The 56,067-nt window shown below is 70.5% G+C and carries 56 protein-coding genes, 6 pseudogenes and 1 riboswitch (1 of these 63 only partly in view); of the genes and pseudogenes, 37 read left to right on the top strand and 25 right to left on the bottom strand.

Annotation, left to right across the window (positions count from 1 at the left end; translation table 11 throughout):
• Nucleotides 1–31, top strand: the 3' portion of a protein-coding gene (locus AB0M36_RS28540) for a hypothetical protein (RefSeq protein ID WP_364163328.1). 593 nt of this gene lie to the left of the window's left edge; only the last 31 of its 624 coding nucleotides appear in the window; the start codon falls outside the window, past its left edge; the stop codon is at nt 29–31.
• A 433-nt stretch (nt 32–464) separates the two neighbouring features.
• On the opposite strand, the gene AB0M36_RS28535 is transcribed toward AB0M36_RS28540, so the two are convergent.
• The 6 genes from AB0M36_RS28535 to AB0M36_RS28510 all read right to left on the bottom strand — a co-directional run bounded on the left by AB0M36_RS28535 (nt 465) and on the right by AB0M36_RS28510 (nt 7,769).
• Nucleotides 465–1,037 (bottom strand): GAF domain-containing protein, encoded by a 573-nt coding sequence (locus AB0M36_RS28535; protein ID WP_364163325.1) that lies wholly within the window; start codon nt 1,035–1,037, stop codon nt 465–467.
• Between the two features lie 137 nt (nt 1,038–1,174).
• Complete coding sequence (locus AB0M36_RS28530; RefSeq protein ID WP_364163322.1) at nt 1,175–2,260, bottom strand: hypothetical protein; 1,086 nt, start codon at nt 2,258–2,260, stop codon at nt 1,175–1,177.
• On the bottom strand, nt 2,257–2,967 hold the full coding sequence (locus tag AB0M36_RS28525) for a TIGR03943 family protein (RefSeq protein ID WP_364163320.1): 711 nt from the start codon (nt 2,965–2,967) through the stop codon (nt 2,257–2,259). Before AB0M36_RS28525 ends, AB0M36_RS28530 begins: the two co-directional genes overlap by 4 nt.
• Nucleotides 2,964–3,944, bottom strand: coding sequence for a permease (locus tag AB0M36_RS28520; protein WP_364163914.1), 981 nt, complete (start codon nt 3,942–3,944; stop codon nt 2,964–2,966). Before AB0M36_RS28520 ends, AB0M36_RS28525 begins: the two co-directional genes overlap by 4 nt.
• Before the next feature lie 112 nt (nt 3,945–4,056).
• Entirely contained in the window at nt 4,057–4,743 is a 687-nt protein-coding gene (locus tag AB0M36_RS28515; RefSeq protein WP_364163317.1) for a GGDEF domain-containing protein, read from the bottom strand.
• Between the two features lie 11 nt (nt 4,744–4,754).
• Nucleotides 4,755–7,769, bottom strand: coding sequence for an EAL domain-containing protein (locus tag AB0M36_RS28510; protein WP_364163314.1), 3,015 nt, complete (start codon nt 7,767–7,769; stop codon nt 4,755–4,757).
• Nucleotides 7,770–8,079: 310 nt separating this feature from the next.
• Here AB0M36_RS28510 and AB0M36_RS28505 point away from each other — a divergent pair, with 310 nt between their 5' ends.
• From AB0M36_RS28505 to AB0M36_RS28485, 5 genes are all read left to right on the top strand, one after another.
• Nucleotides 8,080–9,021 carry a 5'-3' exonuclease gene (locus tag AB0M36_RS28505; protein WP_364163311.1) on the top strand — a complete coding sequence of 314 codons (942 nt, stop codon included), beginning with the start codon at nt 8,080–8,082 and terminating at the stop codon, nt 9,019–9,021.
• A 9-nt stretch (nt 9,022–9,030) separates the two neighbouring features.
• Nucleotides 9,031–10,173: an acyl-CoA dehydrogenase family protein gene (locus AB0M36_RS28500; RefSeq protein WP_364163308.1), complete on the top strand. Its 1,143-nt coding sequence runs from the start codon at nt 9,031–9,033 to the stop codon at nt 10,171–10,173.
• Nucleotides 10,174–10,273: 100 nt separating this feature from the next.
• Entirely contained in the window at nt 10,274–10,720 is a 447-nt protein-coding gene (locus tag AB0M36_RS28495; RefSeq protein WP_364163305.1) for an Lrp/AsnC family transcriptional regulator, read from the top strand.
• 450 nt (nt 10,721–11,170) lie between these two features.
• On the top strand, nt 11,171–11,338 hold the full coding sequence (locus AB0M36_RS28490; protein ID WP_364163303.1) for a hypothetical protein: 168 nt from the start codon (nt 11,171–11,173) through the stop codon (nt 11,336–11,338).
• 157 nt (nt 11,339–11,495) lie between these two features.
• Entirely contained in the window at nt 11,496–11,687 is a 192-nt protein-coding gene (locus AB0M36_RS28485) for a CsbD family protein (protein ID WP_364163300.1), read from the top strand.
• A gap of 64 nt (nt 11,688–11,751) precedes the next feature.
• Here AB0M36_RS28485 and AB0M36_RS28480 read toward each other — a convergent pair whose 3' ends face one another.
• Complete coding sequence (locus tag AB0M36_RS28480) at nt 11,752–13,125, bottom strand: lysine 2,3-aminomutase (RefSeq protein ID WP_364163297.1); 1,374 nt, start codon at nt 13,123–13,125, stop codon at nt 11,752–11,754.
• Nucleotides 13,126–13,257: 132 nt separating this feature from the next.
• On the opposite strand from AB0M36_RS28480, the gene AB0M36_RS28475 reads away from it, so the two are divergent.
• The 9 genes from AB0M36_RS28475 to AB0M36_RS28435 all read left to right on the top strand — a co-directional run bounded on the left by AB0M36_RS28475 (nt 13,258) and on the right by AB0M36_RS28435 (nt 23,518).
• Complete coding sequence (locus AB0M36_RS28475; RefSeq protein WP_364163295.1) at nt 13,258–14,316, top strand: L-erythro-3,5-diaminohexanoate dehydrogenase; 1,059 nt, start codon at nt 13,258–13,260, stop codon at nt 14,314–14,316.
• A gap of 5 nt (nt 14,317–14,321) precedes the next feature.
• Nucleotides 14,322–15,860 (top strand): amidohydrolase family protein, encoded by a 1,539-nt coding sequence (locus AB0M36_RS28470; RefSeq protein ID WP_364163292.1) that lies wholly within the window; start codon nt 14,322–14,324, stop codon nt 15,858–15,860.
• A 2-nt stretch (nt 15,861–15,862) separates the two neighbouring features.
• Nucleotides 15,863–17,416, top strand: coding sequence for a lysine 5,6-aminomutase subunit alpha (locus AB0M36_RS28465; RefSeq protein ID WP_364163289.1), 1,554 nt, complete (start codon nt 15,863–15,865; stop codon nt 17,414–17,416).
• Complete coding sequence (locus AB0M36_RS28460; protein WP_364163286.1) at nt 17,413–18,147, top strand: OAM dimerization domain-containing protein; 735 nt, start codon at nt 17,413–17,415, stop codon at nt 18,145–18,147. Before AB0M36_RS28465 ends, AB0M36_RS28460 begins: the two co-directional genes overlap by 4 nt.
• Complete coding sequence (locus tag AB0M36_RS28455) at nt 18,144–18,509, top strand: hotdog domain-containing protein (RefSeq protein ID WP_364163283.1); 366 nt, start codon at nt 18,144–18,146, stop codon at nt 18,507–18,509. Before AB0M36_RS28460 ends, AB0M36_RS28455 begins: the two co-directional genes overlap by 4 nt.
• 83 nt (nt 18,510–18,592) lie before the next feature.
• Nucleotides 18,593–19,861, top strand: coding sequence for a glutamate mutase L (locus AB0M36_RS28450; protein WP_364163911.1), 1,269 nt, complete (start codon nt 18,593–18,595; stop codon nt 19,859–19,861).
• A 491-nt stretch (nt 19,862–20,352) separates the two neighbouring features.
• The gene (lnt, locus tag AB0M36_RS28445; RefSeq protein WP_364163908.1) at nt 20,353–21,957 is read left to right on the top strand and encodes an apolipoprotein N-acyltransferase; all 1,605 of its coding nucleotides are present in this window, start codon (nt 20,353–20,355) and stop codon (nt 21,955–21,957) included.
• Nucleotides 21,954–22,763 (top strand): polyprenol monophosphomannose synthase, encoded by an 810-nt coding sequence (locus AB0M36_RS28440; protein ID WP_364163280.1) that lies wholly within the window; start codon nt 21,954–21,956, stop codon nt 22,761–22,763. Before lnt ends, AB0M36_RS28440 begins: the two co-directional genes overlap by 4 nt.
• A gap of 209 nt (nt 22,764–22,972) precedes the next feature.
• Complete coding sequence (locus tag AB0M36_RS28435) at nt 22,973–23,518, top strand: FxsA family protein (protein ID WP_364163277.1); 546 nt, start codon at nt 22,973–22,975, stop codon at nt 23,516–23,518.
• A 92-nt stretch (nt 23,519–23,610) separates the two neighbouring features.
• On the opposite strand, the gene AB0M36_RS28430 is transcribed toward AB0M36_RS28435, so the two are convergent.
• Nucleotides 23,611–23,949, bottom strand: coding sequence for an RNA polymerase-binding protein RbpA (locus tag AB0M36_RS28430; RefSeq protein WP_015622005.1), 339 nt, complete (start codon nt 23,947–23,949; stop codon nt 23,611–23,613).
• Between the two features lie 501 nt (nt 23,950–24,450).
• On the opposite strand from AB0M36_RS28430, the gene AB0M36_RS28425 reads away from it, so the two are divergent.
• Nucleotides 24,451–25,437 (top strand): HEAT repeat domain-containing protein, encoded by a 987-nt coding sequence (locus AB0M36_RS28425; RefSeq protein WP_364163274.1) that lies wholly within the window; start codon nt 24,451–24,453, stop codon nt 25,435–25,437.
• A 74-nt stretch (nt 25,438–25,511) separates the two neighbouring features.
• On the opposite strand, the gene AB0M36_RS28420 is transcribed toward AB0M36_RS28425, so the two are convergent.
• The 5 genes from AB0M36_RS28420 to AB0M36_RS28400 all read right to left on the bottom strand — a co-directional run bounded on the left by AB0M36_RS28420 (nt 25,512) and on the right by AB0M36_RS28400 (nt 29,044).
• The gene (locus AB0M36_RS28420) at nt 25,512–26,912 is read right to left on the bottom strand and encodes a serine/threonine protein kinase (protein WP_364163271.1); all 1,401 of its coding nucleotides are present in this window, start codon (nt 26,910–26,912) and stop codon (nt 25,512–25,514) included.
• A 126-nt stretch (nt 26,913–27,038) separates the two neighbouring features.
• Nucleotides 27,039–27,461 (bottom strand): GNAT family N-acetyltransferase, encoded by a 423-nt coding sequence (locus tag AB0M36_RS28415; RefSeq protein ID WP_364163268.1) that lies wholly within the window; start codon nt 27,459–27,461, stop codon nt 27,039–27,041.
• 37 nt (nt 27,462–27,498) lie between these two features.
• Nucleotides 27,499–28,050, bottom strand: a complete 552-nt coding sequence (locus tag AB0M36_RS28410) for a histidine phosphatase family protein (RefSeq protein ID WP_364163265.1) — start codon at nt 28,048–28,050, stop codon at nt 27,499–27,501.
• Nucleotides 28,047–28,850, bottom strand: coding sequence for a CbtA family protein (locus AB0M36_RS28405; RefSeq protein WP_364163262.1), 804 nt, complete (start codon nt 28,848–28,850; stop codon nt 28,047–28,049). Before AB0M36_RS28405 ends, AB0M36_RS28410 begins: the two co-directional genes overlap by 4 nt.
• Entirely contained in the window at nt 28,841–29,044 is a 204-nt protein-coding gene (locus tag AB0M36_RS28400) for a CbtB domain-containing protein (protein WP_364163259.1), read from the bottom strand. The genes AB0M36_RS28405 and AB0M36_RS28400 overlap by 10 nt, the downstream gene beginning before the upstream one ends.
• A 60-nt stretch (nt 29,045–29,104) precedes the next feature.
• Nucleotides 29,105–29,174, bottom strand: a riboswitch (cobalamin riboswitch).
• 167 nt (nt 29,175–29,341) lie between these two features.
• Here AB0M36_RS28400 and mycP point away from each other — a divergent pair.
• The 3 genes from mycP (at nt 29,342) to AB0M36_RS28385 (ending at nt 33,013) form a co-directional block, all read left to right on the top strand.
• Nucleotides 29,342–30,568, top strand: coding sequence for a type VII secretion-associated serine protease mycosin (mycP, locus tag AB0M36_RS28395; protein WP_364163256.1), 1,227 nt, complete (start codon nt 29,342–29,344; stop codon nt 30,566–30,568).
• Nucleotides 30,569–31,211: 643 nt separating this feature from the next.
• On the top strand, nt 31,212–31,742 hold the full coding sequence (locus AB0M36_RS28390; RefSeq protein ID WP_364163253.1) for a DUF6817 domain-containing protein: 531 nt from the start codon (nt 31,212–31,214) through the stop codon (nt 31,740–31,742).
• On the top strand, nt 31,739–33,013 hold the full coding sequence (locus AB0M36_RS28385) for a CoA transferase (protein WP_364163250.1): 1,275 nt from the start codon (nt 31,739–31,741) through the stop codon (nt 33,011–33,013). Before AB0M36_RS28390 ends, AB0M36_RS28385 begins: the two co-directional genes overlap by 4 nt.
• Here the strand turns inward: AB0M36_RS28385 and AB0M36_RS28380 are convergent.
• Entirely contained in the window at nt 32,996–33,589 is a 594-nt protein-coding gene (locus AB0M36_RS28380; protein ID WP_364163247.1) for a LysE/ArgO family amino acid transporter, read from the bottom strand. The two genes, AB0M36_RS28385 and AB0M36_RS28380, sit on opposite strands and share 18 nt — an antisense overlap.
• Before the next feature lie 69 nt (nt 33,590–33,658).
• Here AB0M36_RS28380 and AB0M36_RS28375 point away from each other — a divergent pair, with 69 nt between their 5' ends.
• The 5 genes and pseudogenes from AB0M36_RS28375 to AB0M36_RS28355 all read left to right on the top strand — a co-directional run bounded on the left by AB0M36_RS28375 (nt 33,659) and on the right by AB0M36_RS28355 (nt 37,730).
• The gene (locus AB0M36_RS28375; protein WP_364163244.1) at nt 33,659–34,537 is read left to right on the top strand and encodes a LysR family transcriptional regulator ArgP; all 879 of its coding nucleotides are present in this window, start codon (nt 33,659–33,661) and stop codon (nt 34,535–34,537) included.
• 11 nt (nt 34,538–34,548) lie between these two features.
• A pseudogene (locus AB0M36_RS28370) lies at nt 34,549–35,358 on the top strand (sugar nucleotide-binding protein); the annotation flags it as partial.
• Entirely contained in the window at nt 35,356–35,910 is a 555-nt protein-coding gene (locus AB0M36_RS28365) for a GNAT family N-acetyltransferase (RefSeq protein ID WP_364163905.1), read from the top strand. The pseudogene AB0M36_RS28370 and the gene AB0M36_RS28365, both read left to right, overlap by 3 nt.
• Nucleotides 35,897–36,282, top strand: a pseudogene (locus AB0M36_RS28360) (pyridoxamine 5'-phosphate oxidase family protein). Before AB0M36_RS28365 ends, AB0M36_RS28360 begins: the two are co-directional and overlap by 14 nt.
• Before the next feature lie 182 nt (nt 36,283–36,464).
• The gene (locus AB0M36_RS28355) at nt 36,465–37,730 is read left to right on the top strand and encodes an MFS transporter (protein ID WP_364163241.1); all 1,266 of its coding nucleotides are present in this window, start codon (nt 36,465–36,467) and stop codon (nt 37,728–37,730) included.
• 57 nt (nt 37,731–37,787) lie between these two features.
• Here AB0M36_RS28355 and AB0M36_RS28350 read toward each other — a convergent pair whose 3' ends face one another.
• Both AB0M36_RS28350 and AB0M36_RS28345 read right to left on the bottom strand, forming a co-directional pair.
• A complete protein-coding gene (locus AB0M36_RS28350; protein ID WP_364163239.1) occupies nt 37,788–38,168 on the bottom strand; it encodes a nuclear transport factor 2 family protein in 381 nt (126 codons plus the stop codon).
• A 25-nt stretch (nt 38,169–38,193) separates the two neighbouring features.
• Complete coding sequence (locus AB0M36_RS28345) at nt 38,194–39,183, bottom strand: hypothetical protein (RefSeq protein WP_364163236.1); 990 nt, start codon at nt 39,181–39,183, stop codon at nt 38,194–38,196.
• 184 nt (nt 39,184–39,367) lie between these two features.
• Between AB0M36_RS28345 and AB0M36_RS28340 the strand changes: the two are divergent.
• Nucleotides 39,368–40,253, top strand: a pseudogene (locus AB0M36_RS28340) (aminoglycoside phosphotransferase family protein).
• Nucleotides 40,254–40,273: 20 nt separating this feature from the next.
• Here AB0M36_RS28340 and AB0M36_RS28335 read toward each other — a convergent pair.
• Complete coding sequence (locus tag AB0M36_RS28335; RefSeq protein WP_364163234.1) at nt 40,274–40,807, bottom strand: GNAT family N-acetyltransferase; 534 nt, start codon at nt 40,805–40,807, stop codon at nt 40,274–40,276.
• A 36-nt stretch (nt 40,808–40,843) separates the two neighbouring features.
• Nucleotides 40,844–41,320 carry a pyridoxamine 5'-phosphate oxidase family protein gene (locus tag AB0M36_RS28330; RefSeq protein WP_364163231.1) on the bottom strand — a complete coding sequence of 159 codons (477 nt, stop codon included), beginning with the start codon at nt 41,318–41,320 and terminating at the stop codon, nt 40,844–40,846.
• A 412-nt stretch (nt 41,321–41,732) separates the two neighbouring features.
• On the opposite strand from AB0M36_RS28330, the gene AB0M36_RS28325 reads away from it, so the two are divergent.
• On the top strand, nt 41,733–42,227 hold the full coding sequence (locus AB0M36_RS28325; RefSeq protein ID WP_364163228.1) for a hypothetical protein: 495 nt from the start codon (nt 41,733–41,735) through the stop codon (nt 42,225–42,227).
• Between the two features lie 110 nt (nt 42,228–42,337).
• On the opposite strand, the gene AB0M36_RS28320 is transcribed toward AB0M36_RS28325, so the two are convergent.
• A complete protein-coding gene (locus AB0M36_RS28320; protein WP_364163225.1) occupies nt 42,338–42,757 on the bottom strand; it encodes a RidA family protein in 420 nt (139 codons plus the stop codon).
• On the bottom strand, nt 42,754–43,638 hold the full coding sequence (locus AB0M36_RS28315; RefSeq protein ID WP_364163222.1) for an NAD(P)-dependent oxidoreductase: 885 nt from the start codon (nt 43,636–43,638) through the stop codon (nt 42,754–42,756). The genes AB0M36_RS28320 and AB0M36_RS28315 overlap by 4 nt, the downstream gene beginning before the upstream one ends.
• Nucleotides 43,639–43,657: 19 nt before the next feature.
• Here AB0M36_RS28315 and AB0M36_RS28310 point away from each other — a divergent pair, with 19 nt between their 5' ends.
• Nucleotides 43,658–44,563: a LysR family transcriptional regulator gene (locus AB0M36_RS28310; protein WP_364163219.1), complete on the top strand. Its 906-nt coding sequence runs from the start codon at nt 43,658–43,660 to the stop codon at nt 44,561–44,563.
• A gap of 116 nt (nt 44,564–44,679) precedes the next feature.
• Here AB0M36_RS28310 and AB0M36_RS28305 read toward each other — a convergent pair.
• Nucleotides 44,680–44,799: pseudogene (locus AB0M36_RS28305) on the bottom strand (Tn3 family transposase); the annotation flags it as partial.
• A 173-nt stretch (nt 44,800–44,972) separates the two neighbouring features.
• Here AB0M36_RS28305 and AB0M36_RS28300 point away from each other — a divergent pair.
• From AB0M36_RS28300 to AB0M36_RS28265, 8 genes and pseudogenes are all read left to right on the top strand, one after another.
• Nucleotides 44,973–45,245: a DUF4158 domain-containing protein gene (locus tag AB0M36_RS28300; protein ID WP_364163216.1), complete on the top strand. Its 273-nt coding sequence runs from the start codon at nt 44,973–44,975 to the stop codon at nt 45,243–45,245.
• Nucleotides 45,194–45,874 carry a DUF4158 domain-containing protein gene (locus tag AB0M36_RS28295; protein WP_364163213.1) on the top strand — a complete coding sequence of 227 codons (681 nt, stop codon included), beginning with the start codon at nt 45,194–45,196 and terminating at the stop codon, nt 45,872–45,874. Before AB0M36_RS28300 ends, AB0M36_RS28295 begins: the two co-directional genes overlap by 52 nt.
• Nucleotides 45,853–47,294, top strand: a pseudogene (locus tag AB0M36_RS28290) (Tn3 family transposase). The gene AB0M36_RS28295 and the pseudogene AB0M36_RS28290 overlap by 22 nt, the downstream one beginning before the upstream one ends.
• The gene (locus AB0M36_RS28285; RefSeq protein WP_364163902.1) at nt 47,252–47,641 is read left to right on the top strand and encodes a Tn3 family transposase; all 390 of its coding nucleotides are present in this window, start codon (nt 47,252–47,254) and stop codon (nt 47,639–47,641) included. The pseudogene AB0M36_RS28290 and the gene AB0M36_RS28285 overlap by 43 nt, the downstream one beginning before the upstream one ends.
• A gap of 307 nt (nt 47,642–47,948) precedes the next feature.
• Nucleotides 47,949–48,953 (top strand): hypothetical protein, encoded by a 1,005-nt coding sequence (locus tag AB0M36_RS28280; protein WP_364163211.1) that lies wholly within the window; start codon nt 47,949–47,951, stop codon nt 48,951–48,953.
• Nucleotides 48,954–48,956: 3 nt separating this feature from the next.
• A complete protein-coding gene (locus AB0M36_RS28275; protein WP_364163208.1) occupies nt 48,957–49,574 on the top strand; it encodes an alpha/beta fold hydrolase in 618 nt (205 codons plus the stop codon).
• 394 nt (nt 49,575–49,968) lie between these two features.
• Nucleotides 49,969–50,718 carry a GNAT family N-acetyltransferase gene (locus AB0M36_RS28270; RefSeq protein ID WP_364163205.1) on the top strand — a complete coding sequence of 250 codons (750 nt, stop codon included), beginning with the start codon at nt 49,969–49,971 and terminating at the stop codon, nt 50,716–50,718.
• Between the two features lie 184 nt (nt 50,719–50,902).
• On the top strand, nt 50,903–51,898 hold the full coding sequence (locus AB0M36_RS28265; protein ID WP_364163202.1) for a tyrosine-type recombinase/integrase: 996 nt from the start codon (nt 50,903–50,905) through the stop codon (nt 51,896–51,898).
• 366 nt (nt 51,899–52,264) lie between these two features.
• Here the strand turns inward: AB0M36_RS28265 and AB0M36_RS28260 are convergent.
• Nucleotides 52,265–52,666 (bottom strand): annotated as a pseudogene (locus tag AB0M36_RS28260) (DUF4158 domain-containing protein); the annotation flags it as partial.
• Between the two features lie 131 nt (nt 52,667–52,797).
• Here AB0M36_RS28260 and AB0M36_RS28255 point away from each other — a divergent pair.
• Both AB0M36_RS28255 and AB0M36_RS28250 read left to right on the top strand, forming a co-directional pair.
• Complete coding sequence (locus tag AB0M36_RS28255; protein WP_364163199.1) at nt 52,798–53,010, top strand: alpha/beta hydrolase; 213 nt, start codon at nt 52,798–52,800, stop codon at nt 53,008–53,010.
• 602 nt (nt 53,011–53,612) lie between these two features.
• On the top strand, nt 53,613–54,059 hold the full coding sequence (locus AB0M36_RS28250; RefSeq protein WP_364163196.1) for an endonuclease domain-containing protein: 447 nt from the start codon (nt 53,613–53,615) through the stop codon (nt 54,057–54,059).
• 310 nt (nt 54,060–54,369) lie between these two features.
• Here AB0M36_RS28250 and AB0M36_RS28245 read toward each other — a convergent pair whose 3' ends face one another.
• The 3 genes from AB0M36_RS28245 to AB0M36_RS28235 all read right to left on the bottom strand — a co-directional run.
• Entirely contained in the window at nt 54,370–54,627 is a 258-nt protein-coding gene (locus AB0M36_RS28245) for a hypothetical protein (RefSeq protein WP_364163193.1), read from the bottom strand.
• 219 nt (nt 54,628–54,846) lie between these two features.
• A complete protein-coding gene (locus AB0M36_RS28240) occupies nt 54,847–55,383 on the bottom strand; it encodes a hypothetical protein (protein WP_364163190.1) in 537 nt (178 codons plus the stop codon).
• Between the two features lie 113 nt (nt 55,384–55,496).
• A partial coding sequence (locus tag AB0M36_RS28235) for an IS5 family transposase (RefSeq protein WP_364163187.1) occupies nt 55,497–56,067 on the bottom strand: 571 nt, incomplete at its 5' end.

Here is a 56,067-nt window from a genome sequence, read left to right as displayed (position 1 = left end):
GCGTGCGGCCCTGAAACCCCAGCTCGACTGATAAGCCGTGCGGGTTTGCCGAACAGGTCGGGCAACCCGGCGCGTCGCTGGAAAAGCCGGCCTCGACCTGGCCCGACGGCGACTTCGCCAAGCCAGCGGTCGTGGTGACCTGGCGCCTGGACGGCGCCCCGGTCGGTAGCTGACGCCCGCCGGGGCCGGGGTCGGCATCGACCCCGGCCCACGGCCTGGCTTCCGCTCTCGGCCCGCGGTCGCGTCCGATGGCCCGGATCGCGCGCTCTCGGCATGCGGCCCGGCCACGGCCCGGCCCGGCCCGGCCACGGCCCGGCCACGGCCCGTCCCGGCCACGGCCCGGCCACGGCCCGGCCCGGCCACGGCCCGGCCCGGCCACGGCCCGGCCCGGCCCGGCCCGGCCCGGCCCGGCCCGGTGGAACGGTGACCCGCGGCCCGGTCCGGGGAAACCGGGCCGCGGGTCGTCAGCGGCCGGCGTCGTGCGCGGCATACCGGTGGCCGAGGGGAGGCATCGGCCGGACGATACCGATGGCCTGCCGATGCGCCATGACGACGGCGCAGATGTCCGCGATGGCTCGCAGGCAGAGGCGTTCCGCGTCGGTGAAGACGTGGTTGCCGTCGTCGTGGATGACGCCGATCGCGCCGATCGGCAGCCCGCGGACCATGATCGGCACCGCGGCGAAGGCACGTCCCCACAGGCCGCCGGCGGTCGGATACGCGGCGGCGATCTCGGCCGCCGACGACAGCCAGACCGATCGCTGGCGTGCGATCGCGTCCGTCAGGGGATAGCGCGATCCGACCCGGAGGGCGCCGCAGCGGCTGATGCTTCCGCCGCCCCCGGACGCCATGGCCAGATCGAGCGTCGCGGGGTCCCGCAGGGTGCCCAGGACCGCGCTGCCGGCACCGGTCACCGCGATGGCCTGGCTCAGTCCGAGCTCGACCACGTCCGCGTCGGACGGTGTGGCTGCCACCGCACCCAGCAGTAGGTGCAACCGGGAAAGTGCGTCCGCGGAGCCGCATTCCACATCCGAGCTCATGCCGTGCATCCCTCCAAGCAGTGAACGGGCCCAAAAATGCATCGTGCCTTCCGCTCGGGGCCACGCCAAGAAACAAGAAAGCAGCCTGAGAGCCGCGCCGAGATGCCAGCCCGACAGGCCGCGCCGGAAAGGCGAGGTCAGACGGTGCGCAGGTCCAGGGTGTGCCAGACCAGCGAGTCCTGGTCGCCCGTCGACCACCACAGCACCCCATTGCGCGCGGACACCCCGTCCACCGCCGCGCTGACCTCGACCGTCCGCCCGTACCGCAGGTCGTGGACGAGCAGGCCCTCGGTGCCGGTCAGGGCGGAATTCGCGTCCGCCTCCGACAGGATCTCGAAGCGGTCCAGGATCGCCACGTCCGTGATCGCCGCGCCCGCCGTCCCGTCCGCGATGCGGCGCCGCTCGGAGCCGTCCGGGTGCATGGCGTCGATGCGGTCCAGGCCGGACGGGGTCAGCACCAGCACGCGGCACCAGGTCGGTCCGCAGGTGGCCAGCTCTGTGCCGGTCGAGGCGACGCGGCGTTCCTCGGTGCCGGTCAGCGTGCGCAGCCTCGTGGTGCCGGTCTGATCGCCGCCGCCGTCGGTCAGCCACGGCCAGGCGGTCAGGGCCCAGGTGCCGGGCTCCCGGCGTACGGTGACGGGGCCTGCGGTCAGCGGGACCGACCGGATCTCGGTGACGTCCGGGTCGTCGGTGGCCGTGGCCCACCAGGCCCGCCCGTCGGCGATCACCACGTCCCACTGCGAGCCGAAGAAGACCGCGTTGCCGGTGTCGCGGGTGAGGCGCCGGACCCCGGCACCGGAGGCCGTGGCCGTCCAGAGCTCGGTAGGTCCGCCGCCGGCCGACTCGGTCCACACCAGATCGGCGCCCGAGACGGCCATGGTGCCGAACTCCGGATGCGAAGTCAGCGGGCGCCGGCGCAGCTCCCGCACCGAACCGTCGGCCGCGCGCAGCACGAGTCGCAGTGCGGTGCCGTCGGGGCTCGGTGCGGTGCCGATGCTGGTGCGTGCGTCGAGGAAGAGCTGCGGGTGGAAGATCGGTCCGTCGCTCAGGTTGCCGGGGATCTCGGCCCGTCCGGCGCCGGGCCATGCCGTCGCCAGGTTCGTCCGGCTCGCGGCCGTGGGCTTGTCGCGCTCCTGCGGGTACGCGAGGAGCAGCCCGGCGGCGCCCAGCGAGACTGCCAGCGCCACCCCGACGGGGACGCGCAGCCGCCGACCGTCGCTCATTCGTACTGCTGCTTCGGCGGGGTGACCTCCTGCCAGCTTCGCACCCGCAGGTACGGCACGTCGGCGCCGTTGACCGGGTCCTCGCCGACCTGTGCGCTGTACTCGCCGACGACCTGTACCCACGTGTCCGGGGCGGCGCCGGTGGGTCCGTTCCCGGTGAGGCCCACCTTGATCGGTCGGCCGTCGGCGGCGCAGCAGGACAGGACCATGCGGGCCAGCATGGGCTCGCCGTCCGGCCCCGGTGTGACGAAACCGGTGAGCCGCAGGGTGCGGCCGGTCAGGCTGCGGCCCTGGTCGAACACCGCCCGGGACGCGTAGTCCAGCAGGCCCACGTCGACGGGGTCGCCGGCCGGCAACGGCGGGTAGTCCGACTCGGATCCCTGGGCGCTGAGCACGCTGCCGGCCTGCCCCGCGGCGTATGAACCGAGCGCGGGCGGCGCCACCAGCAGCAGGCCCAGCACGGGCAGGATCAGCAGCCAGCCGACCCGCGGCTCGTGGTGGTCGTCGGGTGCTGCCGCCGCGGCGCCTCGGGGGCGCAGCTCGTACCACAGTGTCATGACGCCCGCCGCGACCAGCAGCAAGCCCGCGCCGATGAGGAAGGGTTGTAGGCCTTCCTTGACGTAGCGCAGGTAGAGGTCGCCGAGGCTGGCCTTGAGGATCGCCCCGCCGAACAGCAGCATGATCACCGCCTGGGCCTGCCGGTTCACAGCAGCACCAGCCCGGTGCCCGTGGCGACGAGGACCGCGACGGCGAAGGTCACGGGTGCGAAGCGTGCGGCGAAGCGGCGGCCGAACACGCCGGTCTGCATGCTGATCAGTTTGAGGTCGACCATCGGGCCGACCACGAGGAACACCAGCCTGGAGGTCAGGGAGAACTGCGAGAGCGAGGCGGCCACGAACGCGTCGGCCTCGCTGCAGATCGACAGCAGGACGGCAAGGACGGCGAGGGCCAGCACGGACAGCACCGGGTTGTCCGCCAGGGCGTTGAGCCAGGCCTCCGGCACGGCCACGTTGATCGTCGCGGCCGCCGCGGCGCCCAGGACCAGGAAGCCGCCGGCGTGCATCACGTCGTGGCGCGCGGCCGCCCAGAAGGCGTTTCCGCGGCTCATGTCCTCGAGGTCCGGGCGGTGCGGCAGCTTGATCCACTCGGCCTTGCCGAGGCGGAGCCAGAGCCAGCCCATCGCCACGGCGACGACGAGGCTCGCGATGCCGCGGGCGACGACCATCGCGGGATCGTCCGGGAAGGCGACCGCCGTCGCGGTCAGCACGATGGGGTTGATCGCCGGCGCGGCGAGCAGGAACGCCAGCGCCGCCGCCGGGGTGACGCCGCGGCGGATGAGGGAGCCCGCGATCGGGACGCTGCCGCATTCGCAGCCGGGCAGCACCACTCCGGCGAGGCTGGCGGCGGGGACGGCCAGCGCGGGATGCTTCGGCAGCGCCCGGGCCCAGAACGAGCGGGGCACGAACACGGCGATGACCGCGGACAGCGCCACCCCGAAGACCAGGAACGGGACGGCCTGCACCAGTACGGAGACGAAGACCGTGGTCCAGGTCTGCAGCCGCGCGTCGGAGACCAGCGAGGCCAGCGGGCCCCGGAAGACGACCAGCAGTACCAGCAGGACCGCGAGGGCCTCGACCGAGCCGAACCGGTTCTTGTGCGCGGGCGGCTTCTCGGCCACGTCGATCTGGTCGGTTGCTGTCAACAGGGGGCGCTCCGGGTCACGGTCGGGTGCGGGCCGCGCCCCACCCTACCCGAGTGCGCGGCCTGGTCCGTCCTACCGATTCAGCGGGTGTCGCCTATGTTGAGCTGCGCATATGTGCATCCGGGCCGGCGCCGGCGGCGATGATCCGACTGCGTCCCGCCGCCTTGGCGGCGTAGAGCGCGGCGTCGGCGCGCCCGGTCAGCTGGTCCGGGGTCTCCGCGCCGTCCCAGATGGCGACGCCCGCCGAGAACGTCTGCCCGAGCGGCGTCGCGGCCAGCGTCCGCCCGATCGCCGCCTGGGCCTCGTCGAGGTTCGCGCCGGGCAGCAGCACGGCGAACGTCTGGTCGTGGTCGCGGGCGATGGTGTCCACCCGGCGCAGGGCGCCGTGCCACGCCGCGCCGGAGGCCTTGAGGAGGCGGTCGCCGGCCACGCCGCCGTAGGTGGCGATGTACTGAGGGAACTCGTCCAGGTCGAGAACCGCCACGCACACCGTGGTGTGTTCCCGTCGTGCGTGTTCGAGAGCGCGGGGCAGCTCCTCGTGGAAGGCATTGCGGTTCGGCAGGCCGGTGAGCTCGTCGGTGCGGGACAGGTCGACGATCTGTCCCGACTGCCGCTCGACCTGCCGGGCGAGCCGCGCGGTCCGGACGGTCAGCAGCACGAGCAGCGCCAGCGTGGCGGCCTGCCAGCACGTCGTCCACAGCGGGCCGTCCGGCACGACCGGGTATCCGGCGATCAGGACCGCCGCGGCGGCCGCGTACGCCAGCCAACTTCTCTTGCGCATGGTTTCGCCTTTCATGCGGGCACCGCCGCGCTGGTCAGGCCGGGGACTTCGGATGCCCACACCGGCTTGGAGAACAGGTAGCCCTGGCCGTAGGGGCAGCCCATGCCGGCGAGAACGGCACGCTGCTCCGCGTCCTCGATGCCTTCGGCCACGACCGCCAGGTCGAGGTTGCGGGCCAGGGTCACGATCGCGTCCACCAGCGCCCGCTGCTGCTCGCTGCCGATGATGTCGTCGATGAACGACTTGTCGATCTTCAAGACGTCGACCGGGATCTGCCGCAGGTAGCTCAGCGAGGAGTACCCGGTGCCGAAGTCGTCGATCGCGACCCGTACGCCGAGCGCGCGCAGCTCCTGCAGGTCGGCGCAGACCTGCTCGGCGTCACGCAGCACCAAGCTCTCGGTGATCTCGAGCTGGAGCCATCCCGGCTCGGCGCCCGCCGCGGCGAGGGAGTCGCGGACCTGGTCGACAAAGCCGGGCTGACGGAACTGCCGCGCCGACACATTCACGCTGACATAACGCGGCGCCGACGAGGACGACTCGGCCTTCCATTGCGCCAACTGGCGCAGGGACTCGCGAAGAACCCACGCGCCGAGGCCCACGATGGCGCCGCTCTCCTCGGCGAGTTCGATGAAATGGTACGGCCCGAGCAGCCCCCGCTCCGGGTGCTGCCACCGCACCAGCGACTCGACTCCCACGACGTCACGGGTACCGAGGTCCACGATCGGCTGGTACTGCAGGACGAACTGTCCCGCCTCGACGGCCTCGTGCAGCGACGTACGCAGGGCGAGCCGCTCGACCATGGCGGTGTGCAGGTCGCTGCGATAGCGCTGCCACGTCGCCTTGCCCGCACCCTTGGCGAGATAGAGCGCCAGGTCGGCGTGGCGCAGCAGCCCGGTGGGGCTGTCCGCGTCGCGGCTGGTGGCGACGCCGATGCTGGCCGCGCCGCTGATCACGTGGCTGCCGCCGAGGCCGTCGCTGACCTCGATCGGCGCGCTGAGCACGGCGACGATGCGCGCCGCGACCGCCTCGGCCGCGTCGGCGTCCGGGGCCGAGGCGACCAGGACGGCGAACTCGTCGCCGCCCATGCGCGCCGCCGTGTCGCGACCGCCGATGGCGCCGGCGATGCGCTGCCCGACCGCGACCAGCAACTGGTCGCCGACGGCGTGTCCGAGCGAGTCGTTGATCTCCTTGAAGTCGTCGAGGTCGACGAAGAGGACACCGAGCTCGCTGCCGTCGCAGGCCGCGGCCGTGAACGCCTGCTCCAGCCGGTCACGGAAGAGCACGCGGTTGGCCAGGCCGGTCAGTCCGTCGTGGAACGCCTGGTGGGCCAGGTCGTTCTCGAGGCGGCGGCGTTCGGTCACGTCGCGCACGGTCAGCACGAGCCCGCGTACGGTCGGATCGTCGCGCAGGTCGCGGGCGGTGCACTCGACCTGGAGCAGCCGGCGGTCGGCGCAGACGGCGGTGAGGTCCATGCCGTCGATGCGTCCGGCGCGGGCCTGCTCGAGCAGGGCGGCGAGGGCGTCGTGATGGGTGTCCGCGATGAGCCGCGACAGCGGGGTGTCCACCAGGTCGGGACGGCCCAGCACGGTGCCGGCGGACGGGCTCGCGTACCGGATGTCATCGTCGTCGCCGACGATGAGGATCACGTCGGAGGCGCTCTGGATCAGCGTCCGGAAGTACGCCTCACCGTCGCGGCGGCTGATCTCGGCGGCCATGCCGATGCGGTCCACGACCATGCCGACCTGGGTGAAGAGCGCCTGCATAGCCGGGCGTACGGTGCGCAGCGTGCCGACCCGCGCGGCGAGCTGGATGGCGATGCTCCGCGCCGGCGTGCCCGGCACGATCAACGCGGCGTGCAGCGCGCACGGGAAGCCGGCGGTGCCGGGATCGGTGGACACGAGCCTGACCTCGAGGTCGGCCGGGTCGTCGTCGCCGGAGACCGGCGTCGGCTCGCCGGTGAGCAGCGTGTAGGGCTCGTCCGGCGGCAGGATCGTGGCGATCGCGTCGCGTACGGCGTCGAGCACGTCGTCGGTGGTCGCGGCGGCCGCCAGCGCGGCGGCGACCTGGCGCAGGGCCCGCTCGCGGTGGTTGGCCCGGCGCTGGTCGGTCAGCAGTCCGCCGACGCGGGCCATCACCAGCAGCACCAGTGCCGCGGAACCGGCCGCGATGACCGGGGCGTCGACGACGCCACCGGTGAAGTGCTCGGTGATCAGGACGCCCGGCGCGATGAGCGCGGCCACGGTCATCAGGGTGAGGCGGCGCCAACGGGCGCTGACGGGGGTGGCGAGGGTGGAGTTCGCGCTGAGCCAGGTCATCGACGGGTGCATGGCGGCCAGGCCCATCGCCGCGTAGAAGACGACCCAGCCGAGGTCGATCGGGCCGCCGACGTTCCAGGCGTTGTCGAGGCGGGCAAGGCCGTAGACCACGTCGGAGACGAGCACCCCGACCACGCCGACGCACAGCATGACGGCGGCGGGAGGCTTGCGTCCGGGCACGCTGAGCAGCCGCAGCATCATCGCGAGCGCGAGCACGTCACCCAGCGGGTACGCGATGGAGATCGTCTTCTCGACCAGCGTCAGATCGGTGGCGCGGGTGTACGGCGCGATCAGCCAGATCCAGCACAGCAGGCCCAGGCTGACCGTCGGCACGAGCCCGTCGAGCAGCGCCGCCCGGTTGCGGTCGCCGGAGCGGGCCCGGACGAACAGCACCAGCCCGCCGGCGAGCAGCGGGTAGACGAGGATGTACAGCACGTCGGACACGACCGCGATCCAGCCGGGATTGGTGGGGTCGAGCGCGAGGAAGCCGAACGTGTCACCGGCGCTGAAGAACAGCAGGGCGGCGGCGAGCAGATACCACGCCGCGCGCCGTTCGGGCTGGTGCAGGCGGACGCCCAGCAGGATGCCCGCCACACCGGAGAGGCCGATAGCGGCCCAGGAGTACATGTGTGACGCCGGCCAGGCGTAGAAGACCGCGGCGAGCAGGACGAACCACACGACGAGGCATCCGCGAGCGAATCGCGTCGTCATTCGGGCTCCGTTTCGCACCAGGTCAGGGGGTGAACACCCTCTCCATCGGCGCGCCGGCGGCCTTCCTGACCCGCTATCCGCTTCGCAACCTGATTACAGCCGGCTCGGGGCGCTGAACGGAGCCGAGGCCGGCGACGTCTCGCCGGCCCCGGCCCCGCGGCGGGGTCCGCGCGGCCGTTGCGCCACGCGACCTGCACCGCCCGACAGGGGCCTCCTGCAAGCACCGTGCCGGAAGAATGTGACGTACGGGTGAACACCGTGCGGATTCGCCCACGGCGCCGGGCACCAGCCGTGCCCTAAGGTCGACTCCGTGACTCCACGACCTCTGCTGGCCGTGGACGCCCCGAGTCTGTACTTCCGGGCGTTCCACGGCATCCCCGAGTCGGCCGCCCGGACCGACGCGGGGGAGCCGGTGAACGCCATCCGCGGCTTCATGGACATGCTCGCCCAGCTGATCCGCACCCGCCGGCCCGATCGGGTGGTGTGCGCGCTCGACGCCGACTGGCGTCCGGCGTGGCGGGTCGCGCTCGTGCCCTCGTACAAGAAACACCGCGTCGCTCACGGCGACGTGGAAGAGGTGCCGGCTTCGCTGGAGAAGCAGGTGCCGGTCCTGTTGCAGGTGCTCGAGGCGATCGGCATCCCGGCGTTCGGCGTCGCGGGCTACGAGGCCGACGACGTGCTCGGCACGCTGGCCGCCACCCAGCCGGCCCCGGTCGAGGTGGTCTCCGGCGACCGCGACCTGTTCCAGCTCGTCGACGACACCCGTGGCACCCGCCTGCTCTACTGCGGCCGCGGCGTGGCCAAGCTCGAGGACAGCGACGACGCGGCCGTCCAGGCCAAGTACGGCGTTCCACCCCGCTGGTACGCCGACTTCGCGGCGATGCGCGGCGATCCGAGCGACGGCCTGCCGGGCGTACCCGGGGTGGGGGAGAAGACGGCGGCCCGGCTCATCGCCCGCTACGGGGGGATCGAGGAGATCGTCGCCGCCCTGGACGACCCGGCGTCGGGCTTCGCCCCGGGGGTGCGCACCAAGCTCGTGGCCGCGAAGGACTATCTGGCGGCGGCGCTGCCGGTGTGCCGGGTCGCCCTGGACGTGTCGTTGCCGCCGTTCGACGCCGCCCTGCCCCGGTCCCCGAAGGACGCGGACGCCCTGTTGGCGCTCGCCGAGCGGTGGAACCTGGCCGGCTCGGCCCGGCGCCTGGTCGATGCCCTCGCCGGGCCGGGGGAGGCGACGCAACCTAACGGCCGTTAAGCTGACGGGGTGACGGTCGAGCGGATCCTTCCCACCGAAGAGGCGTACGAGTTGCTGGGGCTCACCCGGGAGATCGCGCGGGGCGAGCTCGCCCCGCAGGTCGCCCGCTACGAGCAGGAGGGTGAGTTCCCCCGCGACGTGCTGCGGACCATCGGGCGCGCCGGCCTGCTGGGCCTGCCCTATCCCGAGTCCGACGGCGGCGGGGGCCAGCCCTACGAGGTGTACCTGCAGGTGCTGGAGATCCTCGCGTCGTCCTGGGTGGCCATCGCCGAGGCCGTCAGCGTGCACACCCTGTCGTGCTTCCCGGTGGCCGCGTTCGGCACCGAGCAGCAGCGCAAGTCCCTGCCGGAGATGCTCGGCGGCGAGCTGCTGGGGGCGTACTGCCTCTCCGAGCCGCAGGGCGGCAGCGACGCGGCGGCCCTGGCCACCCGGGCCGTGCGCGAGGCCGACGAGTACGTCGTGACCGGCACCAAGGCGTGGATCACCCATGGCGGACGCGCGGACTTCTACAACATCTTCTGCCGCACCGGCGGCCCCGGCCCGAGCGGCATCTCCTGCCTGCTCGCCGACGCGGCCACCGAGGGGCTGCTGCCGCAGGCCCCGGAGCGGTTGATGGGTCTGCGCTCGTCGTCGCCGGCCCAGATCGTCCTCGACGGCGCCCGCGTCCCGGCGGACCGCCTCGTGGGCGAGGAGGGTGGCGGCTTCCGGATCGCCATGCAGGCGCTGGACGCGGGCCGCCTCGGCATCGCGGCGTGCGCGGTGGGCCTTGCCCAGGCGGCGGTCGACTACGCGGCCGCGTACGCGAAGGAACGCACCCAGTTCGGCAAGCCGATCGCGTCCTTCCAGGGTCTGGGCTTCATGCTGGCCGACATGGCCACCCAGGTCTCGGCCGCGCGGGCGCTGATGCTCGAGGCGGCGCGGCTCAAGGACGCCGGCCGGCCCTTCTCGACCGAGGCCGCGAAGGCGAAGCTCTTCGCGACGGACGTGGCTATGAAGGTGACGACCGACGCGGTGCAGGTGCTGGGCGGCTCGGGCTACGTGAGCGACCACCCGGCGGAGCGGTGGTTCCGCGAGGCGAAGGTGCTGCAGATCGTGGAGGGCACCAACCAGATCCAGCGGCTGGTGATCGCGCGCTCGCTGACCCGGGACTGAGCCGTCTCGTGTGGACGTTTGCGCAGGCCGGGTGACGTGATGGGGCAGTACGGGCAGATCGGGTGCGTAGCGGCCCAGCTTCGACCGGTATCTTGACGCGGTGGAAGAGATCGACCGGGCGATCGTGGGCGCCCTCACCGCGGATGGCCGGCTGTCCTACACCGTGCTCGCCGAACGGGTCGGGCTGAGCGTGTCGGCCGTGCACCAGCGCGTCCGCCGCCTCGAGCAGCGTGGCGTCATCAACGGTTATACGGCCGTGGTCTCGTACGAGGCGCTGCAACTGCCGTTGACCGCCTTCGTGGCGATCCGCCCGTTCGATCCGTCGCAGCCGGACGACGCGCCGGAGCGGCTGGCCCACCTCGCCGAGATCGACTCGTGCTACTCGGTGGCGGGGGAGGACTTCTACATGCTCCTCGTGCGGGTGGCGAGCCCGGCCGACCTGGAACGCCTGCTCCAGGAGATCCGTACGGCCGCCAACGTCACGACCCGCACGACGGTGGTGCTGAGCACGCCCTACGAAAACCGTCCCCCGCGCATCATTGACTGACTAGCCTCCTAGGATGCCCTGCGGGGTGTGCCCTCGCTCTCGCCGCTGTCCTCCGCCTCGGACAGCAGGGGTGGCGGATCGCCGGGTGGCGGCAGCCGCCTCGGCGGCGATCTTCCACCGCGGGCTGGGGCCGATCGGTCGCGCGGCGACCAGTTCTTGCCGTAACACTCGCCGTGCATTCCTTCAAGCTTTACCGCTGGTGGCTATCCAGGCGGGATCTGACGGTGGGACACCTCCATCCTAGGATGCCCTACGCGAAGAGACCCCCGTCTCAGCAGGCACATTGTCATCCGCGACGCGGATGACAATGCTGGTGGCCGTCCTGATCGCCGCAGACGGGGGAGCGACACGGCCGGCGCCGCCGGTCTGGTCGCCTGGGCGTTCCTCCCAGCTTTACCGGGTGCGGGAGCGTGCCTTTCGGTGAGTGCGGCCGGCGCCTACCCTTTGCCCATGGAGAAGCGGGAGCAAGAGAACGAGCCTGAGCAGGACTATCGGCACTTGCCGCCGCGGATCACTCCCGAGGAGATGGTCCCCGTGCAGCCGGTGGTGCAGGCCGTGCACGACCCCATGAACGGCGACATCAACGACTGGCATGTCCGGCAGGGCTGGGCGGTCTGACCCGGCCATCTCTTATATCTCAGGATCCTAGGATGCTCTACGCGGTGTGCGCCCGGTCACCCGCTGCGAACAAGGCTGTGTTTCATAACGGAGCCCTTCGGGCACTGAACTCACCAGCAAAGACAAAAAGAGTTCGAGCGGTGAGAGGTTGTTGACGATGAGCTTCACTGACAAGGTCAAGAACAAGGCCGAAGAACTGACCGGCAAGGCGAAGCAGGGCATCGGCGACGCGACGGACAACGAGCGGCTCATCGCCGAGGGCCAGGCGCAGGAGTCGGCCGCACACGCTAAGCAGGCGGGCGAGCACGTCAAGGACGCCGGCAAGGACGTGCGGGACGCGTTCAGCTGAGTTCGCCCCCGCAGACGGAAAGGGCCCCGGGAGATGCTCCCGGGGCCCTTTCGTGTCACTCGACTTACTCGGCGCTCTGCTTGCGCCACCATTCCTGGCCCGCTTCGGGCAGCGTGTCGATCGGGTCGTAGTAGGCGTAGAGCTTGTTCAACGCCTCGGCGTCGTCGTGCTCGATCGAGGTGCGGTAGTTCTTGGTCCAGTACGAGATGCCGTTCTCACGGTCGTACTCGGCGACCATGTGCACCCAGCGCTTGCCGACGAAGGGTACGTCGCAGACGATGCGCGGGGTGGCGTAGCCGGGCAGGTAGCCCATGATGTCGTGCTGCAGCTGCTGGGCGTGCCAGACCGGGACGCGCCAGTGCTCGGCGTTGGGGATCATGTCGCACATGTAGAAGTAGTACGGCAGGATGCCCGCCTCGCCCTGCAGGCCGAAGCACAGGTCGAGCAGGTCGGGGCTGGTGGCGTTGACCCCGCGCATGAGCACGCCCTGGTTGCGGACGTCGCGGACGCCGACCTCGATGAGCGTACGGGCGGCGCGCGCGACCAGCGGCGTCAGCGAGTTGACGTGGTTGACGTGGGTGTGTACCGCGAGGTTGACGCCGCGCCGTTCGGCGGTAATGGCGACGCGGTGGAGGCCCTCGACGACGTCGGGCTGCAGCCAGTGCTGGGGCAGGCCCATGAGTGCCTTGGTGGCGAGGCGGATGTCGCGCACGGTCGGCACGGAGAGCAGGCCCATGAGGTAGTTCTCGAGCTGCTTCCAGGGCACGTTGGCGACGTCGCCGCCGGAGACGACCACGTCGCGGACGCCGGGGTGGGCCTTGAGGTAGGCGAGGTGGGCGTCGTAGCGGTCGACGGGCTTGAGGGTGAGCTTGAGCTTGTCGACGATGGGGGTGCTGTTGCCGACGAGGTCCATGCGGGTGCAGTGGCCGCAGTACTGCGGGCAGGTGCTGAGCAGTTCGGCGAGGACCTTGGTCGGGTAGCGGTGGGTGAGGCCTTCGGCGACCCACATGTCGTGCTCGTGGAGGCTGTCGCGGCTGGCGTGCGGGTGTGAGGGCCAGTCGACGCGGCGGTCGCTGGCGACCGGGAGCATGTAGCGCCGGATCGGGTCTGCGTAGAACGACTCCGTGTCGGGGGTCCGGTCGGGCACCATGGTGTTGAGCATCTGCGGCGGGATGAGCATCGACATGGTGGCGAGTTGCTTCATGTCGGTCTCGAGGTCGGCGTAGAAGCTCTCGTCGAGCAGGTCGCCCATGAGGGTGCGGAGCTGCTTGACGTTCTTGACGCAGTTGACGCGCTGCCACTGGGCGTTTTCCCACTGGGCGGCGGTGATGTCACGCCAGCCGGGGAACCGGGTCCAGTCGGGTTCGACGAGGGGCCGGCGCCGGTACTCGTACGGCTGGCCGGCGGGGGTTTCCGAAGCGGTGGCCGGTTGAGCCAACGGGGGCCTCCTGGGGGTCGGGAGTGGTCAGGGATCACGATACTGGAGAATCTTCGGTCTAGAAACTGTCAGTCCGGAGGATTTACGGTGTAGCAGGGTTGCGGCACCTTGTTTCTCGTGAGGATGGTGGGTATGTCGTTCGCTGTGGGGCTGTCTCGGGTGCTCGAGCCGGCAGGTGTGCTGCCGCAGGCGGCGTGGCGGCTCGACGCCCGCCCGGAGATCGGGCCGGACGAGGTGCGGATCCGGGTGGAGCGGTTGAACCTGGACGCAGCGAGCTATCGGCAGTTGGCCGGCAAACATGACGGTGACGGCGCCGCGGTCCGCGCCGAGGTGCTGGAAATCGTGCGGACGCGGGGCAAGATGCACAATCCGGTGACCGGGTCGGGCGGCATGCTGATCGGGGTCGTCGACGAGGTGGGCCCGGAGTCGCCGCTGCCGTTGAAGGTGGGCGACCGGGTGGCGACGCTGGTGTCGTTGACGCTGACGCCGCTGGTGATCGATGACGGGTTGGCGGGCTGGGACGGCCTCGGCGAGCAGGTGCCGGCGTCCGGGCACGCGATCTTGTTCGGCCGTTCGGTGGTGGCGGTGCTGCCGGAGGATCTGGCGCCGGAGCTGGCTCTCGCCGTGTTCGACGTGTGCGGTGCGCCGGCGTTGACCGACCGGGTGGTGAAGGCGTACGTGGGTGCGGCCGGGATCGCCGGTGACCGGGAGCCGGTGACGGTGGCGGTGCTGGGTGGTGCCGGTAAGAGCGGGTCGCTGGCGTTGACGGCGGCTCGGCTGGCGGGTGCCCGTACGGTCGGCGTGGTGGTGAACGAGGCCGAGCGGGACGCGCTGACGGCGGCCGGGCTGGCCGATCACGTGGCGATCGCCGACGCGCGGGATCCGGTGGCGGTGTCGTCGGCGGTGGCGGACGCGTTGGGTGCGCCGGCGACGGTGACGGTCGTCTGTGTGGATGTGCCGGGCTGTGAGCACGGTGCGATCCTGTCGACGGGGCACGGCGGCACGGTCATCTTCTTCTCGATGGCGACGAGTTTCTCCGCGGCGGCGCTGGGGGCGGAGGGGCTGGCGGCGGATGTGACGATGCTGGTCGGTAACGGGTATGTGCCGGGGCACGCGGAGTTCGCCCTGGATGTTCTGCGGCGTACTCCCGCGGTGCGCGCGTTGTTCGAGGCGCGGATCGCGGCACACTGACGCGCATGATTCTCCCCTCGGTGCTCTACCGCGATGGTCGGTTCTTCTCGGCGGATCCGTCCGCCTCGGCGATGCTGGTCCGCGACGGGCGGATCGAGTGGCTGGGTGCGGTCGCGGACGCGCCGGCGGCCGACGCGGTGGTGGAGCTGGATGGTGCGCTGGTGACGCCCGCGTTCGTGGATGCGCATGTGCATTGCACTGATACGGGGTTGGCGGCGGACGGTCTGGATCTGTCGGGGGTGCGTTCGGCGGGGGAGTTGCTGGCGGCGGTGGCGGCGCACGCCTCGACCCGGGCGCCGGACGCGGTCGTGCACGGTCACGGGTGGGACGAGTCGACGTGGGCGGATCAGACGCCGCCGGACGCCGACGAGCTCGGGCGGGTTGCCGGCGGGCGCCGGGTGTATCTGTCGCAGGCGTCGGTGCATTCGGCGTTGGCGTCGCGGGCGTTGTTGGCGGCGTGTCCCGGCATCGAGGGTGTCGGTGGTTACGCGGCGTCGGGCTGGCTGCGCGAGCACGCGCATCACGCGGTGCGCGAGGTGGCGCTGGGGTCGTTGACGCAGGCGCGGCGGGAGGCGGCGCAGCGGTCGGCGTTGCGGCTGGCGGCGTCGCGCGGTGTGGCGTCGGTGCACGAGTGCGGCGGCCCGGGTACGTCGAGCGAGCGGGATCTGCTGTCGGTGCTGGCGTTGTCGGGTCGGGGCCTGCCCCAGGTCTTCGGCTACTGGGGTGAGCTGGGCGGTGCGCGGCGCGCGAAGGATCTGGGCGCGGTGGGTGCGGGCGGCGACCTGTATGCCGACGGTGCGCTGGGTTCGCGGACGGCGTCGGTGCGTACGCCGTATGCCGACGGCGGCGGGTGCGGTGAGGCGTTCGTGTCGGCGGAGCAGGCCGGGGCGCATCTGCTCGAGTGCGTCGAGCTGGGTGTGCAGGGCGGTTTCCACGCGATCGGGGACGCGGCGATCGAGAGCGTGCTGGACGGGTTCGCGATCGCCGCGGAATCCGTCGGCGTGGAGCGGCTGCGCGCGGGTCGGCACCGGATCGAGCACGTGGAGCTGGCGGACAAGGCGATGATCGCTCGGATGGTCGGGTTCGGGGTGGTGGCCAGCGTGCAGCCGGTGTTCGACGCACTCTGGGGTGGAGACTCCCGGATGTACGCGCAGCGGCTGGGTGTGGAGCGGGCGTTGGCGTCGAACCCGATCGGGGCGATGCACGCGACGGGGGTGGCGTTGGCGTTCGGGTCCGATTCGCCGGTGACGCCGCTGGATCCGTGGGCGGCGGTGGTCGCGGCGGCGGCGCCGCGCAATCCGGCGTTCCGGATGGAGGTGCGGGCGGCGTTCGCGGCGTCGACCCGGGGTGGCTGGCGGGCCGTGGGTGTCGACGACGCGGGGGTGCTGGCGCCGGGTGCGCGGGCGACGTTCGCGGTGTGGGACACGCCCGCGGGTCTGGACGGGGGTTTGCCGGCGTTGCTGCCGGGGCCCGACGGTGACGTACCGGCGCGGCCGGTGTGCCGCCGGACAGTGTTGTCCGGCGAGACGATCTACGAGGAGTGACGGTGCGGAAGCTGGGTCTGGACCCGGAGGTGGTGCGGCGGGCGCGGGAGCTCGCGGCGCGGGCGGGGCAGCCGGTCGTGGATCTGGCGCGGTCGCACACGACCGTGTCGGTGGAGCGTGCCGTGCTGCGGCTGGCGGGTGTGCGGGGTGCGGACTCCGACGGTATTCCGTGGGTGAACCGGCTCGTGGACGCGGTCCGCGCGGACGTGGGCCTGGGGCACGGTGTGGCGGTGCCGGTGTTCCACGCGTTGGCGTCCGAGGGCGTCGAGGATGTGACGGTGCTGGCGCAGAAGGCGGCCGCGGGTGCGGTGCGCTTCGCCGTACCGGAGAAGAAGGCCGAGGTGACCGCGGCCCGGCGGGCGGCGCGGAGGGCGACGAACGCGGGGATCAAGACCGTGGATCGGCGGCGGGTCGAGCGGGACCGGCTGATCAAACGGTACGGGGATCCGCCGCGGCGGCCGTGGATCTATCTGATCGTGGCGACCGGCGACATCTACGAGGACATCCCGCAGGCGCAGGCGGCGGCGCGGGCCGGCGCGGACGTGATCGCGGTGATCCGTTCGACGGGGCAGTCGCTGCTGGACTACGTGCCGGAGGGTGCGACCCGGGAGGGTTTCGCGGGTACGTACGCGACGCAGGAGAATTTCCGGCTGATGCGGGCGGCGCTGGACGAGTCGTCGAAGGAGCTGGGCCGCTATGTGCGGCTGACGAACTACGCGTCGGGTCTGTGCATGCCGGAGATCGCGGCGCTGGCCGGCATGGAACGCCTCGACATGATGCTCAACGACTCGATGTACGGGATCTTGTTCCGTGACATCAACCCGATCCGGACGTTCGTGGACCAGCGGTTCTCGCGGCAGGTCCACGCCCGGGCGGGGATCATCATCAACACCGGTGAGGACAACTACCTGACGACGGCGGACGCCGTCGAGGCGGCGCACACGGTGACGGTGTCGCAGCTGCTGAACGAGTACTTCGCGCACGAGGCGGGCCTGGAGGACTGGCAGATGGGGCTCGGGCACGCGTTCGAGATCAACCCGGAGCTGCCGGAGTCGTTCCGGCTGGAGCTGGCGCACGCGCTGCTGGCGCGGGAGCTGTTCCCGGAGGCGCCGCTGAAGTGGATGCCGCCGACCAAGCACATGACCGGTGACGTGTTCCGCGGCAACCTGCTCGACGGGTTCTTCAACCTGGTGGGTGCGCTGACCGGCCAGGGGATCCTGCTGGTCGGGATGATGACCGAGGCGGTGGTGACGCCGTGGCTGTCCGACCGTGACATCGCGTTGCAGAACGTGCGGTACGTGCTCAACGGTGCCGGCAACCTGCACGAGGACTTCGTGCCGGCGCCGGGCGGTTTCATCCAGCAGCGGGCGCATTCGGTGCTGGGCGAGGCGGTGGAGCTGCTGGAGCGCGTCGTCGACGACGGCATGCTCAACGCCATCGCGGACGGCACGTTCGGCATCATGAAGCGGCCCGCGGACCGGGGCAAGGGCCTCGACGGGGTCGCGAAGCATGACGCCGACTACTACAACCCGGTGACGGAGGCCCTGGAAGCATGAGCATCGTCCGCCCCTACGGGGATACCACCGGTGACGGCATGGTGCAGCTGTCGTTCACCCTGCCGCTGGTGCACGACAAGCGGGCCGAGGGCGCCGCGATCCAGCTGGCGAACAAGATGGGCATGGACCCGGCGATGCTGGTGCACGCCAAGCCGATGGGCGACGGCTTCACCTTCTTCGTCGTGTACGGCAAGGTGAACCACCTGGTCGACACCGAGAAGGTGCAGGTGGTCGAGCGCGACTTCCCGCTGTTGTCGTCCAAGGAGGTCAACGCGGTCATCAAGCGCCGGATGCGGCGCCGGATGAACGTGGTGGGTGCCTGCATCGGCACGGACGCGCACACGGTGGGCATCGACGCGATCCTCAACCTCAAGGGCATCGCGGGGGAGAAGGGCCTGGAGTCGTACCGGGAGATGTCGGTGACGAACATGGGCGCCCAGGTGTCGGTGCCGGACCTGGTGGAGACGGCGAAGGCGTGCAAGGCCGACGCCGTGCTGGTGTCGCAGGTGGTGACGCAGCGCGACGCGCACCTGTTGAACACGCGGCAGATGTCGGCGGCGTTCCGGGAGGCGTTGCCGGCGGGTAAGCGGCCGCTGCTGATCGTCGGCGGGCCGCGTTTCGACGAGTTGATGACCGAGGAGCTCGGCGTCGACCGGATCTTCTCCCGGGGTACGACGCCCCGGGAGGTCGCCTCGTATCTTGTTCACGCTCTGACCGGGAGTTCCGCATGATCACTGTGAAGCACCGCCGTTACGTGCCGTACGCGCACGCGCACTACGCGGGCAACCTGGTTGACGGGGCGTACTCGTTGGGCCTGTTCGGTGACGTGGCGACGGAGGTGTGCATCCAGCTCGACGGCGACGAGGGGTTGTTCGCGTCGTATGACGACGTGCAGTTCAAGGCGCCGGTGCAGGCCGGTGACGTGCTCGAGGTGACGGCGACGGTGGTGAAGATGGGCACCCGGTCGAGGAAGATCGAGTTCTCGTCGACCGTGGTGTGCCGGGGCTCGGGCGGTTCGTCGGCGACAGTGCTGGAGGAGCCGATCGTGGCAGTGACCGCAACGGGCACGGTGGTCGTGCCTCCCAAGGCATGAGTGACTGCACCGAGCATCGCCCGCCGCGAGGCCCCGACGGCCGCGACGGCGAGGGCCAGGAGGGCATGCCCAGCCGGTCCGGCGTGAGCGAGGCCGTCTGCGTCGACGTCGGGTCCACGTACACCAAGGCTCTGCGGGTGGATCTGGGTTCGGGGCGGGTCCTCTCCCGCTCGGAGGTTCCCACCACCTCTTCCTCGGACGTGCTCCACGGCCTGGACGCGGCGGTCGAAGCCGCCGGCGGCGTTGCCGACGAGCTGTATGTGTGTTCGTCGGCCGGCGGTGGCCTGCGGCTGGCGGTGGTCGGCTATGAGTCGTTGGTGACGGCGGAGGCCGGGCACCGGGTGGGCCTGTCGGCGGGCGCGCAGGTGGTGCACGTGGCCGCGGGCCTGCTTGACGGGCGCGCGATCGCGGCGCTGCGGGCGGCGCGGCCGGATGTGATCCTGCTCGTCGGCGGCACCGACGGCGGCGACGAGGAGGCGCTGCGGCACAACGCGCGGCGGCTGGCGACGTCGCGGATGCGGGTGCCGGTGGTCGTGGCCGGCAACGCCGACGCGCGCCCGGACGCGGCGCGGGTGCTGACCGAGCGGGGCGTGCCGGTGGTGGTGACCGGCAACGTGCTGCCGCGCATCGGGGTGCTGGACGCGCTGCCGGCGCGCGCGGCGATCCGGGAGATGTTCCTGCGGCACGTCATCGGCGGCAAGAGGCTGTCGAAGGGCCGACGGTTCGCGTCGCTGGTGCGGTGCGCGACGCCGGACGCGGTGCTCGCCGGGGTGTCGCTGTTGGCGGACGAGACCGCCGCCGGGGTCCTCGTCGTCGATGTGGGCGGGGCGACCACCGACGTGTACTCGGCGCTGGTGCCGGACGGGGAACTGGAGCACGGCCCGCAACGGGATGTGGCGGGCACGTTGTGGCGGTCCCGCACGGTCGAGGGCGACCTGGGCGTCGGCGTGGGCGCGGCCGGGGTGGTTGCCGCCGCGACCTCGGAGAAACTCCCCGAGCCAGACATTTCGGGCGGACGGCCGTATGACGTGGCCGTCGACCGGGCGCTGGCGTCGACGGCGGCGATGATCGCGTTGCGCCGGCACGCCCGCGGTCATTCGCCCGGCCCGGGGCTGCCGCGCACCGGCGGGCGGGACCTGCGCGACGTACGGCTGGTCGTGGGATCCGGAGGGGTGCTGCGCCACGGCGGCGGGGAGGCGGTGCTGGACGCGGTCCTCGGCGACACCGCGGGTGGCTGGGCGGCGCCGAGGCAGGTCCGCCGGGCGGTCGACACCCGGTATGTGCTGGCGGCCGCCGGGATGCTCGCCGAAGATCATCCGGCGGCGGCGGCGGCGTTGGTCAACAGCCTGTAACGGCTGGATCGCTCGCTTTTCACCGCCGGTGTGCCGACTCTCAGACACGCCGAAGAACGCGACACGCCCAGGCACGGGTGACCCGGTTGACAAGGCGCCGGGGGTGCGACGTACCGTCGACGGGTCCTTTTCCGGGAAGCGGTTGTTGTTCGCTTCGTTCCTTCGCCCAATGGCCACGCGGCAAGACCCGAACACGCGCGTACGCCAGGTCCAGGGGGTGGGGGTCGACGGGGCGGCGCGGACCGGCCGTGACTTTGGCGGTGCGGGGCGCGGTGGAACGAGGCCAGTAGACAACGGCACGACGTCGGCAGCCAGCCTGCGGCGGGTCGGTCCGAAGGTCCCGCGACACCGCACCTGCGTACCGGCCCGGAACAGGATCTCTGGGAGCAATCGGGGCGCGGCCCATGGGCCGCGCCCCGATTCCCCTGTCGGGCCCGGGCGCCGAGATACAGTCGTTGCCACTTCCGGGTAGCCTTCCGCGGGTGGATTTATTGACGCTTCAGCCAACAGCCGCGCCGGCCGTGCCTCAGTCCGGGCCGCGTCCGCTGCCGCTCAGGCTGTCCGTCGCGCTGGCTGTCGCCGCCGGCGCGGGGCTGTTGCTGTCGTTCCCGCTGTATGACCTGTGGTGGATGGCGCCGATCTCGGTGGCGCTGCTCGCCGCCGCGGCGCACCGTCGCCGCCTGCGTGCCGGGTTCGGCGCCGGCATGATCGCCGGCCTGGTGCTGTTCGTGCCGCTGCTGGACTGGACCCACATCGCCGCCGGTTGGCTGCCGTGGATCCTGCTGGCGGGCGCGCAGGCCGCGTACCTCGGTCTGCTGGGTCTGGCCTCGGCCTGGCTGTCGCCGCTGGTCGACCGGTTCCGCGCCGCGTGGCCGCTGCTGACCGGGCTGCTGTGGGTGACCCAGGAAGCGCTGCGGGACCGGGCCCCGTTCGGCGGATTCCCGTGGGGCCGTCTCGCGTTCGCCGCGCAGGACGCCCCCGCGCTGCGGATGGCCGTGCTCGGCGGCGCGCCGCTGGTGACGTTCGCGGTCGCGGCCGCCGGCGGCGCCCTGGTCGCCCTGGCCTGGCGCACATGGCGGCCCGTAGCGGTGCCGGCCGCCGCCGGTTTCGCCCTGGCCGCCGCGGCGATCATCGCCGGTCCGGCGCTCGTGCCGACCGCTGAGGCCGCGGCGCAGACCCGCACCGTCGCCATCGTGCAGGGCAACGTGCCCCGCCTCGGCCTCGACTTCAACGCCCAGCGTTCCGCGGTCCTGCTCAACCACGTACGCGCCACCGAGCAGCTCGCCGAACAGGTGCGCGCGGGCAGCAAGCCGAAGCCGGCGTTGGTCATCTGGCCGGAGAATTCCAACGACATCGACCCGCTGCGCGACTCCGACGCCGCGCAGAAGATCGCCCGGGCGGCGAACGCGATCGGCGTGCCGATCCTCGTCGGCACCGTGCTCCGCGGCGACAAACCGGGTGATATTCGTAACGCGGGCCTGCTCTGGATGCCGGTCACCGGACCCGACATCAACCAGCTGTACGTGAAACGGCACCCTGTGCCATTCGCCGAGTACATGCCGATGCGCTCCGTGGCCCGGCTGGTCTCCGACAAGGTCGACCTGGTGCAGAACATGCTCTCCGGCACCACCCCCGGCGTCATCCGGACCGAGGCGGCGACCATCGGCGACGTCATCTGCTTCGAGGTCGCCTACGACGAGATCGTGCGGGACACGGTGACCGGCGGCGCGGAGATCCTCGCGGTGCAGACGAACAACGCCACGTTCAACGAGGCCGAGGCCCGTCAACAGCTGGCGATGGTACGGCTACGCGCCGTCGAACACGGCCGCGAGGCGCTCATGGTATCGACGGTCGGTGTGTCCGCGTTTGTCGGCACCGAGGGTCGCGTGCACGCCGCCACCGGATTCAATGTGGACGCCGTGGTCCTGCGCGACATGCGGGTGGGCGGACCGCGTACGCTGGCCACTCGCCTGGGGCACTGGCCGGAGATGGCGATGGTCGCGCTGACTATGCTCGTCCTGGCCGGAGCGGTACGGTTCCGGCGGCGCCGGGCCAACGGCACGACCGACGCAGAAGGAAAGACGGAGGCACGGTGAGCGACGCGAACCCGACGGCAACGGGCTCGGAGGGATACCCGGGAATTGGCCGCGTGCTCGTGGTCATCCCGACCTACAACGAGGCCGACAACGTACGGCTGATCACCGAACGCGTACGCACCGCCGTGCCGTCGGTCGACATCCTCGTCACCGACGACAACTCACCCGACGGCACCGGCGCCATCGCCGACGAGATCTCCGCCGCCGACGACCACGTCTTCGTGCTGCACCGCGCCGGCAAGGAAGGCCTCGGCGCCGCGTACGTCGCCGGTTTCGCCTGGGCCAAGGACAAGGGCTACGACGCCGTCGTGGAGATGGACGCCGACGGCTCGCACGCCCCCGAGGAGCTGACGAAGCTGCTCGACGCGCTGCGCGACACCGACGCGGTCCTCGGCACCCGCTACATCCCCGGCGGCAGCGTGCACAACTGGCCCCTGCACCGGCTGCTGCTCTCCCGGGGCGGCAACATCTACATCCGCATGGCGCTGGGCATGCCGTTCAAGGACGCCACCGGTGGCTACCGCGCCTACCGCATGCCGGTCCTCGACGCGATCGACGTGTCGACGGTCGCGTCCCAGGGCTACTCGTTCCAGGTCGAGCTGGCCTGGCGCACGTACCGGCGCGGTTTCCGGATGGCCGAGGTGCCGATCACGTTCACCGAGCGCGAACACGGCGTCAGCAAGATGAGCGGCAACATTTTCAAGGAACAGCTGCTCAGGGTCACCCTGTGGGGTGCGGCGGCCCGCAAGGAGACGCTGCTGAACAAGCTCGGACGTACGCCGAAGCAGCCGTCGACCTGGCCGTGACCGTGCCGCCGCGTGTCATGCTGGATCGAGTCGGCGTGATGCCCGGGCGTACCCGTCGCCCGGCACGTAGCCGTTAGACCTTCGGTGACCGCATCGCCTGGGGCTCGTGGGCCGTCGGGTCTTCGCTTGCCGCTGACGGTGGTCTCGACCGTCGGTTGTCGGCGTTCGTCGACGCTGGCGGTGGTCGTCGGTGAGGGAGGGTGACGGAGTTGCGTCGAAGCCTGGCTCTGCTTCCACTGGGGCTGCTGCTACTTGCCGTGGCCGAAATCGCCGCGTTCGCCGCGGTGGCGCAGGCACTCGGTGCGGGCTGGGCGGTGCTGCTCATCGCGGCATCCAGCATCGCCGGGATGGCGCTGCTGCGCCGGGAGGGCATCCGCGGCTGGCGGGCGTTCCGGACCGCCGCCGAAGCCGGTCGTCCACCTGGACCCCAGGTCAGCAACTCCCTTGTCGGCCTGCTCGGCGCGCTCCTGCTGGCCATGCCCGGCTTCGTGTCGACCGTCGCCGGCCTGCTGCTGGTCGTGCCGCCGGGGCGCGTCCTGGCCCGGCACGCGGTGGAACGCTTCACTGAGAAGCGGGTGCCGTCCGCGGTCGCCGGTGACCTGTTCGGGCCTCGACGCGTGCGGGTCCACCAGTCCGACCCGGTCGACTCCGACCCGGCCGACAAACCGGCCCCGGCCGCGCGCGTCCCGGCCGGCGAGGTCCGCCCCGGCCCGGTCATCACCGGCGAGGTCGTCGAAGGCGAGATCATCCGCTAACCGCCGGCGCCTCAGCTCGGCGCTGCGGGGGCCGGACACAGCAAAATCGCCGTTCCGCCAACGAGGGCGGAACGGCGATCAGATGCCGCGGATCAGCGACCGCGGCGGGTGCGAACTTCCTGGAGCCGCTCGTTGAGGATGTCCTCCAGCTCCGAGATCGACCGCCGCTCCAGCAGCATGTCCCAGTGGGTACGCGGCGGCTTGGCCTTCTTCTGCTCCGGCTCGTTGCCGTCGACCAGTCGCGCGACGCTGCCGTCGAACTTGCACTCCCAGGTGATCGGCACCTCGGCGTCGACGGCGAACGGCACCTCGAACTGGTGACCCTTCACGCACAGGTACTCGCGGGTCTGCCGGGGGGCCAGCTCCGTGTTGCGGTCGGACTCGTAGCTGACTGCGCCAAGTCGGCTGCCGCGCAGCATGCGTTCGCCCATGATCGGCTTTCCCCTCGCTCGTGGTGCTACTTCCGTTGGTGTAACGAAAGGGGCGGCCGCGAGATTCCTGGCGACCGCCGTGTGTCGGCGGTGTTAACGCTTCGAGCGTAACCGGCAGGGTCCCCTATCGGCCGTCTCAGCCCACCCTGAAGTGGACCTTGGTCCACTTTACGGGAGAATGCGAGATTTACGGATAGTGCGATGTTGATCACGCGGGAGCAACGCTCGCTCGCTGGCCGACATCGGACGAGGGATCCGCTTCCGTCCCTGCCGTCCCAGCCTATCTCGACCACGCCGCCCTGACGTGCGCGGCCCGCCCGTTCTGCCATCCACCGTTTCGCCGGCTGCGACCCGGGCCTCGACCGCTCCGCGTCCCCTGACGCCGCACTCGCGTAGATCCGACCGTCCAGGGGGTCGCCGTCGACGAACGCCGGCGTACCCGGGTGGCTGAGCGTCCGCCAACGTTCGATAAAGTTCGTCCTCCCTTTGGAAGAAGCATCCATGGACGACGTCGTCGCCCGCATCCAGGCCAAACTGACCGCTGCCTGCACTGAACCCGTTCCTCGCCCGCGGGTCTTCGTGCGGGCGCCCGGCGGTCAACGCTTGGGCGCCCCTCTCAGCGAAGAACGACTGGTCGCCTACGAGACAAGACACGGCATTCGTCTTCCCCGTAGCTATCGCACGTTCCTGCGTGAAATCGGCAACGGGGGTGTCGGACCCGATTGCGGGCTACTGCCGCTGACGCGTTGGTCCGCCCACGACATCCCCACCGCCAATCATCAACTTGAGCGTGCCTTCGCCCTGGAACCCACCGACTCCGTCGCCGCTGACTGGGCGCGGCTCCGCGACCTGCGAAACAACTCGTATGCCGGCACCCACACCGTTGTCCATCGCGGTTGCCATGAGATGACGCTGCTGGTCATCTCAGGACCCGCCCGGGGCCGGCTCCTGGATGCCAACCTCGGGGACCTTGCCGCACCCCCGGTGTTTCATCCCCAGCCAGACTTCCTGGCCTGGTACGAGCATTGGCTCGACACGCTGCCGAGGGGTGAACTCGTCCCTGACTTTCGCGACCAGCGACGCGGCGGCTCCGAGGATCTCGTCGACGTCCTGACCACCTCCGGTGCCCCCGGCGAGCGACGAGCCGCCGCCTACACTCTGGGCGGGCGTCAGCCCCTCACCGATCGAGCTCGGGCCGCGCTGGTTCAGGCCCTGGCAGACGACCCCGATCGGGGAGTGAGGATGGATGCGGCACGGACCCTGGCCGAACTCGACAGCGGAGCTGCCCGAGTGCTGGCATCAGCTCTCAAGGATCCGGATCACTGGGTTCGACGTCGAGCCCTGGTCTACCTGCTCCAGGTCAGCAACGACGAGACTGCATACGGGTCGGCAGCTCGCGAGCTTCTGCGGGACGAGAGCCCTAACGTTCGGATGACCGCGGCAGACCTTCTCGAGCGTGCTGGATGGACGTCCCGCGAGCACTGGTGATCCGGGACCGCCGGGCGCGTCTCAGCCGCGGCCCGTACTGGAGGCCGCACCAGCGGGCACATGCCCCAGCCGCCCTACCGGCCCGCACCCAGCGCCGCGAGTGCCGAGGCGAGGTCGCTGATCTGGGCCGACAGCTGGGCAACCCGGTCGTGCGCGGCGTCCGTGTCCGCTCGTGCCGCGTCCAGCCGCCGTCTCAGCTCTCCGGCCTCGCGTTCGGCTGCCTCTCGAACCGTCGTCACCTCGGCCGCCGCACGGTCGCGCGCCTCCCGATCACGTTCGGCGCCGGCGCCGATCTCGGCGAGCGCGCGCTGCGCCGACGCGGCCTGCTCCGCGGCTCGCGCCGCCTCCGCTCGGGCCTCGGCGGCCTGCTGGACGGCCCGGTCGACGTCGGCGCGGGCGGCGTCGGCGGCGGTCGTGGCCTCGTCTCGTGCGGCGCGTGCCTCGTCTCGCTCGCGCAGGGCCGTCTTCGTGGCCGCCTGGGCGCTGTCGCGGTCGGCCCGGGCCGAGTGCAGGTCGGCCAGCGCCTGGTCCCGCTCACGGGCGCGGGTCGCGGACTCGTGGCGGGTTTCGGCCAGCTCCCCGCGTACGGAATCCGTTTCGCGGCGGGCGTCGTCACGCTCCTGGCGCAATCCGTCGGTCTCGCGGCGGGCCGCGTCGCGGTCCGCCTCCGCGCGGGTGCGCAGCGCGACCGCCGCGCTGGCCGTGGCCTGCGCTTCGTCGCGGGCCTCGATCGCCTGACGCGTGTCGGCGGCGGCGGACTCCGCCAGCCGGTGCGCCGCCTGGGCGGCCTGGAGGGCCTCGTCGCGTTCCGCGCGGGCCGCCAGGGCCTCCTGCACGGCGGTGGCGGCGGCCTCGGCCGCCCGATCGGCGTCGCGTCGGGCGTCGTCGCGTTCGGTGTGCGCGGCCGCGACCTGTCGCGACGTCTCGGCGCGCACCTCGGCGACCTGCCGTTCGACGCCGGCCGGTGACATCTCGGCGTGCAGGGCCTCGCTGAGGGTGCCGACGAACTGATCGAGGCGATCGACGAGTTCCCAGGTGCGGGCCACCTGCCCGGCCAGTCCCGGCGACGAACGGTGCCGCATGCGGACGTTGCGGGAGGCGCGCTGGCACTCGCCGTCGTTGTCGCGGCAGTAGCGGAACGGCCGTCCCGCCGACGCCCGTTGCGGCACGGGACGCCCGCAGTGGGCACACGGCCGCACCTCCGGCGCCGGCTCAGCCGTGTCGCCCGTCGCGTCCCAGGCGCCGAAGCGGTTGGCGTCCGGCAGCCCGTCCGGTGTGGCGCGGTCGCGCGTCGTGGCCGGAGGAGGCTGCCCGCCGGCTCTCGTAGCGCCGGACGGGGGCTGACCGGGCGCGTCGACTGCCGTCACGGCACGAGGCACGGCGGCCTGGTCCGGCGGCTCGCCGGGGATGGGCACGGTCAGCACCGCCTGCTTCGGCACCGGCCGTGCCGTCGGGGAAACGTCGTCTTCTGCCATCGCGACCCGACCCTAGCGCCACCCACCGACAACCTTCGGCAACCGCGCCGATCAAGGGCAGCGGCCCGCGCCGCGCGGGAGGTGCCGCGGTGCTCCGGGCCGGTCTAGCGGACGAACAAACGCGGCTCAGAAAGCGGTCGGTTCCCACAGCAGGAGCTGGCGGTGGTGGCTGAAACCATTACGCAGGTAGAACTCGACCGCGCGGCGGCCGGAGTGGACCGTCACGTGCGACAGGTTCCGGATACGGGCCTCGGCCAGGATCGCGGCCATCAGCGCGGCGCCGATGCCCTGATCGCGGTACTCCGCACGGACCATGACCGACTGGACGTCGCCGTGGCGCCGGTCGAGCGAGTCGTTGCGAGGCACCCGTTCCGCGACGAGCAGCCAGGCGGCGGCGACCACGTACCCGTCGATCTCGGCGACGAACGGCAGGTGCGTCCGCGCGTGGGCAGCCACCCAGTCGGCGTATGCGGCGAGTTTGTCCGGCTCGATGTCTTGCAACTCCGCGAGCGCCGCCACGTCCGCCACGTCGGCCATCCGCACGATCACCCGGCGGAGTGTAAGCGAGTACCGAACCAGCCTTGGGTCACCCTGCGGCGGGAAAGTGCAGGTGCCAGCGATTCCCGCGGTACGTGAGGCGGGTCACCGACAGCGGTGCCACGTCGAGGCTCCACACCGCGTCGTCCGGCAGCGTGAGGGCGTGGGCGATCGCCGCCCGTACGATGATGGGGTGCGCGACGGCCACGACCCGCTGGTCGGCCATCGCGTCAAGCCAGGCGCCGATCCTTTCCCGGACCCGGGCCAGCGACTCGCCGCCGTGCGGCGCCGACCGGACGTCGGTCAGCCACTGCTGCAGACCGGCCGGATCGGCCACGGCCACCTCGTCGAGGCTGCGGCCGTTCCACGCGCCGAAGCCGGGATCGGCCAGTGCCCGCTCGACAACCGCCGAGTGGCCGAGCGCCTGCGCGGTTTCGCGGGCGGCCCGTGACGGCGCGCACACCCACAGGTCGCCGCGGCCCATCGGGGACATGGCGAGGGCGGCCCGCCGGCCGCCCTCGTCGATGTCGTCGTTGCCGCCGAAGTAGGCGCCCCGCAGGGACGCCGTCGGTGCGTGCGCGAGCAGCCGCAGGCCACTCACACCGGCACGGACTCCGTCCTTTCGCCCCCCGCCGCGGCCTTGCTCGGGTCGGGCCGGGGCAGCAGGGCCGCGAACGCGAGCCCCAGCATCGTCCAGAGCATCACCTGGGTGCCCAGGGACGTGACCCGGAAGTTCCACAGCAGGCTCGGGGGGAACGTTTCCGGCACCTCGTCGATGTTCGGCAGCAGCACGTAGCCGACGACGACCACCACCAGGAAACCCCCCAGGCCCGCGGCCGCACGGACCCAGTCCGCGGCGCCGATACGCGGCGCGCGGGCCGCGATCACCGCGGCCCAGACCGCCGCCAGCCCGATCACCACGATCGACAGGTAGCTGATCGTGCGCTGGTTGATCGTCGCCGGATCGCCGACGGCGGGCGGATTCGGCGGATATTTCACGAACGGCACCAGCACCATGCCGAGAAGCGCCGCGGCGGCGAGCCCCAACGCCGCATGGGAGTCACGCTCGGTGCGCAGCCGCCGGCGCAGCAGTGCGTACGCCGTGGCGAGCAGGCCGCCCATGGCCACGCCGAACAGGGCCGTGGCCAGGAACAAGCCGCCCTTCTGGCCCTCGCGGGACACCAGAGCGTCCTCACCGTGATGATCATCGGCGGCGGGGGCGCCCGGCGCGGCCTCGGCGTGGCCGGCGGCCTCCTCGATCGCGATCGCCGCGTCAACCTTCGGCTCGCCGAGTGCGTACGCGAAGACACCGGCGAGCAGCCCGGCGATGAGGCCCGCGAGCAGGCCCCGCACCAGGAGAGTGCCGTAGGACGGCGCGGTGCGGCTCGACGTCAGTGACACGGGACGCCGAGCAGGTGACGGCCGTCGTGCATCAGCTCGTGCAGGAACATCCCGCTCTGCGAGACCGCGCCCTGGTCGAAGGCGACCAGGTAGGCGAGCAGGAGCAGGGTCGTCACAACGCCGAACGCGGCCCCCAGCGTGCGGGGGGAGAGGGTGGTGGGGTTCAGGGGGCGAACTGCCTGGACCTTGGACATAACGGAGAAGACCTCCTAGCGGGATGACGCGTCCCGTATTGACAGGCCTGCGGCGCGTGAGCGTCCTGACTCACGGATCCGACGGATCCGTTCACAGTGGCGCGACCGCACCGGAATCTCACCGGTTTCCCTCACAACGCCGCAGATGGTTCCCACAACCTAGCGGCGGGTCGGTAAGCGGGTCAATCGCGGCCCCTCCCACACCAAATCCGACGATGTGCCTACGGTTCGGCCGCGAGTGCCCACTGCCTGCCCACCGTCGGTAGCATCCAACCCGATCGTGGCAGGGAGGTGAACATGCGTGGGAGAAAGGCGGCACTCGCCGTCGCCGTGCTGGCCGGTGTGCTGACGCCCGCCGCACCGGCCCAGGCGAGAGCCTTCGAGTGCGACAGTAAGCCTGGCGTCGCCCAGGTCAGCAAGGCTCAGCCGTATGAGGACCGGATGTTCACCCCCGACCGGCTCGCACCGTTCGCCACCGGCGCCGGGGTGCGCGTGGCCGTAATCGACTCGGGAGTGGATGCCGACCACCCGCAACTGCGTGGGCAGGTGGACACGGGCCGTGACTTCCTGCACGGCAACGCCGACGGCCGGCAGGACTGCATCGGCCACGGCACGGCCGTGGCCGGCATCATCGCCGCCCGTCATGTCGACTCGGCCGGGCTGCGCGGCCTCGCCCCCGACGCGACGATCGTGCCGGTGCGCGTGAGCGAGCAGACCGACACCGACGGCCGGTCCGACGCACCCGACCCCGCCAACCCGAAAACCTTCGCCGAGGCCATCGACTGGGCAGCCAGCCCCTCCGGCGGCGACGCAGACGTCATCAACATGTCCCTCGTCATGACCGACGACAGCGACCGGGTGCAGGAGGCGGTCGAGCGCGCCACCGATCGCGGCGTCGTGATCGTCGCCGCGGTGGGCAACCGCGGCCGCCCCAACGACGGCAACCCCAAGCCCTACCCGGCGTCCTATCCCGGCGTGATCGGCGTCGGCGCCATCGACGCCGGCGGCATCCGCGGCGACTTCTCCCAGCACGGCGACTACGTGGACGTGATGGCCCCGGGCGTCGCCGTCACCCTCGCCGCCCGAGGCTCCGGCCACACCTCCGGCGACGGCACCAGCTTCGCGGCCCCGTTCGTCTCCGCGACGGCCGCCCTGGTCAAGCAGCGTTTCCCCACCCTGACGCCGGCCCAGGTGGCACGCCGCATCCTGGCCACCACCGACCCGGCACCCGGCGGCGCCCGCAGCGACCGGTACGGCTTCGGGGTGCTCAACCCCTACCGCGCGCTCACCGAGACCCTGGGTCCGGATTCCCCGGCCGCCCCCGCGCCGAAGGTCATCATCACCAACGACCCGGCGAGCGTCGCCCTGTCAGCCCGCCGAGCCCGAGCGCAGGACCTGTCACTGATCGTGGCGGCCGTCGGCGCCGCCGTGGTGGTCGCAGTGGTCCTGCTGGCGGCGGCCGCCCGGCGGGGACGCCGCCGTGGCTGGCTCCCCGCGAGCCCGACGGACACCGACGACCCGTGACCGACCAAACCGCCGATCGACACTGACGGCGGACACGGAGCGCGGACACCAACGGTGGCCACGGACGGCCCGACCGGACGGCTCGACCGAACGGCTCGACCAGACGGCCCGACCGGACCGCCCGTGACCGGACCGCGGACATGAGCGTGGCCACGAACGGCCGTGACCGGCTGCCAACGGACATGAACCGTCCCCTCTTGCCGGGAACTTCCGCACGGACCGGCTGCGCCGTCGTGGGGGTGGCGGCGAGTTCGGGTTGGTGGGACGGCAGATCGGCGATCGCGCCGCGACTGAGGCTGTGTTCGCGGGCTAGGGCTGCGATCATGGTCCCGCCGCGCTGGTCCAGCGCCCGGCCGCACGCGGGCGCTGGTTGCCTGCTCAAACCCCGCCGCGCACTGGCGGCACCGCTGCCGTGAGCAGGTGACTTTCTCGCCGGGCGGCCGACCTGGCGTAGGTCAGCTCGCAGGTCGCCGGTGTCGGGCAAGGCGAGGACCTTTGGCATGGTGTCGGCGAGCGCGTCCAGGATGACCGCGCCCTTGCCGCGCCACCAGCGGTAGATGTGCGGAGTCGTCGCGCGTGGAATCCTCGTCACATCGCGAGCGTGCGGGTAGCGATGACCACAATCGCTTGCTACGGATTAGCCGTGACCATCGACGACGTGAAGGCCTGGCTCCGCGAACGCGGCACCGAAACGATCGACCATCCCGGCGGCACGCTGTATGCCCATCTCGGCCGCGTTCACGACCGGCTGCGGGCACTGGGTCACGGCCCGGACGTCTGCCTCGCCGGCCTCACCCACGCCGCGTACGGCACCGACGGCTTCGACCGGACGCTGCTCGACGTCGGTGATCGGGCCCCGCTGCGCCGTCTGATCGGCGAGCGAGCCGAGGGGCTGGTCCACCTGTACGGCGCGTGCGACCGTTCCCGCACCTGGCCCGACTTACCGAAGACCCGCCAGGTCTGGAACCGTTGGACCAACGCCGCCGAGGCCTTGCCCGACGACCTGGTGCCGGGCTTCGCCGACCTGACCATCGTCAACGAGCTCGACGTCGTGGAGCATGACGTCACGGTGGCGCAACGCTACGGCTCGTACTTCCGCACCACCTTCACCTCCTGGCAGGGCCTGGCCTCCGAGCCCATGCTGGCCGAGGCACGCCGGGTGTTCGCCGCATGACCCGGCTGCCCGTCGCCGAGTGTGCGATCGAGGCCGTGTCCACCTGTCTGCACGCCGCGGGCGAGTTGGCGTTCGCGCGGACCGGCCGCCGGCCCGAGATCACCGTGGATCCGGGGCATGTGGCCGCGGCGGTGCGCAGTGAGGTCCTGCTGAGGGACCCGTCCGGCCAGGGCGTACCCGGATTCGCGCCGTTGTCCCGGTGGTGGCCGGCGGCCGACGGCTGGGTCCGTACCCATGCGAACTATGCCTGGCACCGGTCCGCGCTGCTGGCCGCACTCGGGGTTCCCGACGGGCCCGACGAAGTCGCCGGCCCGGCGGTGGGGGAGGCGATCGCCGCGCGGTCGGCGACCGGCGTCGAGCGGCAGGTGTACGAGGCGGGCGGGCTGGCCGTCGCGGCCCGCACGGCCGAGCAGTGGCGCTCGGAGAACCCGCCGGACGACGCACCGCTGGTGAGCACGGTCCGGCTCGGACACGCGGACACACTCAGGCCGACCGGAAAGCTGCCCACGTCCGGGGTGCGGGTTCTTGATCTCACCCGGGTCATCGCCGGGCCGGTCGCGACCCGGATGCTCGGCGCGCTCGGCGCCGACGTGCTGCGCGTCGACGACCCCGCCCGGCCCGAGCTCCCCTTGTTCACGGTCGAGGGCGTGATCGGCAAGGTGAGCACGACGGTGGACGGGCGTACGGCAGAGGGCCGCGACATTCTGGACCGGTTGCTGGCGCGGGCCGACGTGGTCGTCACCGGGTCCCGGCCCGGCGCGCTCGACCGGCTCGGGCTGGCGCCCGGCCGGATCGCCGACCGTTTCCCCGGCACGATCGTGGCCACCCTGTCGGCCTGGGGTACGGCGGGTGTGTGGGGCGACCGGCGCGGCTTCGACAGTCTCGTGCAGGCCGCCACCGGCATCGGCTGGATGACCAGCGTGGACGGGGAGCGGCCGGGCGCGCTGCCGTGTCAGCTGCTCGACCACGCCACCGGCTACTTCCTCGCCGCGGGCGTGTTGGAGGCCCTGACCGCCCGATGTCGCACCGGTGCGGCGGCGCACGTGTCCGTGTCGTTGGAGCGTACGGCTCAATGGCTGCTCGGGCATGGGAGCCGGGACGCGGGTGACTTCGGTGAGGTGGACCCGGACGCGTACCGGGTGGATCTGGGTGGCGGGTGGAGCGGTGTCAGCCCGCCCGGAAAGCTCGATGGGCGGGGGCTGAGCTGGCCACACCTGCCGCCGGCGTACGGCGCGGCCCCGGCCGCCTGGCCCTCATCCCAGCACCAGTGACACGCCGAGGACGGCCATGATCGCGGCGATCGTCCCGTCGACGATCCGCCACGACGCCGGGCGGGCGAGCAGCGGCGCCAGGCGGCGGGCGCCGAGCCCGAGGGCGGCGAACCACAGCAGGCTGGCCGTGGCCGCCCCGGCGCCGAACGGCCACGGGTGCGGGTCGTGGTGGGCGACCGTGCCGAGGAGCACCACCGTGTCCAGGTAGACGTGCGGGTTGAGGAAGGTGAAGGCCAGGCAGGCGAGCATCGTGGCGCGCAGAGTGGCCGGCGGCCGGTCCAGCGGGGTGAGGGCGGCGGGGCGCAGGGCCCGGTGGGCGGCCAGCGCCGCGTACCCGAGCAGGAACGCGGCGCCGCCCCACCGTACGGCGGTCAGGAGGGTGGGCGCGTCCGTCAGGACCGCGCCGAGTCCGGCGATACCGGCGGTCATCAGGGCGGCGTCGGCGGCCGCGCAGATCGCCACGACCGGCAGGACGTGTTCGCGGCGCAGCCCCTGGCGCAGCACGAAGGCGTTCTGCGCGCCGATGGCGACGATCAGCGCGAGAGAGAAGCCGAACCCGGCCAGGACTGAACCCATGTCCGCCACGCTAGAGCGGCCCGTGCCATCACTCCAGCTAAAGATTCTGCAGTACCGTTAGAATTGCTTATGGCGTTCGACCCGGTTCAGCTCGCGACGTTCCAGGCGGTCATCGAGCACGGCAGCTTCGACGCGGCGGCGCGGGCCCTGCACGTCACCCCGTCCGCGGTCAGCCAGCGGATCAAGGCGTTGGAGCAGATCGTCGGTCAGGTGCTCGTGCGCCGGGCGCGGCCGTGCGCGCCGACCGACGCCGGACGTCCCCTGGTGCGCCTCGGTGGGCAGCTGGCCCTGCTGGAGAACGAGGCCCTCGATGCCGCGCGCGGCACTCTGAGCGGCCGCACCCGCACCAGCGTGGCCGTCGTCGTCAACGCGGACTCCCTCGACGGTTGGTTCCTGCCGGCCCTTGCCGCCCTGCCCGACGTGGATTTCGATCTGCACACCGACGACGAGGGGCACACCGCCGAGTTGTTGCGCGACGGCACCGTGATGGCCGCGGTCACCACCGACCGGGTCGCCGTCCAGGGCTGCCGCGTGCACCGGTTGGGCGCGATGCGTTACCTGGCCGTCGCCGCACCCGAATGCCACGCGGCGTGGTTCGCCGGGCGTGGCCCCGCGGCGTTCGCGACCGCGCCGATGATCCGTTTCAACCGCAAGGACACCCTGCAACACCGCTTTGCCCGTACGGTCGTCCGGCGCGACGTCGACCCTCCGACGCATTTCGTGCCGGCGTCGGCGAGCTTCACCGAGGCGATCCGGCTCGGTCTCGGGTGGGGGCTCGTTCCGGAGGCTTCGGCCCGTACGGACATCGCCCGCGGCCGCCTCGTCGACCTGGCCGACGGTCACCACCTGGACGTGCCGCTGTACTGGCAGTACTGGCGGCTGGAGTCGACGGTGCTGTCGGCCCTGACGGCCGCGGTCCGGACGGCCGCCGCCACCGCGCTGCGTTAGGGTTCCAGGCCATGGGGGAGCGACTGCTGGTAACCGGTGCGACGGGTCATCTGGGACGCGCGACCGTCGAACGGGCGGTGGCCGCCGGTTGGTCGGTGTCCGGAACGTACGTCACCGCGCCGTCGGAGGCCGCCCGCGAACGGCTCGACATCCGCGACCAGGCCGCCGTGCGGGAGCTGATGCGGCGGATCCGCCCCACCGCCGTGATCCACACGGCCGCGGGGCGCGACGACTGGCGGGCCATCGCCGACGGAGCCGCCCACGTCGCGGTCGCGGCGGCGTCGCTGGGCATCCGGCTCGTGCATGTGTCCAGCGACGCGGTGTTCTCGGGCCAGGAGGTGCACTACGACGAGACGGCGTTGCCGGACCCCGTGTACCGCTACGGCGCCGCGAAGGCGGCCGCCGAGACGGCGGTGCGCGCGGTGGACCCGACAGCCGCCGTGGTCCGCACCTCCACCATCCTCGGCGACGGGGGCGGCGCCCACGAGATCCTCACCCACCAGCTGATCTCCGGCCAGGCCACGGGCGTGCTGTTCACGGATCAGATCCGCAAGCCGATCCACGTCGACGACCTCGCGGACGCCCTGCTGGAGCTGGCGACCCACCCGCACCAGGGAATCCTCAACGTGGCCGGGCCCGATGTCATCAGCCGCTACGACCTGGGCGTGCTGGTCGCCCGCCGCGACGGCCTCGACCCGGCGTCGGTGCCCGCCGGCTCGATCGCCGAGCGCGGACTACGGCTGCCGGCCGACGTGCGGTTACGCATCGACGCCGCACAGTCCGTGCTGCGCACCAGGCTGCGGGGAGCGCACGAGTTCATGACCGTCCCGCCCCGCTCATCTCCGTCGCCTTCCCCGGGCGACGTGCGCATCGTGCACCTGACCGGCGCCGCGTTCCAGGCCCTGGCCGAAGGCGACCTGTCGGCGGCGAACGAGCTCAGCCCCGTCGCCGTCTCGGAATACCTCGCCGGGCCGGAATGCCACGGCGTATGGCGGATGCGCAGCAGGCAGGCCGAGGAGAATCCGGCCACCGCGGCGTGGGTCACCGGCATCATCTGGGACGAGGCCCGGCAGACAGCGGTCGGCCGGGCCGGCTTCCACGGGCCGCCCGACGACACCGGCATGGTGGAGATCGGTTACGCCGTCGATCCGGCATACCGGCGTCGCGGCTACGCCCGCGCCGCCCTGGAAGCCCTTCTCGCCCGGGCCGCCCACGAGCCGGAGGTTCTTCGGGTACGGGTCAGCATCAGCCCGGACAACGTCGCCTCGTTCCAGTTGGCTTCCCAATACGGATTCCGCAAAGTCGGTGAGCAGTGGGACGACGAGGACGGGCTGGAGTTCGTGTACGAGGTGGCGGCGCGTGCCGGTGACTAATCCTTGGCTGGCCGGTCCCGGCCCGACCAGGCGCCTGCCGCGCGAGCGGCTCGCGGAACGCATCCTCAATCTGCTGTCCTCGCAGAACATGTGCGTGCTGGCCACGACGGGCCCGGACGGGCCGCTGGCCACCGCGGAGCGCAGCTGTTCGGCGCCGCCCGCATTCTCGAGCCCGACGACAGCGACTTCTCCCGGTACTGGCCGGTGGTCCGTTGGCAGTCCGACCACGTCGAACGATCCCGGCCGCTCGACGAACCTCCCACGGGTCCGATCGGCGTGATCGCGGCGGACCGGATCGTCTACACCGAGCACTGGCTGCGCCGCGAAGGCTATGCGCCACGCCAGTTCTGGCGCGCCGATCGGCTATCCTGACCGGAGCATTGAGCCACAGTGAGGAGCCGATATGCGCCACGGCATGGTGACGGTCCCCGTTTCGCCGCGAGAGCACACCGCCCGCTGATCGACCCACCCGTCGGATAGTCCGGCGGCGCGGTGCTCCTCGCCGCGGAACGGTCCTCAGACGACCGTTTCCTTCCTTGGCTCGAGGAGCTCTTTTGCGTGCCCTTGTATCCGCGCGTCTCGGCGCGGATTTCACCAGACTGTGGACCGCCTCGGCGGTGTCGAACCTCGGTGACGGTGTCACCATGGCCGCCGGCCCGCTGCTGGTCGCGTCGGTCACGGACGATCCAGTCCCGATCGCCGGTGCCGTCTTCGCCCAGCAGCTGCCGTGGCTGCTGTTCGCTCTCATCAGCGGCGCCTACGTCGACCGGCTCGACCGGCGCCTGCTCGTCGTTACCGTCAACCTCATCCGCGCCGCAGCTCTGGCCGTCCTGACGGCGACCATTGCCACGGAGACCGTCACGGTCGCCGTCATCTACGCGGTGCTGTTTCTCCTCGGGACCGGGGAGACACTGGCGGACACCGCGATGGGTGCGCTGCTGCCGTCGGTGGTAGATCCGGAAAAGCTGCCCAGCGCCAATGCCCGGCTCTATGCCACGTTCACCGTCGCCAACCAGTTCGTCGCCAAGCCCCTGGGCGCGTGGCTGTTCGTCATCTCGGCGGCCGCGCCCTTCGGCCTCGACGCCCTGACTTTCGCGGCGGCCGCGGCCCTGATCGCGGGCATCCGGCCGGCGCCGCCCGCACCGCAGTCCCCGCCGCAGTCCCCGCCGCGGGACTCATCGTGGGCTTTGTCGGGTGCTTCGTCGGACGCTTCGTCGGACGCTTCGTTGCGCGGGGAGATCGTCGAAGGGGTGCGGTGGTTGGGGCGCCACCGCCTGGTGCGGACCCTGGCGGTCAGCATGGGCATGGCCAACGTCGCGTTCTGCGCCGCGTTCGCGGTGTTCGTGCTCTACTGCCGGCAGCGGTTGGGTCTGTCGGACGTCGGCTACGGATTCCTGCTGACGGCGTTCGCGGTCGGAGGGCTGTTCGGCACGGCGGTCGCGGCCAGACTCGCCCGTGCGTTCGGTGGCGCCGCGGTGCTCCGGGCCGGCCTGGCGATCGAGGTCGTCACCCATCTCACCCTGGCGGTGACGACGACGCCCGGGGTGGCGGCCGCCGTCCTGATCGTGTTCAGCGTCCACTCCATGGTCTGGGGCGTGACGGTCGCGTCGGTCCGGCAGCGGGTGGTTCCCGCGCACCTGCGCGGCCGGGTCGGCAGCGTGTACGCGCTGCTGGACCTGGGTGGAGCCGCGCTGGGCTCGCTCCTCGGCGGCCTGCTGGCAAGCGTCTGGGAGATCACTACTCCGTTCTGGGTCGCCGCCGGAGCCATGACCGTGATCACGGTCTGTGCCTGGCGACCGCTGCGCGAGGCCACCGCGTAGCTCCACCACCGATCCGGCTCCCGGCCAGCCGAATGATGCTGGCCGGGAGCCGGGCGCTCACTGTGATGTGCCGGTGGGATCCGTCGCGAAGTAGTCGCGCAGCATGGCGATCCGCCCATCGCGAAGGCGGAAAATCTGCACCAGCGACATAGTCACCCGGCGTCCGTCGGCCTGATCCAACACCGTGTCGATCTCGGCGATGAACACGTCAGGGTCGGCGGTGTCATGGAGCACGGCAGTGGACAGCTCCATGTTCACGGTGCCTCCGTCGGCCCAATACTCGTGGTAGGCGCCCACTCCGGACCGGATCGCATCCCGACCCACCAGTCGAGAAGGCAGTGGATGACCGTCGGGAACCAGGGGCGCGTCGAACACCCCGTCCTCGGTGAACAACGCGGCGATCGCCTCCGGATTTCGGGTGATCGCGCCGGCGTACACGTACCGTTCGAAGATTTCTCTGTTTTTATGAGCCACTCTCCAGCGTAGCCGGCCGGGTGGCGAGGATGTATCCGACGGTCGTGACGCCCAGCGACACTCCCCAGCCGAGGAACACCAGCAGCGTGCCGGCCAGCGCCCAACCGTCGCGCACATCCGACCAGTGCCGGTCGCCGGCGAGCAACTGTCCCACGAACACCGCGACGCTCAGCACGCCGTAGGTGATCAGCGCGATAGCCACGATGCCGGCCGGGACCACGGCCATCAGCCGGGGAACCGCTCGACCGCGCAGCCCCGGCACCCACCGAGGAAACTGTTGTCCCCACCGCTGCACCAGCCCGAGAACGAGCAGTCCGGCAAGCGGCGGAACGAAGGTGATCGCCGCACCCGCCGGCGACGAGAAGCCCTGCTGGATGCCGTCCAATTCCCGCTCGGAGACGCCGAACGGAACACCGAAGAACCACAGCCCGTGAGGTACGGCCCAGCCGACCACCGGAAGCGCCACGGCCCCATACGCCCAGCGACGTGCCCACCGCGGCACCGGCCGGTAGCCAGCGGTCATGGGCCCGCGTCGCGGACCGCAGGCGTTCGCCAGTCCGGTGAACAGAACTCCACCGGCCACCAACGCGATCCGGGCGCCGAGGTCACGCCAGTCCGAGGTGCGTCCCGCGAGCGCCGCCGGCACCTCGAAGAGCAGATGCAGGGGGAACGCGACGAGCAGAAGCAGCCCGGCGGCGACCCAGCTGCCGGCGGCCGCCCCGCGACCGGGAAGCCGAAGCGCGCAGACGATCACCAGCGCGAGGACCGCACCGACGCCCAGCGCTCCCCACCCCGACCAGAAAGGCAGCACCTCGACCCGGTCGGCGCCGCATCCACCCGTCGGATCGACCAGATCGGTGCGGTCGCAGGCGGTGTAGCCCCACCTACCGCCCGCGATCCAGTACAGCCGCAGCGCCACCTCACCGACGACGAAAGCCAGACACGCTGCTGCGTGATAGCGAATGGACCGTTGTGACATGTCGACTCCCCGTGGTCACAGCCGTACCGACCCCCGGAGCCTGCGCCGGGTCCGCTGTGGACACACTGAGCGGCGCTCAGGATGTCCACAGCACCTCGACACTCACGCGAGGATCTAAATCGGTTGCCGTCGGGCGTCGGCCCGGCGAGGTTGAAGCGTGACCTGTGACCCGGACGCCGTCCCGATGCCGGACCGACGCCTAGTCGACGTGAGCGTCGCGAGACGGCTGATAGCCAGGCAATTTCCCCGCTGGGCCGACCTGTCCCTGCGACCCGTCGAGACCAGCGGGTGGGACAATCAGACCTTCCGTCTCGGTGACGGCATGTCGGTACGGCTGCCCACCGCCGCGGAGTATGCGCTGGCAGTGGACAAGGAACACCGTTGGCTGCCCGAACTCGCGCCACAGGTGCCGCTGCGTACACCTCTGCCCTTGGCAAAGGGCGAGCCCGACGAAGGGTTTGGGTTTCCCTGGTCCGTATGAATGGATCGACGGCGAGCCCGCCAGCATCGACACCATCGGCGACCTGAGCGATTTCGCGGACAGCCTGGCCGCCTTCCTCGTCGCGCTGCGACACCTCGATCCGACCGCCGGCCCCGAGCCCGGGCTGCACAACTGGTTCCGCGGTGGGCCGCTACAGGTCTACGACCCCCAGGTGCAACGGGCGATCGAGGTACTCGACGGTCGGATACCCCGAGATCTCGTCACGGAGATCTGGCAACTGGCGCTGCGGGCGCCCTGGGACCGCCGCCCGGTGTGGTTCCACGGCGATGTGGCCCCGGGAAATCTCCTGGTCCGCGACGGCACGCTTGCCGCCGTCATCGACTTCGGCACGTGCGGTGTCGGTGACCCGGCATGCGACGTGGCGATCGCCTGGACGCTGCTGTCCGGGGCGAGCCGCGAGGCGTTCCGCGCGAGGCTCGATGTCGACCCCGGGACGTGGGCCCGTGGGCGGGGGTGGGCGCTGTGGAAGGCGCTGATCCTCCACGCCGGTGCGCTGCGGACGGACCACGCTGCGGCCGTGGAAGCGCAGCGAGTGATCGACGAAATTCTCACCGAGTACAGGGGCTAGGGTGCGCCTGGGCGAAGCTGTCAGAGCAGCCTCGTGACGAACAGGGTGGTCCCGTGGACCGCGTCCACTTCCTTCCGGTCGGTCTCGGTGAACCCGACCTTGGCCAGCACGCGGCGGGAAGCGGTGTTCCACTCCCGGACCGTGGCCCACAGACGTTCGTACCCGGACGATCTCGCCCAGTCCAGAACCGCCAACGATGCCTCGGTCGCGTACCCCTGACTCCAGACCCGGCGAAGGAGCTCGAACGCCAGTTCCGGCTCTCCTTCGGGTCCTCGACCCCGGATCAGCCCGCAGTAGCCGATGACGTCACGAGCGGCCTTCCGCTCAACCGCCAGCAGGCCGATCGACGACGGCTGGTCGGTGCGGATCGAATCCTCGAGCTCCGCGATTGTCGGGCGTCCATCCGCGTCGATCCGGCGGTGCGGCGGCACTCGTGGATCACGTTCGGCCCATAGCTCACGCTGGACGACAGCCTCGGCGACCCGCCAAGGTCTGAGCAGCAGCCGACCCGTCTCAAGCACAACGTCACGGCCCGGAGTCGCTGCGGCTGTCATGACAGCAACTCTCTCACGGGCCAACGCGCTGCCCTCTCACCCTGTGGCGGCAGCGGCATAGCTGAAGATCTTCTCCGGCGTCATCCGAATCCACGCCGCGGCCCATGCCAACTCCCGGTCGTACCGGTCCGCGGCACCAGCCACCTCGTCCGCCGCGGCATCCACAACCTCGGCGGGCCCCTCCAGCATCACCATCGCATGGTCGGAACCGGTGCCCCGCATGACGACCAGAGACGCCCACGGGTGCACAGTGAGATTCGCCAGGCGAACCGCACCACTGACCGTGGGAAACCAGACGGCTTGCTCGTGTACGACCAAGCTGGTCGGCGCGGCATGCGGACGGCCATCGGCCCTCGTAGTGGCCAGCACGCCGTATGCACCCGGAGAGAGCAGGCGAGCCAGTTGGGCGCCAGTCATCCGGTTCTCCGCCGGGAAGGACGATGCTGTTGGCGTCCCAGCCCGGCCGAAGGAACGCTCCTGTAGCTCGGCAAGCCACTTCTCATCTGCGGTCATCTACGGATCATCGTGGCTGCAGGCGGGTTCAGATCAGCCGAGGCCTTGCCAACTTAGTGAAACCCGCCACCGGTCTCTCAAGTTCGAGCGGCGACGCCCCACCGTCCCGACCCTGACGGCGCCGACCGGCTGTTTTCCATGCTGGTCGATGTGACCGGCCTGGCGTACCACCGCTTCGCGGAGGCCTACTACGGAAAGGCCGTAGATCTTGATGCCGTCCGCGCGCTTTCCCCGCTGACCCCAAGCTTGGTGGGGCGCCTGAACGCTAGCCGATAGTCGTTGATCGATGGTGTCGGAAGGATGCCATCAACATCCCTTCATCACCGTTTGGTGCCGCGGTGATGGAGGGGTGGAGCCCTGAGGCGGTCCATCAAGTTGATCAGAGCGGGTCCCCTCGGTAGCCTCCCCGCCCGTGAAGCGAATCCGTAGCACCGCGACTGTTCTGATCAGCGTTTCCTTGCTGGCCCTTACCGCGTGCGGTGGCAACGACACCGACGCCAAGGCCGGCTCCACCCCGCCCGCCGTCTCCACCGGGGCGACGTCGGCCGCGGCCACCTCCGCGCCTGCGCCGGTGAACGGCACGGGCGACGCCAAGCTCTGCGCCGAGGCGCAGGCCTCCGCTAAGGCCTGGAATGCTGACTTGACCGCGGTGATGAAGTCGGCCGAGGGCAAGGAAACGCCCGTATCCGAGATCCAGGAGGCTCACGCGGACTTCGCGTCGGCGCTGAACGCCGTGGCCGGCGGCGGTGACAGCAAGGCGGCTGCCGCGGCCAAGGAGCTGGCGACCCATGTCGGCAAGGCCGCGACTGCGACGGACCCGCTCAAAGGCTCCTACACACCCGGCTTTGAGAAGTCGATCAAGGACCTGACCGCCGCTTGCAAGGCGGCCGGAGTCAAATTCAACTAACAGTCGCTATCGGCTCCGCTACGGCGAGCCCAGGCCGCTCGCCAGGGTGTGAACTTTGGTGGTCAGTCCGCCGCGAGAGCGGCCGATGCCTTCGCGTGCCTGCGTGGGCCTTATCGGGATCGGACTGCCGCGGTGACTTCTACCTCGAGTACCGCTCCGGGTAGGAACAGTCGGTTGACCTCTACCGTTGTGCTGGCCGGCGGGTTGGTGGCGGGTTCTGCGGGGAACAGGCCGCGGCGCACTGCGGCGTAGGCGGGCAGATCTTGCAAGCTGGTCATGAAGGTGCGGATGTGCATCACGTCAGCGAAGGTGGCTCCGTGCGCTTCCAGGAGCCCGTGGATGATCTCGAAAATGCGCTCTGCCTGGACAGCGGCGTCGCCTGGCGCGACGACCTCGCCAGTGTCGTCGACAGCGACCTGCCCGGCGAGCATGAGCAACGCGCCGCCGTCGAGGTCCAGGCGAGCGACATGGGCGAACCGGTCGCCGAACGGTGCGGCGACTGTCTGCGGGTTGTCCAGGTTCAGGTTCATCGGGTCTCCAGACTGATGATCGATGCGATGTCCGCCGTCGGGTCGGTGGCGGCGTTGAGCAGTTGCAGTGCGGCGGCCGCGATCGGGGCGGTCTGCACTTCGCGCAGCGCGAGCCGCGTGTCTTTGGCGGCTAAGGAGATCGCGAACGACGCCCCAGTCGCGGTCGCCCGCTGGATTGTTCCGCTCAGCGGCCCGGCCGCGAGGGCATCGAGCGCGTTCGCCGCATCAATGCCGAGTGCATCGGCGACAGCGAGGGTGTCGTGCAGCGCGCCGAGCGCGGTGACCAGCGCCGTGTTGACCACGAGCTTCAGGGCCGCCCCCGCACCGAGGGGGCCGCAGCGGCGGATTCTGCCGAGGTGGCGCAGCACAGGTTCGGTGCGTTCCAGGGCGGTGGGTGAACCTGCGGCGAAGATGGTGAGGGCGCCCGCCTCGGCCGCGCCCACGCTGCCGCCGACGGGAGCGTCGAGCAACGACAGCGTCCGAGGCAGGCGGGCGGCGATGCCGCGTATCTCGTCAGGTCCGATCGTGGACATCTGCACCACGACTGTCTCTGGTGACATGGCCGTCACCGCGGAGTCAGAGTTGCCCGAGTCGAAGAGCGTGGCTTCGACCGCGGCGGCGTCGGTCAGCATCGTGATCACCAGGTCAGCGCCGGCCACGGCGGCGGCAGGCGTCGCCGCGATCTCAGCGCCGAGCGCGGCTAGCGGTGCGGCGCGGGCCGGGCTGCGATTGCACACCGTGACTTGGTGACCGGTCGCCAGTAGTCGCCGTGTGATGGCCGTGCCCATGTGCCCGGTTCCCAGGATCGCGATGCTCGTCACGACCACCAAGGTAAAGATCACTGAGACATGCGACCAACGAATGTTCGACATGGACGCCATGCAAAACTAGGATGTCAGGGTGGAGACTCGGCTGTTGGAGGTGTTCCAAACGGTCGTGCGTTACGGCTCGATCACCGCCGCCGCCCACCATCTGCGTTTCACTCAGTCGTCGGTCTCGCGGCAGATCGCGGCGTTGGAGGCCCAGTTCGGCGCCCAGGTGTTCGACCGGCTGCCGCGCGGGGTGGCGCTCACCGAGCAGGGGCGCATCCTGTTGCCGCACGCCGAGGCGATCCTGGACCGGCTCACCGCCGCCGAGCGAGATCTCGACGATCTGCGCCGCATCGGCAGTGGCCGGCTGCGTGTTGGCGCGTTCCCTACCGCCGTCGCCGCACTCGTGCCTCGGGCGCTGGCATCGTTTCGCGCCGCGCATCCCGAGGTGGCTCTGTCGCTGATCGAGGGACTGACGCCCGGGCTGTTGGAGAGTCTCGCCGCAGGAGACGCCGACGTGGTGGTGGTCAGCTCGTCACCGACGGGACCGATCGACACCGCCCATGTCGATTTGCATCACCTTCTCGACGAGCAGCTGCTCGTGGCGGTGTCGCACGAACATCGGCTGGCCCAGCGACGTATGGTGCGACTGGCGGACCTGGCTGACGACGCGTTCATCGTCGGCTCCGCGAACGCCGAAGACACCCTGCTGCGCGCTAGCCTGCCTAGCGGCTTCCAACCGCGGATCGACATCGTCGCCGCAGAGTGGACCGGCAAGCTCGGCTGCGTCGCGACCGGGCTCGGTGTTGCGCTCGTGCCTGCCCTAGCCGTGCGCGGCACGCCAGCCGATATCGTTCTGCTGCGCCTGCATCCCGAGGACGAGTCGGTCCGGCGCATCTTCGCCGCTACTCTCACGGGACGGGCCAGACCACCCGCGGTGACCCGGTTCCTCGCCCACCTCGATGAAGCCGCACACGGATTCGTCCAAACCCCCTGACCAACCCACGATCCGGTGAACCCATACGTGCCACCAGGGCCGCCGATCCCGCGTCAATCGTCTCGAGCTCCAAGAGCGGGCAGTGGCCGCAGCCGCTGCCCGCTCGACGGGGCAGGGAAGGTGTAACGGCCCAGCATGTCGATGTGCGCATACCCGAGCGGTGACAAGCGGGCGGCATCCTCATCGCGGACCGGGTAGCCCTGCGCACGCAACGCGGTGACGGCCAGGTCGATGTAGCGGCCGGCGGCCTCCAACCGGCGGGCGGTGGCCAGCGCCGTGTAGAACTTCAGCAGCAGCGCGAACCCGAGCCGGGTCGGCCCGCGCTTGCCGGCGCTCGGGGACTAACGTTCAGGAAAGTCCCGATAAGCCAAGGTCAGCGATAACCATCGATGGTGGTCGTTGATGTGACGTGAGAAGTTTTCTGACTCCCGCCGAAGAGGCGGTCTATGGCCGGTTCACCGGCCAGCCTGAGCAGGCGGTCCTTGACCGGTTCTTCTTCCTTGACGACGCGGACCGGGACTTCGTCGCATCCAAGCGTGGTGATCACAACCGGCTGGGTTTCAGCCTTCAGCTGGTGACGGTTCGCCATCTGGGCCGGTTCTTGGAGGATCCGCTCGACGGCCGAGCGTGGTGGTCAACTACGTGGCCTCGCAGATCAAGGTGGCCGACCCGTCGTGTGTAAAGGCGTATCTGGAACGCAAGTCGACGCGGTTCGAGCATCAGGCGGAGATCTGCGACGGGTACGGCTATCGCTCGTACCCGTTGGTGAAGGAGTCGCTGCTGGCGTGGGTGGGCGATCAGGCGTGGGCGACTGGGGACGGTCCGAAGGCGTTGTTCTACTCAGCGGTGGCCCGGCTGCGGGCCGAGCGGGTGCTGTTGCCCGGTGTGACGACGCTGCGCGATGACGTGGCCAGCGCTCGAAAGACGGCCGAGACCAGGATGTACTCGGCCCTGTCCGGTGCGGTCACCGCGGAACAGGCCGGTGACCTTGAGCAGATCCTGCGGGTGCCGGAGGGCCAGCGCCGTTCGCAGCTCGACTTGTGGCGGCGCGGGCCGACCAACCCGACCGGGCGGGGCCTGGTGAAGTCGCTGGGCCGGGTGGCGCAGATCGCCGGGCTGCACATGGGTGCGGTGGACGTGGCCGGCACAGGGGTGCCGACCCGCCGATTGATCGAGCTGGCCCGGATGGGGTTCGAGGCGAAGGCGCCGAAGCTGGCGGCGCTGACGTATCACCGCAAGATCGCGACGTTGTTGGCGACGGTGCTGAGGCGGTGCGGGTGGTCAATGCGATGCGGGAGCTGCGGAAGCTGATCGACGCCAAGGAGTCCGTCCGGGTGCCGAAGGGCTGGCTGGTCGCCCGGAAGGTCGACATCGCTCTGGTGCCGCGGGGCTGGCGGAACCAACTGGTGTTCCCGAAGGACCGGCCCGAGGGGTGCGTGGACCGCAACGCCTACGTGTTCTGCGTGCTGGAGCCGTTCCACACCGGCCTAAAACGCCGCGACATCTTTGCCCGGGTCTCCGACCGGTTCGCCGACCCGCGGGCACGGCTGCTGACCGAGGACGCGTGGGACGCGGTGAAAGGCCCGGTGCTGTCGACGCTGCTGCTGCCGGAGGACCCCGCCGAACTGCTGGAGACCCACGCCGCCGAGTTGGACGAGGCGTGGCGGGCCACCGCGGCCGGGCTGGACGACAACGCCAGCCTGAGCGTGGACGCCGACGGACGGCTGCATCTGGGCAAGGACGCCGCTCTGGAGGACCCGCCGAGCCTGGCCGATCTACGGAACCGTCTCGACGGGATGATCCCGCGGGTGGATCTGTCCGAGCAAATCCTGGAGGTGATGAGCTGGCATCCGGACTTGGCGGCGGCGTTCACGTCGGTGACCGGCGGCCGGGCGAGGCTGGCGGACCTGCACGTGTCGGTGGCGGCGCTGCTGACGGCGCACTCACTCAACGTCGGCCTGTCCCCGGTGATCGACAGCGAGATCCCGGCACTGACCCGGGGCCGACTGGTCCATGTCGACCAGCACTATCTGCGGCCGGACACCTACGCGGCGGCCAACGCGGTGCTCATCGACGCCCAGGCCGGCATCGGGTTGGCGCAGGCGTGGGGTGGTGGGCGGTCGCCGCGGTCGACGGGGTCCGGTTCGTGGTGCCGGTGCGCAGCATCGACGCCCGGCCGAACCCGAAGTACTTCGCCCGTAAGAAGGGCGTGACCTGGCTGAACATGATCTCCGATCAGCGGATCGGGCTGGCCGGGCGCGTGATCTCCGGCACGCCGAAGGACACGCTGCACTTCGTGGACCTGGTGTTTAACCCCGACAGCGACCGCCGCCCGGAGGTCCTGATCACCGACCAGGGGTCGTACTCCGACATCGTGTTCGCCATCGTCACGCTGCTCGGGTTCGACTACCGGCCGGTGCTGGCCGATCTGCCTGACACGAAGCTGTGGCGTATCAACCGCGGTGCCGACTACGCGGTATTGAACAAGGCTGCCCGCGGACAAATCGACCTGGAGAAGCTCACCCGGCACTGGCCGGACATCCTGCGCGTGGTGTGCTCGATCCATACCCGCACCGTCTCGGCGCACGACGTGATTCGGAGTGATTCGGATGCTGCAACGCGACGGCCGGCCCACCCAGCTCGGGCGAGGCGTTCGGCATGTACGGGCGGATTTTCAAGACCCGGCACGTGCTCACCCTCGTCGACGACCCCGCCTACCGGCGGGAGATGAAGGGGATGCGCAACCTCAACGAGGGCCGCCACGACCTGGCCCGGCACCTGTTCCACGGCCGCAAAGGCGAACTGCACCGGGCCTACCGCGACGGGCAGGAGAACCAGCTCGGCGCGCTGGGTCTCGTGCTCAACTGCGTCACGCTGTGGAATACCGCCTACCTGGACCGGGCGCTGATCGACCTGCGCGGTCAGGGCTACCCGGTACTGGATGAGGATGTGGCCCGGTTGTCGGCATACACGTGCCGGCACATTAACGTTCATGGCCACTACTCGTTCAGGTTGCCCGATCTAGGCGGCGCCTGGCGTCCGTTGCGGGATCCCGACGAATCTGACTCCGACGTGTAGGACTTGACCGGCCGCGGCCGCGGCGGCTGCCCACTCACCGCGGCCGTTTTCGCGTCGACGACGGCGGGCGCGAACTCGGGCAGGTCGTGCAGCAGCGCCGCGGCGGTCAGTTCCGCGCTGGCGTCAGGCACGTGTCGCACGAGTGCAGCGGCGACGGCGGCCGAGTAGGCCAGGGCGGGCCTGGCGGTCGAGTGCCCCTGCCCTGCGCCTCGGGGTAGGTGCACCGGTCGAAGCTGAGCGGTTGCTGAGCGTTCCTCAGCGTCGTCCCAGCGACGATGCGGAGACTCAGCACCGTGGTGATCGAGTCGTGAAAGTCGATGGATTGATTCGGGGCGTCGCTCCGGTCTGGCAGTTCGCGTACGTTCTGGTTCACCTGTGGTGGGCGGTCGGCGGCGCGCCGTCGTTCCACAACGGCCAGAAGTCGTATTTCCCGGGCGGATGGGTTCCGGTGGTACTCGGTGTCGTGGCGCTGGCCGGATGTCTCGCCGCTGCGGCCACCGCCCGCCGGGAGGTGGATCGCACCGGCCGCTACGCGCTTGCCGGGCTCAACGCCGTCGCGGGCGCAGCCCTGTGCGTCTACTCGTTCCTGTTCCCGATCATGCTGGTGGCGCTGGTGTTCGAGGGCCCTGGGCCGGGCATTGTCGCCAGTCTGCTGGCGACCGGTGGTGGCGCCGTCGCCGGGATTCTCTGCCTGCGCGTCGCCGTGGAGCAGCGACGGCTGGCCGTGGGTTCGTGCGAGTCGTGCGGGCGGGTGCACGGCAGATCGCCGGAGAGCCGGAGGGAGCGGGCGCCCGGCTGGGCCTTCGCCGGTGCGTATGTCGCCGTGGCCGGGTTCGCCATCCGGATCAGTGTGTGGCTGGCCGATACGATCGCCGGGCGGTTTCAGTCCGAGGTGAGCCGGTCGGATGTGTCGTGGAGCGCGATGGTGGTCTTCGTGGCGTTGATGAGTCTGGCGGGCACGGTGCTGCCGTTGGCGCTGGCACACCGCTGGGGCCGGGTGTGGCCGGGCTGGGTGGTGCCGCTGCGGGGGCGGGCCGTGCCGCGTTGGCTGGTGCTCGGCCCGGGGCTGTTCGTCGGGGCGGGCCTGACCGTGTACTTCGGTATCGCGGGAATGACCGCCTGGATTCGCGGGGACACCGGCGGCCCGTTCCTGCCGTTACTGCTGGACATGGGCGGCTACACACTGTGGGGAACCGGCCTGCTGGTGGCATGCGCGTCGTACGCCGCGCTGACCCGGCCGCCGTGCCGCATCGTCCACGGTGGATATGGAGACGTCCCGGAAGGGCGGGATCCGGTCTCGCGAAGCGGGTGACACATGCAGAAGGCCGTCCTGTCCGCCGGCACCGTGGAGTACCAGGACAGCGGTGGTGAGGGACCAGTCCTCGTCTTCCTGACCGGTGTCTTGGTCGGCGCCACGCTCTGGCGGCACGTGGTGTCCGACCTGCGGGCCGACCATCGATGCGTGGTCCTGGAGGTGCCGCTGGGCGCGCACCGGCTGCCGATGAACGCGGACGCCCACCTCAGCTCGCGGGGGCTGGCCGCGCTGGTGGCCGAGTTCCTCGACGTGGTGGATCTGCGCGACGTGACGCTTGTCGGCTGTGACTGGGGTGGCACGCAGTTGGTCGCCGCGTACCATCCGACCGACCGGCTGTCGCGACTGGTGCTGCTGCCGCAGGAGTCGTTGGAGAACTTCCCGCCGGGACTGCCGGGCCGGTCTCTGCATCTGTCGTCGAAGGTTCCCGGCGCAACGTTTCTGGCTTTGCAGACACTGCGGGTACGCGGTATGCGCCGCTCGCCGGTGAACTTCGGTCTGATGTCGAAGCGCCCGGTGCCCCACGATGTCATGAACGCCTGGCTGGCGCCGTCCCTCGGCTCCGGCGAGATCCGCCGTGACCTACTCAAATACCTTCGTGCCACGCGACGCCGGGAGTAGGGGTGCCGGTAAGAAACGTGTCACCAGATCCAAACCGCATTACTCAGGACCCGGTCGGGTTCCGATAGGCGCTCTGCTGGCAGGATCGCGGGCAGTACGTACGTACGGGCCGGTCGTGGCCACGGCGACGGGCGGGGTGCGTCCTGTAAATCAGACCCGCTAGCAGGCCGGGATTTTAGTCACAGGCGGCACGGACCCGCGATGACACATCGAGAAGGTCGAGTTGCCTCTGGTACTGGTAGCATCTTCCCGCTCGCGCAGAACGTGCGGGTGTCTTCTGAATGAGGGAATGAAGCCAATGATCACGGGTGTGCCTAGCGGCCGCCTGTTGCGGCGGTCCGACGTCTTGTCGTGATTCTGTTCCTCATGCCGTAAAGGACTTCCCACCTTGTCTGTGGATCTTCGTATCCAGCAGTCCGTCGTGGCCAACCTCTGCCGCCGTCCGGCCGCCGTCGAATCGGGGCCGTTCATCCTGGGCTTCGACCCGGCGACTGACAGTCCGAATATCAACTACGCGACACCACGCCCTGGCACGGAGATCACCGCCTCCGACGTCGAGAGCTTGGTGAGAGCATTCCGCTCCGCGTCACGACGGCCCCGCTTGGAGTACGTCGTGAACTGCGCCCCCGGCCTTGAGGAGTTGCTGCTCGCGGCCGGTTTCACGGTCGAGGAGCGGCACGAGTTCCTGACCTGCTCGCCCGAATCCCTCGTCTCGCCGCCGCCGGTCGACGGCTTCGTCGTACGGCAACCGGAGAACCGAGCCGAGCGGGCGGCGATGGTTGCCGCCCAGGGCGAGGCATTCGGCGACGCGTTCGAGGTGAACAACGCCGACGTCGACCGCCTCGAAACGCTGCGGCAGCGGGGCGGCTTCGAGGTAGCGGCGTTCGCCTCGGACGGCACCTGTGCCGGTGCGGGCCAGGCGGTCCCGCCCGGTGGCGGGGTCAGCGAGATCGCGGGCATCGCGGTGCGGGTGCCCTACCGACGTCGCGGTCTCGGCGGTGCCATCACGGCCGCGCTCAGCCGGCAGATCTTCGAATCCGGCGCCGACCTGGCCTGGCTCGAAGCGTCCGGTGACGACTCGTGGCGGGTCTACGAGCGGATCGGCTTCCGTCCGGCGGGCCGCCGCCTCTACATCTGGCTGTAGTCGAACGGGGCCGGCCCACGGGAATTTCAATGGTCCGGCCCCGTGCTCTTGCGGACCTCGTTATGGTTCCGATATTGATCTAATATCGGAACCAGACTGGCGCTTTGGTTCTGATATTTGGTACCCCGAAGGGTGGGATCGACACAGAACTGGTTCTGATATCAGAGGAGCAGCCCGGGGGACGGTGACGAGGACCGACTTCGCCGGCGAGCCGGCGCCCGCGCCGCGGCGGCGCGGCGGCGTCGCCCTCGGCGTGCCGGGCGAGTACGAGGCAGTGCTCGCCGGCTACCGGGCGGCGCTCGATCGGGCCGGGATCTCCGAGCACACCCGCCGGGCGTACGCGTCACGGGTCTCCAGCTTCCTGCGCTGGCTCGCCGACACCGTGCTGCCCGACGGCTACGGCGTCGGCGACCCGGCCGGCGCCGACCCGCTCGCCGACGCGTTGGCGCGCGACTTCGTCGTCCGCGACTACCGCGGGTGGCTGCTCTCCGTGGGCAAGAAGAGCTCCAACACCGTCAACGCGCACCTGACCGCGATCGACGACCTCTACACCCACCTCGGGCTCGGCCCGGCCAACGCCGACCGCATCGACCTTCCCCGCCACGCTCCTCGGGCCCTGGCCGAGGGCGAGACCCGCCGGCTGCTGCGCGGCGCCGAGCGGCTGCCTTCGATCCGGGACAAGACGATCGTGGGGCTGCTCTACCGCTCCGGCCTCCGCGCCGCGGAGCTGGTCGACCTGGACGTCGACGACGTGCCCACCACCGCCCGCACCGGCAAGGTCATCGTCCGGGCCGGCAAAGGCCGGCACGGCGGCAAGCCCCGGACCATCCCGGCCAACACCGACCTGCGCCGCGATCTCGCCGAATACAAGCAGTACCGGCGCGAGCTGCTCGGCGCCGACACCTGCCCCGCGCTTTTCCTCAACCGCTACGGGCAGCGCCTTTCCGCCCGGTCGGTCGACGAGATCGTCGCCGACCTCGGCGCCGCGATCGGCCTGGACGACCTCTCCCCGCACGTCCTGCGGCACTGCTTCGCCACCGACCTGCGCCGCGGCGGCGCCGACATCGTGCTGATCTCCGAGTTGCTCGGACACGCGTCGCTCAACTCGACCCGGATCTACACCATGCCCACCGAGGCCGACCTGACCCGGGCCGTCGAACTGCTGCACGCTGACCGATGAGGTGTAGCTCGACGGCATATCGATACGTTGGCGGGAGCTGCCGGGTCGTGTTCCGCTCACTCGAGCAAGGAGAGCACGATCGCCACGAGGGCTACGAGGACTGCGTAGATGCTCAGTGCGGCGCCGATTCCGGCGGTAAATGCCTCTGCCGGAGCGGCGGGGTCGGGCCGACGGTTTAGCCAAACGACGAAGCCCACGGCGCCACCGAGGGACGTCGACCGCGACCAGGGCGCATAGCCGGACAGCGACGTCAGCGGGCAGCCGGGCCGTGATCCGGGCGGTCAGCGCCTGCTCGGCCTGGTGCAACGCCGAGCGCACGATCCGGTCGATCCGCCTGGCCGCTGGCGGTTCGATCCGCTCCGCCCGGCAGCGCGCCAGTAGCTCGTCGCGCACCAGCTCTGGGCGCCGCTCAGACTCGCACACCGCGGCCGCCAGCCAGCGGGTCAACTGCTCGGCGTCGGCTACCGTGCACTCGCGGAAACCGAGGTGCGCCCGGATCTGCGACCGGTGGTAGGCGATGGTCGAGCCAGTCCACTCATAGAGCCCGAGGTCGGCCGGCTCGACACCGACCTGGCGACCAACGAACTCCACCGCCTCGCCCGGGAACTCGCCTCGTCCGCGAGGGAACCGGCCGACCCGGATGTAGAACTTCAGCAGCAGCGCGAACCCGAGCCGGGTCGGCCCGCGCTTGCCCGCGATCAACTCCCGCTCATCTTCGAGCAACGTCCAGTGCTCGACCAACTCATCGAGATCCAGCGATCGCGCCATGGCCCGAGATGATGGCGTATCCGACCTCGAACTCAGCGGCCGGGCTCGCCAAGCTCGCGATCACCGCCTTGACCAGCACGAGCATGCTCGTTTGGATCTGGTGACACGTTTCTTACCGGCACCCCGAGTACGTGGACGCTGCCGAGCGGCTTTCCGGTTTCACCAAACCGGCTCTGGTGCTGTGGGGACCGGAAAACGTCATGATGCGCCCGGAGAACGGCCGGCGCCTGGCGGCGGCGCTGCCGCGGGGCCGCCTGGTCGAGGTCGCCGACGGCTTCACGCTGATGCCGGAGGACCAGCCGCGGGTCTGCGCCGAGGAGATCCGTTCCTTCGCCGCCTCCTGAAGACCCGGTCCGCCCGGTTGATAGGAACCTCGCGGCGACTGGAGAGCACCGCCGGGTGGTCGCTGGTCAGCTCTCCGGTGCGGCGGTGAGCAGCCGGTCGTACTTCTCCAGAGTCGGCGGGCCTGGGCGTTGGTCCGGCGGCGGCCGGGCCAGCGTGGCGTCGGCGCCGGAAGACCCGGACACTGCCGACGAGGATGGTGAGCTGTCCGGCCGGGCCGACACTGCCGAACGCCTGGATGACGAGGTGCAGTGGATCCGCCAGTGCCCGGACTGGTGTGGGAGATTTGCAAGACGTGCCTGACAGCCGGGGCTGCACGCCGTCGGGCAGATCGCCGCCCAATCGCCGGTAACCGCCCCCACCTCGCCAAGCTGGCGAACCACTGACCCACGTCTCGCCAGCGTCAGTGACGATCCACCACCGGTTTCGCGTGCTGCGAACCGATACGACGCTCAGCTTCCGCCCGTGCCACTCCCCGTGAACATCCTGCACGGATTACTGGATTGCCATTAACAGTAATCCAGCAATCCAGAAACGGGCATAATCCCCCGTACACCATAATGACAGTTATGCGGTTACAGCACACTAGCTGTATGGTGTAGTCATGGCTGACGAGTTGGTGTTCTGCGCGAAATGCGGAGAAACGAAACCACGCGACGCGTTCTACAACCAGCTGCACACCACGCAGCCACGCCGCCCTTGCAAGACCTGTCTCAGCACCTACAAGCGGGCGCGATACGCCAAGAAGGACGGTGATCGGGTTTCGCACGCGCAGGTTCTACGGGAGAAGTACAACCTCACGCCCGCGGAATACGATCGGATGCTCACGAACCAACAGGGGCTGTGCGCAATCTGCGGCAAGGCGGAGACCGCGCGGGGACGCGGAGGCGCGCCGAAACGACTCGCCGTGGACCACGATCATCGCAACGGCCTGGTTCGGCAACTGCTGTGCCACCGCTGCAATCTGGTCACGTGGGCAGTCGAGGAGAACCCGAGCCTGCTCGACGCCGTGCGGGCCTACCTGGAACGCCACACACCCCGAGGGGTCTGACTCGGGATATGCCTTTGCGATCGGCTGAGGAGGCGCTGTCGGTGCCGAGTGTGGCTGCGGCGGCCAGCAGCGCTTGTGTATGTCGAGCGTTGCGGTGACCTGGAGGCTGCAGCCCTGGCCGCAGTGGACGGCGCGTCCGCGGCGGTGCGTGGCGTTCGGGGTCGCTGAGGTCGGGGTGGTGGGCGAGCTTGCAGGGGATTTCGGCGCGGACCGCCTGGGGCTCGGTCATGGCGGCGGTTGCCGGCCGGTCGGGGTGGTTGGGGAGCGGGTCGCGATCGCGGTGCGGATCGCGCCGCGGCTGACGCCGTGTTCACGGGCCAGGGCGGCGATACTGGCCCCGTTGCGGAAAGCTGGCGTGCCTGGTCGGTGGCGCCGAGGCGGGGGCGCCGGCCGGAGGTGCTGCCGTTGGCCCGGGCTGCGGCGAGGCCGTCGCGAGTGAGTTCGTTCGGCGGTCGCGTTGGAACTGTCCGACCGAGACCAGCAGTTTGACCAGCATGGTGGTGGTCGCGTCGGTGGCGGCCAGGTCGGTGATGTAAGACAGCGCGCCGGAGAGCACGCGCAGTCTCACCTGGTGCTGTTGGCGCCAGCCGCGGACGGCGAGGATGTTAGTCGGTCAGGTCCCGGCACAGCCGGTACAGCTCGGAGACGGCAGTTCCCGGATGCCGGTCCGGTCCAGCGCCGGGATCTTGGAAGAGGTCGCCGGATCCTGAATCAACGAGATGCTACGCCGCCTCGAAGCCGGCAACCTCACCCGGCCCGTCGCCGCCGCGCCCGAGAGCCTTCGAGGTCAACCCTTCTCTTTGTGTTCAGTTGTTTTCAGCGGCGTGACAGACCATTGGCTCTGAAGGATTCGCAGATCCGGCCGGCGATACGTATGGGGACGCCAGCCGTCGATGGAGAACAGCTCATGTATCAGCATCACCGGATCGTCCAATTCGCCGTGCGGGGTGAGGCCGGCTCTCTGTAGCCGTTCGAAAACGAATTTACCGAAAGTGTAAGTATTGTCTATTTGAAGCTTGTATACGGCTTCTACCTGCACCTCGTTGCCCCCCTTGCGGGGCTTTGCAGTCTCCTCGCCCTCCGGGGGGAGCACGAAAGGGTTCCCCCATCCGGTGGCGTTTATTGAGGCCTCGATGAAGATCTCGATGGCTGCGTGCAGTTCGTTCATTGCATTGATGACTCCAGGAGGATCGCCTCCTGCTTCGAGTGTTGCAACGTAGGTATTGAACACATCTTTCAAAGTTTGCGACGCACTTTGTAATTCGCTCACCTCGTCCTCATCCCTTCGGATATCGGTAATGGTTGACGTAGAGCGTTTCGCCATACCGGTTGTAATAGTCTACGTGGACGTGATCGTTCGAGGAGCACGGACCGCGGTAGCAGGCACGAGCTCCTCCAGCTGCGGCGTCATTCCTCGCCGCGTTCACCGCTTCGTCCTTAGGCCGTGTTTCGGAATGGTCGAAGCCACTGGTTGATGACGGCGATGGTGACGGTGGCTTCGTAGCGGACGGCGAGCTTGTCGAACCTGGTGGCCATCGCTCTGTGCTGTTTGAGCTGGTTGATGCCGCATTCCACGGCATGACGTAGCCGGTACACCTGCGAGTCGAAGGTGGGCGGCCGCCCACCTTTGGACCCCTTTGCCTTGCGGTTGGCGTCCTGGTCGGCCTTGCTCGGGATGCACACCCGGATCCGACGGCGACGGGCGTGTCCGCGGTTGCCCCGGCTGGTGTACGCCTTGTCCGCCAGCAGCAGATCCGGACGGGACCGCGGCCGGCCGCCACCGACCCGGTACACCTTGATCCGTTCGAGGACCGTGATGAGTTGCGGGCTGTCACCGCGCTGGCCCGTGGTGATTACCAGCGATAGCGTCTTACGGCCCTGCTCACAGGCCAGATGCGTCTTCGTGGTGAACTCACCACGAGAGCGTCCCAGACCGTGATCGTCGGGCTCGGTCTGCACGCCGCCGGGCGGTTCCTTCTGCAGATGACCGTCTCGGCGAGCGCCTGCA

This window comes from Actinoplanes sp. NPDC051346, from assembly GCF_040682215.1.
GTDB lineage: Bacteria > Actinomycetota > Actinomycetes > Mycobacteriales > Micromonosporaceae > Actinoplanes.
The sequence above is the reverse complement of the archived record's forward strand: the minus strand, read 5'-3'. Positions and strand labels throughout refer to the sequence as shown.

Coding starts and splice junctions, on each gene's coding strand:
- AB0M36_RS28535 (WP_364163325.1), bottom strand. CDS start 1,037: ATGAGCTCGGATGTGGAATGCGGCTCCGCGGACGCACTTTCCCGGTTG.
- AB0M36_RS28530 (WP_364163322.1), bottom strand. CDS start 2,260: ATGAGCGACGGTCGGCGGCTGCGCGTCCCCGTCGGGGTGGCGCTGGCA.
- AB0M36_RS28515 (WP_364163317.1), bottom strand. CDS start 4,743: ATGCGCAAGAGAAGTTGGCTGGCGTACGCGGCCGCCGCGGCGGTCCTG.
- AB0M36_RS28510 (WP_364163314.1), bottom strand. CDS start 7,769: ATGACGACGCGATTCGCTCGCGGATGCCTCGTCGTGTGGTTCGTCCTG.
- AB0M36_RS28490 (WP_364163303.1), top strand. CDS start 11,171: ATGGAGAAGCGGGAGCAAGAGAACGAGCCTGAGCAGGACTATCGGCAC.
- AB0M36_RS28485 (WP_364163300.1), top strand. CDS start 11,496: ATGAGCTTCACTGACAAGGTCAAGAACAAGGCCGAAGAACTGACCGGC.
- AB0M36_RS28475 (WP_364163295.1), top strand. CDS start 13,258: ATGTCGTTCGCTGTGGGGCTGTCTCGGGTGCTCGAGCCGGCAGGTGTG.
- AB0M36_RS28470 (WP_364163292.1), top strand. CDS start 14,322: ATGATTCTCCCCTCGGTGCTCTACCGCGATGGTCGGTTCTTCTCGGCG.
- AB0M36_RS28460 (WP_364163286.1), top strand. CDS start 17,413: ATGAGCATCGTCCGCCCCTACGGGGATACCACCGGTGACGGCATGGTG.
- AB0M36_RS28455 (WP_364163283.1), top strand. CDS start 18,144: ATGATCACTGTGAAGCACCGCCGTTACGTGCCGTACGCGCACGCGCAC.
- AB0M36_RS28430 (WP_015622005.1), bottom strand. CDS start 23,949: ATGGGCGAACGCATGCTGCGCGGCAGCCGACTTGGCGCAGTCAGCTAC.
- AB0M36_RS28425 (WP_364163274.1), top strand. CDS start 24,451: ATGGACGACGTCGTCGCCCGCATCCAGGCCAAACTGACCGCTGCCTGC.
- AB0M36_RS28420 (WP_364163271.1), bottom strand. CDS start 26,912: ATGGCAGAAGACGACGTTTCCCCGACGGCACGGCCGGTGCCGAAGCAG.
- AB0M36_RS28400 (WP_364163259.1), bottom strand. CDS start 29,044: ATGTCCAAGGTCCAGGCAGTTCGCCCCCTGAACCCCACCACCCTCTCC.
- mycP (WP_364163256.1), top strand. CDS start 29,342: ATGCGTGGGAGAAAGGCGGCACTCGCCGTCGCCGTGCTGGCCGGTGTG.
- AB0M36_RS28385 (WP_364163250.1), top strand. CDS start 31,739: ATGACCCGGCTGCCCGTCGCCGAGTGTGCGATCGAGGCCGTGTCCACC.
- AB0M36_RS28380 (WP_364163247.1), bottom strand. CDS start 33,589: ATGGGTTCAGTCCTGGCCGGGTTCGGCTTCTCTCTCGCGCTGATCGTC.
- AB0M36_RS28375 (WP_364163244.1), top strand. CDS start 33,659: ATGGCGTTCGACCCGGTTCAGCTCGCGACGTTCCAGGCGGTCATCGAG.
- AB0M36_RS28365 (WP_364163905.1), top strand. CDS start 35,356: ATGACCGTCCCGCCCCGCTCATCTCCGTCGCCTTCCCCGGGCGACGTG.
- AB0M36_RS28345 (WP_364163236.1), bottom strand. CDS start 39,183: ATGTCACAACGGTCCATTCGCTATCACGCAGCAGCGTGTCTGGCTTTC.
- AB0M36_RS28335 (WP_364163234.1), bottom strand. CDS start 40,807: ATGACAGCCGCAGCGACTCCGGGCCGTGACGTTGTGCTTGAGACGGGT.
- AB0M36_RS28330 (WP_364163231.1), bottom strand. CDS start 41,320: ATGACCGCAGATGAGAAGTGGCTTGCCGAGCTACAGGAGCGTTCCTTC.
- AB0M36_RS28320 (WP_364163225.1), bottom strand. CDS start 42,757: ATGAACCTGAACCTGGACAACCCGCAGACAGTCGCCGCACCGTTCGGC.
- AB0M36_RS28315 (WP_364163222.1), bottom strand. CDS start 43,638: ATGGCGTCCATGTCGAACATTCGTTGGTCGCATGTCTCAGTGATCTTT.
- AB0M36_RS28275 (WP_364163208.1), top strand. CDS start 48,957: ATGCAGAAGGCCGTCCTGTCCGCCGGCACCGTGGAGTACCAGGACAGC.
- AB0M36_RS28250 (WP_364163196.1), top strand. CDS start 53,613: ATGGCTGACGAGTTGGTGTTCTGCGCGAAATGCGGAGAAACGAAACCA.
- AB0M36_RS28240 (WP_364163190.1), bottom strand. CDS start 55,383: ATGGCGAAACGCTCTACGTCAACCATTACCGATATCCGAAGGGATGAG.